We start from the raw sequence: 54,682 nt of genomic DNA, 5'->3' as shown, positions 1-54,682 counted from the left end.
TGGTCGACCAGCGAGATCCGTGCCACCGCATCCTCGACCAGTTCCACGGTTTCTGCCGCCTGGTCGAACGGCCGCGCCACATAAAGCGCCGTGAACCTCGCGCGAAAGTTGCCGGCATAGATCGACGATGCGTAGCGGGCGAAATAGAGCCGCGCATAGTCGTCGGCCCGGGCATGTTCGCCGAGCTGTTCGGCCAGCACCATGCCGAGGCGCAGCGCGGCTTCCTCCAAAAGCGTGCCGGAGGCGTCGAGCATCACCCGGCGCAGCCGTTCCAGCGCCTTGTCCGGCGCCGCCTTCTCCTGCATCTGGGCGACGGCGAGATTGACCTGCGCGGCGAGCCCCGGCTCCATCGTCGCCGTGTCCAGCGCCGAGAGCAGCGTCTCGGCCTCCTTCTGGCGGTTCTCGACATAGGCGAGCGCCCCGTCCAGCAGCGGCCTGACGTCCGGCGGGAAGTCGTTCTTGGCGAGAATCATGCGCAGCACCGCAGGCGGCCCGCCGCTCAGCACGAACAGCGCCGCCGCCCGCTGGTTGCGCGGGTCCTTCCAGGTCTCCTGGCTCGCCCGCTCGAAGGCCGGCCCGTACCACTGCAGCAGACGGGCCTGCACGCGGTTCGCCGAGGCGTTGCCGCGCGCCGCCTGGTCCTGCAGGAACTGCAGCGAGCGGATCACCTCGTATGGCTGGGGGCCACGCTTGGGCGCCGGCTCGTGATGTTCGGCCGCCTCGCCGTGTGCGGCATCGGTTCCGTCGCCATGGGCATCGGCTTCGCCGGGTGCCGTCTCACCATGTCCCGCCTCGGCCTCGCCATGGGCTGGATCGGCCTCGGCCGGCCCCGATTCCCCATGTCCCGCCTCGGCGTCCGCCTGCGTCGTGCCGGCCTCGCCATGACCTGTCTCGCCACCGGCCGCAGCCTCGGCGGGATGGGCGTCGCCGTCGGCATGGTCTTCGCCGCCATGGCCCGCTGCAGCCGGTGCGGCTTCGCCGGCCGCCTCCCCCGCGAGCAGCGGATCGCCGCGACGCGCCGCCTCGCCGGCCTGGCGCACCTGTTCGGCGGCGGTCGTCGCGGCGGCGTCGGGCGCGTCCTCGGCCCGGGCGGAGCCGGCCAGAAGCAGCGCGGCGAGCGCCATCGCTCCGGCCAGATGATCGGTTCGTGCGCGCATCACGCCTGCGGCTCGGTGAGGAAGATTTCGATCCGCCGGTTGATCGCCGCCTCCGGATTGGCGGGATCCTTCGGCTCGCGGTCGGCGAAGCCCTCGATGGCCTTGACGCGGCTTTCGTCGAGGCCGCCGCGCGCAAGCATGTAATAGGCCATGTGGGCCCGCGAGGTGGACAGGCGCCAGTTGTCGTATTCGCCGCTGCTGTAGGGGCGCGAATCGGTGTGGCCACGGATGGTGATCGTGCCCGCCCGCTTCGACAGCACCGCGGCGATCGTCTCCATCATGCGGATGGCGTCGGCGGTCGGCTTGGCCGAACCGAGGGGGAACATGCCGCCCGAGGCGTCGTCGGCGAGCGAGATGGTCACCCCGCCCTCGCCCTCGACGACCTCGACCTGCGCCGGCACGCGGTCGCCCAGCTTGGCGAGCTCGGCGCCGATCTCGGCCTTCAGCGTCTCGGCTTCGCCCGGCTCGGCCTTGTCGCCCTTGCCGGCGTCCTTTCCCCCGGCGTCCTTGGCCTTCGGATCGGCGCCCGGCCCCGAGGCCGCGCCCTTGTCGTCGCCGGCCTGCCTGAAGCCGGTCTTGTCGGCCTGGTCGCCCTCGGCCGTCGATTTGCCCGGCTCGTCGATGCCTTCGCCCTTGCGCCCCTTCTCGGGGTCGCTCATCGGATCCTCGGGCGGCAGGACGGCGGTGCGGAAGTCGATCGGCGGGACCTCGTCCAGCCGGCCGCCGCTCTCCATCATGTTCGGCGACAGCTGCCAGGAGTCGGGATCGAACGGATCGCGGTACGCTTCGCCGCCGTTCAGCCCCGGGAGGCCGGAGCCGTCGGGCTTGCCGGTCAGCTCGCCCTCGCCGTTCTTGCTGCTTTCGGAGACGATCTCGGCCAGCACCGAATAGGGGTCGCGGAAGATCGACTTCTCCTCGCCGCCGGTCTCGGCGCCGGCGACCGGCCGGCCGCGCGGATCGCCGTTGGTCTCGGCGTCGCTCTCGCCGTTGGTGTCCGCCTTGCGGTCGGCGCCGTCGTCCTTCTGCTTGATGCCGCGGGTCGCCGGCGACGGGTCGTTGAGCTTGATCGGGTTGAAGTACTGGGCGACCTGCTTGCGGGTGGCGTTGTCCGACGAATTGGTCAGCCACATCACCAGGAAGAACGCCATCATCGCCGTCATGAAGTCGGCGAAGGCGATCTTCCAGGCGCCGCCATGATGGCCGTCGTCACCATGCCCGCGGCGGCGGACGATGATGATCTCCTGTCTCTCCATGTGACCGGCTTCGGACTGCTCGCTCACTGAAGCGCCTCTTCGAGCGCGTGCTTCCAGTCCGCGAGACGGGTCTCGAGGGTCGTCTGGTCGCAGGTGATGCGGATGTCGGCGAGGGCGTCGTCGGCCTCGAAGGCGACGAAGCCGCGCCGCGGCCCGAGCGCTTCGGCAAAGGCGTCGAGCAGCGCCGCCGGCCCGACGGCCTGGAGCGCCAGCGCCCGCCCGTCCAGCGACAGCGTCGCGACGGCGGCGGCGAGATCCTCCAGCGTCTGGCGGGTGCGCAGATCGACGGCAATCGGCTTGAGGACGCTGGCGAAGGAGGTGCGCAGCGCCGCCTCGATCCGCTCCAGCTTGTCGGCGACGCCTTCGCCGAGCCGTCCGCCCTCTTCGGCGAGCGCGGCAAGGCGCGCCGCCTCGACGGCTTCGGCCTTCTCCTCGGCGGCGCGTTCGCGCTCGGTGGCGAGCGCCTCGGCGACGGCCGCCTCGATGCGCGCCTCGGCCTCGGCGAGGGCTTCCTCGCGCCCCGCCTCATGGCCCTCGGAACGGGCCGCCTCGAGGTCGTCCTCGGTCAGCTGCGGCAGCTCGGGCGCCTTCATCTCGAAGGCCGGCTCGGCCTCGAAGCCGAAGTCGGCCGCGTCGAAGTCGAGCTCCTCGAGCGCCTTCTCGGCCGCGCCCATTTCGGGGATCGCCTCGAGCGACTTCGGCACCGGCCGCTTCGCCGCCGTCTTGACTGGCAAGCCGTCGGAAACCAGCGTCAGGTGCTCGAAGCTCGGCTTCTTCTCGGCCTTCGGCCGTGCCGCCTTCAGGCTCTGAAACGGCCTGTCGCTCTCCTCGGGAAATTCCGTCAGATAGTCTGCGAGAGAGATCATCCCTTACGCCGCCTCTTTATGGTTGATCCACTGCTTGATGACGTTCGCCGCCTTCAGCTCGTCCTGATCGATCAGGCGCTCGATGCGGGCCTTCGGGCTTTCGCTCTCGGCCTCGTCGAACTGTCCGAGGAAGGCGGGCACGCCGCCGCCGAACTGGGATATATCCGGTGTACCTTGCGCGAAGTCGAAACCGCCGGGCAGTTCCAGCCCGCCCGGGCCGTCGTCGCCGGCGCCGAGGGCTGCGAGGCCGCCGTCCATCTCGAGCGCCGCGGCGTCCTGGCCCGGCGTCTGGATGATGGCGCGGATCGCCGGCTTCAGGCCGAACCAGATCACCATGACGGCGACGGCGAGGATGGTGAAGGCGTTGATCAGCGTGCCGGACTGGCGCATGAACATCTCGCCGATGCCCGGCGCCGGGATGGGCTCCAGCGAGGAGTCGCTGGCGATGAAGTCCACCGCCGTCACCTTCAGCTGGTCGCCGCGGGCTTCCGACAGGCCGGAGGCGGAGGCGACCAGGGACTGGATCTCGGCCAGACGCTCGTCGATCTGGGCGTCGGTGGCGTTCTCGCCGATCGCCTCCTTCAGGCGGGCCCGGTTGACGACCACCGCGACCGACAGCTTCTCGACGCTGTAGCCGTCGCTGGTGGTCTGGACGGTCTTCTCGTTGATCTCGTAGTTGGTGAGCTCTTCGCGCCGCTCGTTGTTGTCCTTGGAGGTCTGGCCGCTGTTGGTCTCCGCCGCCCCGCCGGCCGGCTGGATGTCCTGCTGGACGCCGACGGCGTTCTGCCGGGTGGAGTTCTCGCTCTCGCCGTTCTCGCGGATCGCCCGCACCGAGCGCTCGACCCGGCCGTCCGGGTCGAAGGTGCGCTCCGAGATCTGCCGGCGGTCGGTGTTGAGCCGCGCCGTCACCGAGGTCTGGAAGTTGCCGATGCCGAGATAGGGCGACAGGGTGCGGCGGATCGAATCCTCGACGCTCTTGCCGACGATGCGCTCGATGCCGAACAGCTTGGTCGGGGCGCTCGAGGTCGAATCGTCGCCGGACGCCAGCAGCGTCCCGTCGGCGGACAGGATCGTCACCTCGTCCGGCGTCATGCCGGGGATCGCCGAGGCGACCAGGTGGCGGATCGCCTGGGCCGAGGTGAAGTCCTCCGGCTGGTCGGTGCGGATGACGACGCTGGCGGAGGGCTTCCTCTGGTCGCGCCGGAAGCTTCCCTCGTCGGGCAGCACGATGTGGACCCTGGCGGCGCGCACATGGGCGAGCGACTGGATCGTCCGGGCGATCTCGCCCTCGAGCGCCCGCACCCTCGTGATCTCCTGCATGAAGGAGGTGAGGCCGATGGATCCGAGATTGTCGAACAGCTCGTAGCCGGCGTTCTCCGAACGCGGCAGCCCCTTCTCGGCGAGCAGCATGCGCGCCGGCGCCGTCTGCGAGAAGGGCGTCATGATCGCGTCGCCCTTGGCATTGACGTCGAAGGCCATGCCGGCCTCGGTGAGCGCCGCGCCGATCCGCGTGACGTCCGTCCGGTCGAGGCCCGAATAGAGGACCTCCATGTCCGGCCGCGAGAGGTAGTAGCTCCCGAGACCGACCAGTGCCACTACCAATAGGCCGACGAGACCGAGCGCGGAGAGCTTGCGCGCTCCGAGCCCGGAAAGGTTCGACATGATCTGCTGGGCCTGCCCGCCGATGGCCAAAGCCATAGTCATTCCTCGCATACGCACGAACTGCTTGATGAGTCGCGAGGACAATGCCGATCCAAGCTTGCGCGAGGCCCCGGTTAACAAACCGTTAACGTCCGGATTTACATGAACATTTCATTTCACCGCGAGAAACGGCAAATCGCCGCGCCGCGCGCCGGCCGGCCCCGGCGCACAGCCCGTGAACTGCGCGGCGGCGTTACAGGAGCTCTGCCGAGAACTTCGCGAGACACTCGTTCCGATCGTTGCGAACGCACGGCCCTCTTCAAGATACCGGCGCCGACCGAGAAAGTCATATTTGGATATAATAAGATCTTGCTTCGATATTTTCCTTGGAACTGTTTCAAGCCGGCGCCGCTCCGGCCGGAGCGGGGCGGAGGTTTCGCTCCGGCGTCGCGGCAGAAACGTCCCGTAGCGGCAGCCGTGGTCCTCCCGACGTCCCCCCCGGTCGCGCCGCATCGTCTTAGCCAGCCACGGAAATCGTTTCCGGACGCCGCGACGACGTTGACCGGGTGAGCCTCACCCGGCACCGGTTCGCGCCCGATCGGATCCGCCCCCCGCATTACTTGACGAGCGCAGCCGGCCGCGACGCGTCGGGCCTGTGACCGACCGGTCCCGCCCCTCTGATGGCGTCGAAATCTTCCCCTCCTGATTGCTTTTATTACCAATATATGCAACCATGAGGTGTCGTCCTTGGAGGCTCGGATGAACCGGATTCTGGACATCGGCGGCGCCGTGGTCGACGGCGTCGCCTCGATCCCCATCGGCCTCTTCTACGGCACGCGCCGGACGATCGAGGATACGGGACTGCTCGGCAAGGACGTGCAACGCGAGAATTTCGCCGAGAACAGGCGGGTCTGGGGGCTGATGACGGCCGCCTTCGAGAACCGCGGCATCATCATGTCGGTGATCACGATCGTCGTCTTCGACTGCATCGAGCGCCTGCCACAGTCCACCGTGGACAAGCTGGCGGAACATCTCGTCCTTCGCGGCTTCAAGATGGGGGTGAGGTCCCACACCCGGAAATTCATCAAGAAAACCGTCGCCAACATCGTCGTCACCAAGATCGGGCCGAAGATCGTGACGAACGTCATGGCGCGGCAGATCGCCGGAAAGATCGCCAGCGCCGCTCTGACGCCCCTCGCGATCCAGGGCACGATCGAGCAGGCGTCGAATGCGTCGCAGCGCCTCAGGCGGGTGAATCCGAGGCTCTGGAAGAAGCTCGCCGACCAGAACGTCGACATGCTCTACAGCTTCGTCGAGGACGATCTCGCGCCCTTCGTCGCCCTCGCCGGCATCATCGACAGCAGCGATCCGCGCTGCCGGCGCGCCTTCGAAAAGTTCGAGAGCTATCTGGAATGAGGTTTCTCGGCGGTCTTTTCAGGGATGTCCTGTTCGAGATCTGGGTCGCCGCCGCCTGCATCTGCGCCTTTATCGCCTTCAACCTGATGGCCGATCGCGGCTTTTCGACGCTCCTGTGCCTGTCGGGCGCTGCCGCGACGCTGGTCGTCTTCGGCTCGCTCTACGCCCTCGCCCGGCGACGCTGACGCCCCACGCCCCGGGCGTTTCATGCGAAGCCGTCGGGTCAGATCGACCGGACGATGGATCACTTGCGATCGCTGTGGCCGAGGTCGCGGCCCGGATCCAGCCGGTCGCGCACCCGCTGCTTCAGCACCTTCGCCTCCGGAAAGCCGCCGTCGGCCTTGCGCTCCCAGATCAGCTCGCCGTCGTAGCGGATCTCGAAGATGCCCCCCGTGCCCGGAACCAGCGCCACCTCGCCGAGATCGGTGGCAAAGGTGGACAGGAGTTCCTGCGCCATCCAGGCCGCCCTGAGCAGCCACTGGCACTGGGTGCAGTAGGTGATCGAGATCCGCGGGGCCGCCCCAACGCTCATCGCTTTTCTCCCAAGCTGTGAAAACCGGTGAAGGCCGGCGCCGATACCTGCCCTATCTGCAGCCGCCAGAGCATGCAAAGGAAGACGATGACCGAACAGACGCGGCCCATCCACGCCGTCCCGCGCTACGAGCGGTCGTTCGCCCGCCTGCGGCGGACCCTTCGCCACCTCTATCACGGCGACAGCCGGACGGCCCTGCGCTTCCAGACCGCGGTGCTGACCGTCGATCTGGCCATCATCGCCCTGTTCGTCGTGCAGCCGGTCCTGAAGGACACCGAGGTGTTTCTCGCCGTCGACTACAGTGTGGCGGCGGTGCTGGCCGTGGACATCGTCGCGCGCCTCCTCGCCTCGCGCCGCCCCCTGCAACGCCTGAAGCAGCCCGTCGTCCTCCTCGACCTGTTCATCCTCCTCACCCTGCTCCTGCCCTACACCCTGATCAATCTCGGCTTCCTGCGGATCATCCGGCTCTGGTCGATCTCCAAGACCGGCCGGCTGTGGCAGCCGCTCAGGCGCCGGGGCCTCGCCGAATGGGAACTGCCGGCGCGGGCCGTGCTCAACCTCGTCACCTTCCTGTTTCTGGCGACGGGCTTCATCTACACGACCTTCTTCCGGCAGAGTTCGGGCTTCACCGGCTATCTCGACGCGCTCTACTTCACCGTCGCCTCGGTGACGACCACCGGCTATGGCGACATCACCCTCGAGGGCCCCTGGGGCAAGCTCACCTCGATCGTCGTCATGATCATCGGCATCAGCCTGTTCGTGCAGCTCGCCCAGGCGATCTTCAAGCCGACCAAGGTGCATCACCCCTGCCCCCAATGCGGCCTGCAGCGCCACGATCCGGACGCCGTCCACTGCAAGGCCTGCGGCCACGGCCTCAACATCCCGAACGACGAGAGCTGAGGCGAGGATCGCCGGCACATGATGTGGAAGGCTCGCACCCCGCCTGCCGCCCCAAGGGATGCGAAACCACGGGAACACCGGCGATCGCGCTCGAATGTGATCGCCTCGCGCGTCAAGCAAATCCGCCGGACCTTGAAGGATCGGCCATAAACGGGCATGTGTCTCCCCAATCCGACACTTTGCGCGCCCGTGTGGCAGCGCTCCCCCTCCATCGGCGCGGCGAGCGCCGGTGGCGAGACGATTTCGCGAAGGACCGTCATGGCCGTTTCGATCGACCTGAAGCCGCAGGAAAACCGCGCCGCGCTGGCCGAGCGCGCCGTCATGTCCGCGCCCGCTTTCCCGGCCCAGCCACTGGACGAAAAACCCTCGCTGATCGGCCTGTCGCGCGAGGAGCTCGGCGAGGCGCTGGCCTCGGTCGGCGTCGAGAAGCGCCAGATCAAGATGCGCGTCGCCCAGCTCTGGCACTGGCTCTATGTGCGCGGCGTCGCCGATTTCGCCCAGATGGCGAACGTTTCCAGGGACCTGCGCGAAAAGCTCTCCGCCGCCTTCACCATCGCCCGGCCGGAGATCGTCACTGAGCAGGTCTCGGTCGACGGCACCCGCAAGTGGGTGCTGCGCTTCCCGGCGAAGGGCGCCGGGCGCCCGGTGGAGATCGAGACCGTCTACATTCCGGAGGAAGGCCGCGGCACGCTCTGCGTCTCCTCCCAGGTCGGCTGCACCCTCACCTGCACCTTCTGCCACACCGGCACCCAGCGCCTCGTCCGCAACCTGACCGCCGACGAGATCGTCGGCCAGGTGCTGCTTGCCCGCGACCGGCTCGGCGACTTTCCCGACGCCGCGACGCCCGCCGGCGCCATCGTCCCCTCCGAGGGCCGCCTCGTCACCAATGTCGTGATGATGGGCATGGGCGAGCCGCTGTATAATTTCGACGCCGTCAAGGCGGCGCTCGCCGTCGTCTCCGATGGCGAGGGCCTCGCTTTGTCGAAGCGGCGGATCACGCTGTCGACCTCCGGCGTCGTGCCGATGATCGAAAAGGCCGGCGAGGAGATGGGCGTCATGCTGGCGATCTCGCTGCATGCGGTCAACGACACGCTGCGCGACGAGCTCGTCCCGATCAACAAGAAATACCCGCTGAAGGCGCTGCTCGATGCCTGCCGGGCCTATCCGGGCCTGTCGAACGCCCGGCGGATCACCTTCGAATACGTCATGCTGAAGGGCGTCAACGACAGCCTGGAAGATGCCCGTCAACTCGTCCAGGTGCTGCGCGGCATCCCGGCGAAGATCAACCTGATCCCGTTCAACCCCTGGCCCGGCTCGGCCTATGAGTGCTCGGACTGGGACCAGATCGAGCGTTTCGCCGATCTCGTGAACCAGGCCGGCTACGCCTCCCCCATCCGCACCCCCCGCGGCCGCGACATCTTCGCCGCCTGCGGCCAGCTGAAGTCGGAATCGGAGCGCATGCGCAAGAAGGACCGCGACAGCCTCGAGGCCGCCCGCGTCACCGAACTCGCCGCCGGATGACGCGATCGTGCCCGATCTTGCCGGGGCGGCCTTGACCCTCCAGTAGCTGGAAGCTCCATCTCTCCTCCGCAACGCGTCAGGCCCCTTCCGGGACCGACGGCCTTTTGCTGGGAGACGAGACGGATGACCAGGATCGCAACGCTGGCTGCTGCCTTCATGCTCGGGACGACGGGCCTTTCCATGGCCCAGACCCCGCCGGCGCCCGCCGAGCCGGGCATGATGGACCACGCCATGCCCGGCATGGACGGCATGGACGGCATGCCCGAAATGCCCGGCATGGGCGGCGCGCAAGGCATGCATGGCATGGCGGCGGATGGCGCGGCCGACACGCCGTCGACCCGGGCGTTCATGAAGGCCATGGGCGACATGGAAACCGGCATGGCGACCCCGATGACCGGCAATCCCGACATCGACTTCATGCGCGGCATGCTGGCCCATCACGAAGGCGCCGTCGCCATGGCGGAGGTCGAGCTGCAATACGGCAAGGACCCCGAGGCCCGGGCGCTGGCCGAGACGATCATCGCGGCGCAGGAGGCCGAGATCGCCCAGATGAAGGCCTGGCTCGCCCGCAACGGCGGCTGAGGGGGCGTCGCTCCACCGCCGGCCTGCGCGGCCCGCCCGTCGCCGGCGCGCTGGAACCGAACCGCCATCCGTTCGGGTTTGCAGAAGGCCCGCCAGACGCGCGACTGCCCCATCTTCGCCACCTGCGGCAGCCGGAGGCGGAGAGCGAGTGCATCCGCAGGTCGGAACGCGGGGCGGTGGCGGAATAGGGCTGCCGAAGGCGGCGGGGTTTCGCCGCCGGATGGGTTCGGTCCGAACCGGGTTTGCTAGAGCATGATCCCGAAACGTGGGAACCGGTTTTCGGGAAAGATCATGCGGCAAGAAGAGGAGTGAGCGGGATGTCGATCGAACCTGATCTCATCCCGCGCTAAGTCTGTATCAGACCGGGATCAGGGCGGCTTCAGCGAAGCCAGTGCGAGGTAAACAGCAAGGTCGCCCTGAAAATATACACTTCATTCTCTTCTCTCACGATCACGGAGATCTCGTGTCGGTCGCCGTCGGGAAGCACCTCATCGGCCAATCCCGGCAGCGCTTCAATGGCCTTCTGTCGGACGTCGGCATCAGAAACGCAAAAAACACCGACGTCGTCTCGGGTGATATTGCCGTTATCGCTGACATCGAAAAAGTACATCTTCATCTTCACTCCTCGTCCACGACGAGCGCGTTACGCAGGCGTCTGGAAAGAAGTTGGAATTTAAGGATGATAAATTTAGGGTTGGGATGTTAATAAGCGAATTCCCCCGAAAATAATCTGTTTTTGTCTTTCAGGCGATGGAGATGGAGATAGTCGGGTTTGAATTGTGCGAACTCCATCATTCCCTGCGGATCACGAACGGTCATCTGGTATCGTTTGCGCGTGATGAACCCCATTTCGTGGAGCTTCATCAGCATGCGGTTCGCATGGACAATCGTGACGCCGAGGGTTTCGCCGATTTCGGCTTGGGTGATCGGCAAATGAAAGCTGTTGTCTTCTACAAGCCCCACGCTGTCGAGCCGGACCATCAACTCGCATAGGAGGTGGGCGATCCGGCGGTCGGCGGACCGGGCACCCAAACCGACGATCCACTCCCGCAAGACTGCTTCATCAACCAGTGTCGCCCACCAGAGAGCACGCGTAATGCGGGGGTGGTTTTCGGTCAGATCCATCACGGTGTCGTAAGAAATGAAAGCGACCACGGAGGGCTCCAGCGTTGCGATGGAGTGATCCATCCTCCCGAGGATCGCGATGTGCAGATCGCAGAAGTCGCCAGGAACCAGGTAAGCCATGATCTGGCGGCGTCCGTCGGGCAGCAATTTGTACCGGCAGGCAAAGCCTTCCATGATGAGATGGACGTTGTTCGGGCTGTCGCCTTCCTTGATCAGATCCTGCTTCCGCTTGACAGGCCGGCCTGACGAGCCGATCGCCTCAAGCATTCGCCGATCCCCGTCAGTCAGATCCACGACTTGCTCTAGTTTTCTGATGAGGGGATTTTTCATGTTCGAAGCTCCCAGGCTACGTCACCGGTCACATGCAAAGAGATCGATTGCGTCCATTCGGGAAATTATCATTGCGCGTCTCGGGAATATCAAACGTAGGTTATAGATTGGACGCGATTGTTCAGACATTTTTGCTTCGAACGGAGGCAAACGATGTCGATTTCCCTGCGATTGCTTGTGACCGAGGCTATCGATCGTGTCAGATCGACCGGCCTCGTCCTTTTGGTTGACGATGAGGCGCGCCGGATCGCATGGGAGTTGGCGGGGGATGATAGATCCCTTCATCACAAGATCACAACCATGCTGACGGATGCGGCGTGCCGTGAAGGGGTCGCCATGCGCCTCGAGCGCAGCGCTGCCGCGCTCGCGGCGACCCATTCATTCGCCCGCGTTGCCCCAAGGACGGCGACCGCACGTCGGGTCTGTCTTCTGCGACATGCCGGGGACGGGTGCGATGAGACAGACTTGAAGATCTCCTTTCGGAACCTGGCCGCGCCCTCCCCTTAGAAGCACTCGGCCAGGTGCGGCATGACCTGGAATTGCGCTCGGCGAAGCGCGTCGGCATGCGGGCGATCGTGGTCCGAAGGGCGCTTCATCCGGAGATGGTACCATGCGTCTGCCGCCGACCCGCCAGCCCCGCGGCCTGCGAGACAGTTGCGGGATGAGGCTCGGGCGGGGCTCGGGGTCTGCGCGAGGGTGATCTGGCACCCGAAGCAGGATCAGCAATTCGCTTTCATTCCAAGCGCACTTCGTAGCTCTCGAAACTGAAGAGGCGTCCCCGCCAGAGACGGCTGTCGAACTCGGCGCCCTGGCTTCTCACATCCGTGCCCCAGCGTCCAAACCCTGCCTCCTGACGTTCCGGAGCGAGTGTGATAAAGTATGCGGACATCTATCGTGAGCCCGCGCCGGAGCCTGGAATGTCGTCGATCGAACGCATGACCATCACCGTGCCCGCCGAGATGGCCGCGGCCGTCAAGGCGGCCGTCCGGGAGGGCGGATATGCTTCGACCAGCGAGGTGGTGCGCGAAGCCCTGCGCGAATGGACCCGATCTCGCGATAGCGAGCGGCAGGAACTGATGGCGCTGCGCGAGGCGATCCGGGCCGGCGACGCGAGCGGCGCGAGCATTCCGGCCGACGAGGTCTATGCCGAGCTGCGCGCCGCCATCGAGGCCCGGCGCGCGGGCTCGCGGTGAAACGGCTCGGCTATTCCCCGGAAGCGCTCGCCGACCTTCACGACATCGCGCCGTACAAAATGAAACCGAAATATCAACCTCATTTCGTCTCTGACCTCGACGGAAAGGCCGTTACTGTGGGCATTCCCTGACCGTCGACGAATAGGCCTTCGTGAAGGGAACGCCATTGAACGTATGGCTACAGCACGAGCATACAGGAACCATCTGCTCGACCGTCAGCGAAGGGTCGACGATCGCGAGGACGTGGTTCTCGTCGACGTACAAACCGCTGTAATACGTGCTCTCTCCAACCCTTACGAACGCTTCTCTGTCTCCTTCCGTCAGCGCCACGAGCCAGAAAATCGGCTCGGCCGTGTCCAGACGCGAGACGGCCTCGCTATGGACTGCGTCCCAGTCCTGACCGACCTTGGAAAGCAGAAAGCGGAACAAGGGCGTGTAGTCCAGACCTCGCCGAACACCCTTCTGCATGGCTCCGAGCGTCTTCGAGCGATCCGGCTTGCGGTGGCGGGATTGGCTGTAGTCGCCACCAAAGCGATGCTCGACGCCGCGTGCCAGCGTGTTGACACGCCGGTAAAGAGGCTCCTTGCGACGAGGGCGATCTTGCTTCTTCATGCTGGGATTGTACGACCGCGCTCGCCTGATTTCCACCCATCATCGACACTCGCAGCCTGACCGCCTGCGCCCGGCGCAGCTGCGGCCGTCACGCCGCAATCCACCTCCCCGACGCCCCGCTCAATCCGCCGCCCCGAGGATCGCCCCCGGACGCCCTTCGCTGCCCGCCTGCAGGATCACCGCGCAGGCGTCGGCGCCGGGCGTGGCGCCGCAATCGCCGAGGGCGAAGCTGACCGGTCGTCCGTCCCAGCGGCCGAGCGCCGTCAGGCCGCGCACCGCATTGACATAGGTGATCGTGTGGCCGCCATTCTCGCCCCTTGCGATCGGCACGGTGGCGGAGCGGGTGTAGTCGACCCGCCAGAGCACCGCCTCGCCCTCCCCGCCCCCGACGCCGACCCGGCCGGCGCCGCGATCGAGGGTGACGGCGACCGGCAGCGGCGTTCCCATCAGCCCGGCGACCGCCCGTGAGCTGGAGCCGACCGCATGGCCGCCGCCGTCGACGACGGCCTGGGGCGTATAGACCCCGCCGTCGCCGCGGCGGATCGCATAGGCGCGCTGGCGGGCCGAAAATGCCGGCGAGCCGAGCGTGTCCTTCCAGCCGAGGCGGTCCCAGTAGTCGACATGGAAGCCGAGCGCGAGGACGTCGCCGTCGCCGGCCAGCTGGCGCAGCACGACGTCGGCCGGCGGGCAGGAGGAGCAGCCCTGGCTGGTGAACAGTTCGACCACGTGGCGGGGACCGGCGCTTGCCGGCTGCACCGCCGCCATGGCAAGCGCCAGGGACAGCAACGGGGTCATCGACGGCGCAAGCAACGCTTTCAACACATGCGCGGGCGAAAATGCCACCAACCGTCTCGACATCGCGTCTCTCCATCACGTTCGATCCTCGGACGGGTTCGAACCGGCGGCCGGACGCGTTACTGTCGCCTCAGGGCGGGATGGGTCACGATCCCGTGCAGCATGAAGAGAGTTCGCCGCCATGGCCACGGTCCTGAGATTCCTGTTCGTCGTCCCGCTCGCCTATGTCGCGGCGTGCCTGACGGCGGCCTTCGCCATGCTCTGGCCGTTCGTCGATCTCGGCCACGCCTCGGCCCTCGATCCGTTCGTCGTCGCCGAGACGGCCTTCTATTTCGGCGCCCAGGCGGTGCAGATCGGCACCGTCGCCTTCCTGCCCTGGGTCGTCCTGATGGTGGCGAGCGAGGTCGCCGGCCTCTCCTCGCTGCTCCTCCACATGGTGGCGGGCCTCGTCGGCGGCATCGCCATCCTGTTCGCCGCCTATGGGCCGAACGTGCCGCATATGAGCGTCCAGACGGCGATCCTCGTCGCCTCGCTGACCTTCGCCCTCGTCTACTGGATCCTCGCCGGCCACGGGGCCGGACGGTGGCGCCGGCGGATCGCCGCCGGAAGGGGCGCTCCGGCCGCCGCCCCCGCCCCGCAGCGCCAGGATGCGGCCTGACTGCATCCGCCCGGGGATGTCCCCGCCGCGCTGGCGATGCCATTGATTTTTCCGCCGCGCTGCGATGTTTGGGGCCGACAACTGGTCTCGCGTTTCGAAAGGTGCCCCTCGTGTCGACCCGAGATATCGTCCTCATCGCCCTTTTCGCCGCCCTGATGGCCGCCCTCGGGGCGTTTCCGCCCTTGATGATCCCGGCCATCGCGGTGCCGATCACCGCCCAGTCCATGGGGCCGATGCTCGCCGGCGGCATTCTCGGCGCGAAGCGCGGCGCCCTGTCGATGCTGCTCTTCGTCGCCCTCGTCGCCGTCGGCCTGCCGCTGTTGTCGGGCGGGCGCGGCGGCCTCGCCGTCTTCGCGGGGCCGACGGCCGGCTTCATCTTCGGCTGGATCGCCGCCGCCGCCGTCACCGGCGCTCTGGTCGAGCGGTTCTGGCGGGGCCTCAACTTCGTCACCGCCTTCCTCGCCGCGACGGTCGGCGGCATCGTCGTCCTCTACGGCATCGGCATTCCGTGGATCTCGCTGGTCGGCGGCGTGCCGCTGGTGACCGCCGCCGCCGGCTCGGCGGCCTTCATCCCCGGCGATCTCATCAAGGCCGGCCTCGCCGCCGCCGCGATCCTCATGGTCAAGCGCGCCTATCCGATGATCCGCCCGGCGCCGGACGATCAGTGGCAAACCGCCAGGCCCGATGATTTCGATTGAGGGCGTCGGGCTCGATCGCGGCGAGCGCACCGTCCTGTCCGGCATCGACCTCACGATGTCCGAGCGCCGGATCGGCATCGTCGGGGCCAACGGCTCCGGCAAGAGCAGCTTCGCCCGTCTCCTCAACGGCCTCCTCCTCCCGAGCCGGGGCAGCGTCACGGTCGAAGGCCGCGACACGCGGCGGGAGGCGAAGGCCGTCCGCCGCACGGTCGGCTTCCTGTTCCAGAACCCGGACAACCAGGTCGTCTATCCGACCGTCGGCGAGGACGTCGCTTTCGGCCTGAAGGGGCGCAAGCTGCCGAAGGCCGAGATCGCCGGAAGGGTCGGCGCCACCCTCGAACGCTTCGGCCTCGCCGGCTTCGACGACCGGCTGGTGCACGAACTTTCCGGCGGCGAGCGGCAGATGGTGGCGCTCGCCGGCGTGATGATTCTCGAGCCCCGGTGGCTCGTCCTCGACGAGCCGACGACCCTCCTCGACCGGAAGAACACCCGCACCATCATGGCCGCCCTCGAGGCGCTCGAGCAGAACGTCGTCCTCGTCACCCACGACCTGACCCTTCTGGAAAACTTCGACCGTGTCCTGGTCTTCGAGGAAGGCCGCATCGTCGCGGATGCCGCGCCACGCGAGGCGATCGACGCCTATGTGAGGCTGACGGGATGATCGCCGGGCTCTACCGCGCCGGCGACAGCCCGCTGCATCGCATGGGCGCCGGCCGCAAGCTCCTGGCGCTGCTCGCGGCCGGAACGCTCGTCTTCGCGATCGGCTCGCCATGGCCGGCCGCCGGCGTCCTCGCGCTGGTCCTGGCTCTCTACGGTGTCGCCGGCTTCGGCCCGCGCCTCGTCCTTCGCCAGCTGCGGCCGGTGGCCGTCGTCCTCGCGGTGCTGTTCGCGGCCCAGCTCTGGCTCGCGACGCCCGGCGAGGCCGCCCTCGTCGTCCTGCGCTTCGCCGCCCTCATCCTCGCCGCCGGCCTCGTCACGCTGACCACCCGCACGGCGGACCTCGTGGCGGTGATCGAGCGCGGCCTGTCGCCGCTGTCGCGCCTCGGCCTCGACGTCGCCAAGGTCTCCCTCGCCATCTCGCTGACCATCCGCTTCATCCCCACCATCGGCCAGATCGCCGGCGAGGTGCGCGAGGCGCAGGTCGCGCGGGGCCGCCGCCCCTCGCCGCTGACGCTGGTGGTGCCGGTGATCATCCGCCTCCTGAAGATGGCCGACGAGATCGCCGAGGCGATCGACGCCCGGTCCTGATTGCCGCGCCCGGCCGATAACGCTCTGGGCAACGCATCTTTTCGGGACGCGGACCCATCGCATTGCGGCCGCCGAGCCCTTATCATAGAGCCGGGCATCGTCGATTTTGGGAGGATCGTCATGCGGCTCACGCGCGCCGTCGCGGCTCTGTTCGCGCTGTTGCTCGCCATCCAGTCCGTTTCCGCAGCCAAGGCCGAGGACCTTTCGACCATTCGCGTCGGGGTCCTGAAGTTCGGCACGGTGAACTGGGAGCTCGACGCGATGAAGCGCGCCGGCCTCGACGCTGCGGCCGGCGTCGATGTCGAACTCGTGCCCTTCGCGGGAGAGGACGCCACCGCCGTGGCGCTTCAGGCCGGCAGCGTCGACATGATCGTCTCGGACTGGCTGTGGGTGTCGCGGCTGCGGGCCACCGGCGCCGACTATACCTTCGTGCCCTATTCCACCTCCGTCGGCTCGCTGATGGTCCCCGGCGACAGCGAGGTCCAGGGCCTCGGCGATCTGAAGGGCCGGACCATCGGCGTCGCCGGCGGGCCGCTCGACAAGAACTGGCTGCTCATCCAGGCCCTCGCCCGGAAGGACGCCGGCATCGACCTTGCGGCGGAGAACGACATCGTCTACGGCGCGCCGCCGCTCCTGGCGGAAAAGGCCCGCCAAAGCGAGCTCGATGCCGTGCTGAACTTCTGGCACTACGCCGCGCGGCTGGAAGCGGCCGGCTTCCGCACCGTCGTCTCGGGGACGGACGCGGCGATGCAGCTCGGCACCTCCGGCCCCGTCGCCGCCATCGGCTGGGTGTTCGGCGACGCCTTCGCCGAGCGCAATCCGAAGGCGATCGCCGGGTTCCTCGCCGCCGACAAGGCGACCAAGCAGCTGCTCGCCACCTCGGACGCCGCCTGGGAAGAGCTGCGGCCGCTGATGAAGGCCGAGGACGAGGCGACCTTCACGACGTTGCGCCAGCGCTACCGCGAGGGCATCCCCTCGCGCTCCCCCGCCGAGGAGGCGAAGGACACCGAGACGCTCTACGAGCTTCTGGCGAAGATCGGCGGCGAGAGGCTGGTCGGGCCGGCGACGACGCTGTCGCCCGGCACCTACTATGACGACGGCAAGAATGGCTCCTGACCACCGGGCCGACGCCGCGGGCGGCGCGCTGCTTCAGCGCCCGGCCGCGCCTGGCCGCCCCGTCTTCGGCCCGCGCCTCGTCACGGCCCTCTCCTTGGCGGGGCTCCTCGCCCTGTGGTGGATCGCCGCGATCCTTGCCGAGAGCCGCGTCCTGCCGGCGCCGCCGGCGGTGGCCGAGGCGTTCTGGCGCGATGCGGCCACGGGGGAATTGTTCTTCCACCTCGCCATGACCCTGATGCGGGTCGTCGCCGCCTTCGTCCTCGCCATGGCGATCGGCTCGGTGATCGGCATCGTCCTCGGCATGAACCGCGAGGCGAACCGCTTCTTCGATCCCTGGCTGATCCTCTTCCTCAACATCCCGGCGCTGGTCGTCATCGTCCTCGCCTATATCTGGTTCGGCCTGAACGAGGCGGCGGCGATCGGCGCCATCGCGGTCAACAAGATCCCCAATGTCGTCGTCACCATGCGCGAGGGCGCCCGCACCCTCGACCGGGATCTGGAGGAGATGGCCTCGGTCTATCGCTTCTCCGCCGCCCGGACGCTGCGCCACGTCGTCCTGCCGCAGCTCCAGCCCTATTTCGCCGCGGCCTCGCGCACCGGCATCAGCCTGATCTGGAAGATCGCCCTCGTCGTCGAGCTGCTCGGCCGCTCGAACGGCGTCGGCTTCCAGATCAACCTTTATTTCCAGCTCTTCGACGTCGCGGCGATCCTCGCCTATACCCTGGCCTTCGTCGCCGTCATGCTGACCATCGAGTTCGTCCTTGTCCAACCTTTCGAAGCCCATTCCACCCGCTGGCGACCAAGACGCGCTGGAAGTTGAGATCCGCGGCAAGACGTTTCGCGGCGCCGATGGCGGTGCGGTGCGGGCGATCGACGAGATCGCCTTCTCCGTCGCGCCGGGCAGCTTTGCGACGCTGATCGGCCCGTCCGGCTGCGGCAAGACGACGACGCTGCGGATCATTCTGGGACTCGACCGGGAGTTCGACGGCAGGCTGAAGCTGCCGGGCGGCGGCGGCCGCATCGCGGCGGTGTTCCAGGAGCCGCGGCTGCTGCCCTGGCGCACGGTCGAGGAGAACGTCCGCCTGGCGCTCGGCGAGGAGGATACCGGGCGCGACCTCGACGAGCTGTTTTCGGTTCTCGGCCTTGCCGAGATGCGCTCGCGCTATCCGGGCGAACTCTCCCTCGGTCTTGCCCGCCGCGCGGCGCTGGCGCGGGCCTTCGCCATCCGCCCGTCGCTCCTCGTCCTCGACGAGCCTTTCGTCTCCCTCGACGAACAGACGGCGGCGCGGCTGCGCACGCTTCTGACGGAGGTCTGGTCGGCGCGGCCGACGACGGCGCTGATGGTCACCCACAATCTGCGCGAGGCGGTGCAGCTCTCCGACCGGATCATCTTCCTGACCGAGCGGCCGGCGCGCATGCGCGGCGTCCACGACATCACCACGCCCCGCGCCGATCGGGACGCCCGCTGGCGGGAGACGACGCTGCCGGCCCTCGCTAAGCGCTATTCCGGTGTCCTGTGAAACCGCCCGAGCGCCTTCGCGCCTGAAGGCCGGGCGCTTCGGCGCCTGCGGACAGCCGTCGCCGGTCTGCCCTGCCCTGCCCTGCCCTGCCCTGACGGTGTCGCCCCGCCCTGTCCTTGCGAAGAAGCCTCAGATGGCGTGAAGCATCGGGCGCTCGTCGGCGGCATCATAGATCACCACCACGGTCATGCCCTTGGCGATGGCGTCGTAGTCGAAATCCGGCGGCAGGTGGTAGACTTGGCCGTCGCTGAGCCGCAGTTCCGCCCGCTCCTGGTCGATGGATTCGATGACACCGTCCGCCTCGCGCGCCACGGAGGGGATCGACATGGCAACCGTCAGGAACGAACTCGCGAAAAGCGCCAGAATTTGCCTCGTCATGACTTTCTCCTCGCTGCAACCCTGCCCTTTCGGGCAACCGGCCCGGCGTCCTTCCACCCGGAAGTGCCGCCAGCCCGTGGGTCCGACATTCATCGTCGGTGACATCGGGAAAGTCGCCTCCGATTGTGTCCAAAGTCGTACCGCCGGATGGCGAATTGTATCGAAAACTTCGCCGGCATGGTAAGGGCTTCGTTAAGGCTGCAGGCCTTGCGCAGAAGCGGCTTTCCGGCATGGCAGAGGGGCTGCCGGATCCCCCTTGCCAAGCGCCTGCCGCGCCGGGACGCGGCGGATCTGCCCGGGCTCGTCGATCGGACCTCTGGCCTTTGCGCGTCTCGTCCTTTGCGCGTAGAGAGATCGCCAGCAGTCACGCCACCCGCCCCGCCATCTGGCCCAACACAGCTTTCATCCGATCATGTCGCACAACAGCTTCGGCCATCTCTTCCGTGTCACCACCTGGGGCGAAAGCCACGGGGCGGCGATCGGCTGCGTGATCGACGGAACGCCGCCGAACATCCGCTTCACCCTCGCCGACCTCCAGGCCGAGCTCGATCGCCGCCGCCCCGGCCAGTCGCGCTACACCACCCAGCGCCAGGAGGCGGATGCGGTGCGCGTCCTGTCCGGCGTGATGCCCGGCGAAGCCGAAGGCGAATACGTCTCCACCGGCACGCCGATCGCGCTGCACATCGACAACACCGACCAGCGTTCGAAGGACTATTCCGACATCGCGAAGCGCTACCGGCCCGGCCATGCCGACGTCACCTACGACGTTAAATACGGCATAAGGGACTATCGCGGCGGCGGCCGGTCCTCGGCCCGCGAGACGGCGATGCGCGTCGCCGCCGGCGCGATCGCGCGGAAGGTCGTGCCGGGGCTGACGGTGCGCGGTGCGCTGGTCGCGATCGGCGACGTCTGGATCGACCGCGCCCGCTGGGACTGGGCCGAGGTCTCGAACAACCCGTTCTTCTGCCCCGATGCCGAGACGGCGACCCGCTGGGCCGAGCTCCTCGACGGCGTGCGCAAGCGCGGCTCGTCGATCGGCGCGGTGGTCGAGATCGTCGCCGACGGCGTGCCGGCCGGCCTCGGCGCGCCGATCTACGGCAAGCTCGACGCCGACATCGCGGCGGGCCTCATGTCGATCAACGCGGTCAAGGGCGTCGAGATCGGCGACGGCTTCGCCGCGGCCGCGCTGTCCGGCGAGGACAATGCCGACGAGATGCGTCCCGGCCGGGACGGCCGGCCGGACTACCTCTCCAACCATGCCGGCGGCATTCTCGGGGGCATCTCCACCGGCCAGCAGGTGATCGCCCGCTTCGCCGTCAAGCCGACCTCCTCGATCCTCACCCCGCGCCAGTCGGTCGATGCCGACGGCCATGCGGTGGACGTGATGACCAAGGGCCGGCACGACCCCTGCGTCGGGATCCGCGCCGTGCCGGTCGGCGAGGCGATGGTCGCCTGCGCCATCGCCGACCACTATCTGCGCGACCGCGGCCAGGTCGGCGTGGCGCGGGAAACCTCGCGTGGTCCGTCGCCGGAAACGTCGAACGACGGCGGGACGCCCCGCCATGATTGAACAGGCTCCGGGAGGCGCTAGCTCGCTCAGATGAACACGCGGCTCTATTTCCACGAGATCTTCGCCGAGCATCTGACCGGCCCCGGCCACCCGGAGCGGCCGGACCGGATGATGGCCGTCGCCACCGCGCTCGAGGCCGAGGCGTTCCAGCATCTCGACCGGGTCGAGGCCCCCGAGGGCTCGCTCGAATCCATCTACCGGTGCCATCCGGAGGACTATGTCCGCAAGGTCGCCAAGGCGATCCCCGAGGAGGGGATGACGCGGATCGATTCCGACACCATCGTCAGCCCGAAGAGCTTCACGGCCGCGCTGCACGGCGTCGGCGCCGCCACCGCCGCCGTCGACGACGTGATCTCGGGCGCTGCGAGAAACGTCTTCGTCGCCTCCCGCCCGCCCGGCCATCACGCCGAGACGGCGACGGCGATGGGCTTCTGCCTGTTCAACAACGCCGCCATCGCGGCACGCCACGCAAAGGCCGTGCACGGCCTCGAACGGGTCGCCATCGTCGACTGGGACGTCCATCACGGCAACGGCACCCAGGACATCTTCTGGGCGGATCCGACCGTCTTCTATGCCTCGACCCACCAGATGCCGCTCTATCCGGGCACCGGCGCCAAGACCGAGACCGGCGCCGGCAACATCGTCAATGCGCCGCTCGCCTCCGGCGACGGCAGCGAGGCCTTCCACGCGGCGATGCTGGAGCGGGTCCTGCCCGCCCTCGAGGCCTTCCGGCCCGATCTGGTGATCGTCTCCGCCGGCTTCGACGCCCACTACCGGGACCCGCTCGCCAACATCAACCTGACCGAGGCCGACTTCGACTGGGCCACCGGCCGGCTCCTCGACGTCGCCGACCGCCATGCCGGCGGGCGCCTCGTCAGCCTGCTCGAAGGCGGCTACGACCTCAGGGGGCTCGCCGTATCGAGCGCCGCCCATGTGAAGCGACTGATGACCGGCTGATCCGCACCACCCGTCCGTTTCGCCCGCCCGTTCCGCGACGGCCCCGCCGGTCTTGATCCGGTCGGCGAACGGCCGACCCGCGGACAGCCCCGCGAACCGACCGACGAATGATGAAAGGGCCGCCCATGGCCGAGACCGGTGAGACGCCCCTACCCGCCGACGACAGCGACATCAAGCGCATGAGCTTCGAGGATGCGATCGCCGCCCTCGAGCGGATCGTCGGGGATCTGGAACGCGGCGACGTCCCCCTCGACATCTCGATCCGCATCTACGAGCGTGGCGAGAAGCTGAAGAACCACTGCGAGCGGCTCCTGTCCGCCGCCGAGGACAAGGTCGAGAAGATCAAGCTCAACCGCGCCGGCAAGCCGGTCGGAACCGAGCCGCTGGATCCGGGTTGACCCCCGCGGCGGTCGGCGCGCGGGTGTTCCCGGGCAAGGTCCCGCCGACGATCGGACCGTAACGTGCATCCGGCGGCAAGGGATTTCAGGCGCATGCTTCGACGCACTTGCAGTCCGCCGCTTGATCGTCGCACTCTCTGAACGATTTATAACCGTGCCAATGACGCCGCATTGGGCATTGTGGCAGGGTCGCGCAGTCTCATTGGCAAGTGGTGCGGCCGCGTCAGTCTCGTTGAAAGGTTTTGTAGTGGCAGAAACATCGATCACGCCGCTCCTCGATCGGATCCGGAATCCGGACGACCTGCGCGGTCTCGAGGAAGAGCAGCTCCCGCAGCTCGCCGACGAGCTGCGGGCCGACCTGATCGACCAGATCTCGCGGACCGGCGGCCATCTCGGCGCCGGCCTCGGCGTCGTCGAGCTGACCGTTGCCCTGCATTACGTCTTCGACACCCCCCGCGACCGGCTGATCTGGGACGTCAGCCACCAGGCCTATCCCCACAAGATCCTCACCGGGCGGCGCGACCGGATGAAGACGATCCGCCAGGAGGGCGGCCTTTCGGGCTTCGCCAAGCGCGGCGAGAGCGAATACGACCCCTTCGGCGCCGGCCACTCCTCCACCTCGATCTCCGCCGGCCTCGGCATGGCGGTGGCGCGGGATCTCGCCCGCGGCTCCAACAATGTCGTCGCGGTGATCGGCGACGGCGCGATGAGCGCCGGCATGGCCTATGAGGCGATGAACAATGCCGGTGCCCTCGACGCCCGGCTGATCGTCATCCTCAACGACAACGACATGTCGATCGCCCCGCCGACCGGGGCGATGAGCGCCTATCTCGCCCGCCTCGTCTCCGGCAAGACCTACCGGTCCCTGCGCGACCGGGCGAAGAGCTTCACCAAGCTCCTGCCGGACTTCATGCGCGAGGGCGCCCGCCGCACCGAGGAATACACCCGCGCCTTCTTCACCGGCGGCACGCTGTTCGAGGAGCTCGGCTTCTACTATGTCGGGCCGATCGACGGCCACGACCTCACCCACCTCCTGCCGATCCTGAAGAATGTCCGCGACGCCAGGACCGGGCCGATCCTCGTCCATGTCGTCACCAAGAAGGGCAAGGGCTACGAGCCGGCGGAGAGCTCGGCCGACAAGTATCACGGCGTCTCGAAATTCGACGTCATCACCGGCGCCCAGTCGAAATCCAAGGCCAATGCGCCGAGCTATACCGGCGTCTTCGCCGACAGCCTGATCCGCGAAGCGGAGGAGGACGACAGGATCGTCGCCGTCAATGCCGCGATGCCCGCCGGCACCGGCCTCGACAAGTTCGGCGCCCGCTTTCCCGAGCGCACCTTCGACGTCGGCATCGCCGAGCAGCATGCCGTGACCTTCTGTGCCGGTCTCGCCTCGGAAGGCTACCGGCCCTTCGCGGCGATCTACTCGACCTTCCTGCAGCGCGGCTACGACCAGGTCGTCCACGACGTGGCCATCCAGCACCTGCCGGTGCGCTTCGCCATCGACCGGGCCGGCTTCGTCGGGGCTGATGGCCCGACCCATGCCGGCTCCTTCGACGTCGGCTTCCTCGCCGCCCTGCCGGGCATGGTGGTGATGGCGGCGAGCGACGAGGCCGAGCTGCGCCACATGGTGCGCACGGCGGCGGCCTATGACGACGGCCCCATCGCCTTCCGCTACCCCCGCGGCAACGGCGTCGGCGTCGAGATGCCGGAGCGCGGGGAAATCCTTTCCATCGGCCGCGGCCGGGTGGTGAAGGAGGGCTCCAAGGTCGCCATTCTCGCCCTCGGCACCCGCCTCGCCGACGCCATGGCCGCCGCCAAGGAACTCGACGGCTTCGGCCTGTCGACGACGGTCGCCGACGCCCGCTTCGCCAAGCCCCTCGACACCGCCCTGATCACCCGGCTCGCCCGCGAGCACGAGGTGCTGGTGACCATCGAGGAAGGCGCCGTCGGCGGCTTCGGCTCCCACGTCATGCAGTTCCTGGCAATGAACGGCCTCCTCGACCGCGGCCTCAAGGTCCGCCCGATGGCGATGGTGGACGACTTCGTCAATCACGCCGCGCCCGAGGCGATGATCGTCCAGGCTGGCCTCGATACGAGAGCCATCGTCGACACGGTCTTCCGCGCCCTCGGCGAGGAAGCCAAGCGCCAGATGCAGGCGTAAGGGTCACAATCGACCGCCGTCGGCACCGCTGACGACCGCCCGTCGGCACCGCTGACGGGCGGATCGCCGCCCTGGTGAGACACCCGACGGCTCAGGCGGTCCGGCTCGCCCGGTGCGCCCGCCAGTCGCCGCCCGGCACCTCCGGGTCCCCGGGCGACAGTTGCGAGACATAGACCCAGGCGGTGGTGCCGGCGGGTTCGGCGAGGGGAATGCGGCGCCTCACATACATCGATCCCGCCTCGTCGGCGGGGTCGTAGCTCTCCCAGGCGTCGAAGACCGCGAAGGCGGCCGGGGACAGGAGCTCGTGCAGTTCGGCGACGACGAGGCGGCCGGCCGCCGTCCCATCCGCCTCATCCGCATCCCCGTGCGGGAAGAACCCCGGATAGTCGCCATGATCGCGCAGGATCCCGGCGAGGCGGCAGCTCCCCAGCCGGCGGACCAGCCCCTCGGTCGCCGGCGTCTCCGCATCGCCGGCATCGTCCATCAGAGTGCCGTAGAAGGCGAAGTAGTCGGTCATCGACAAGGTCCCGTTGCGTCTCGTTCCGGCAGGCGTATCTCCGGCGCAGGCGGCGGCCCGGTCTCGGCCCGCCCTGTCGCCATCGTCATTCCATGGACATCCGGTTGCGCCCGGACCGCTTGGCGTTGAACAGCTGCTGGTCGGCGCGCCGCTGCAGGTGGTGGAGACTCATGTCGTCGCCCCGCAGCGTCGACACGCCGATGCTGAGCGTCACCGTCTCGGGGCCGAGGAAATTGTCGATGCCGAGCTCCATGGCGAGCCGGATCCGCCGCGCCGCCTCTTCGCCCTCATCGCGGCCCGCATTGGGCAGCAGCACGCAGAATTCGTCGCCGCCGAGCCGCACGGCCTGGCCATGACTTCCGATGGCCTCGCGAATGGCGTCGGCGACGAGGATCAGCACCTGGTCGCCGAGGGAATGGCCGTGGGTGTCGTTGAAGCTCTTGAAATGGTCGACGTCGATCACGAGCATCGACAGACGGCGTTTCTCCCGCCGCGCATTGGCGACGGCCCGCTCGCCGACGTCGTCGATCCAGCGGCGATTGTAGAGGCCGGTCAGGGGGTCGGTGACCGACAGCGCCTCCAGCTTGTCGATCGTCCGGTCGAGCTGCTGCAACGTCGTCTGGACGCTGGTCATCAGCCGTCCGGCCGCGTCGCCGTGGATGGTGGGAAGATTCGGCGGGGTGCGTTCCCGGGCGTAGCGGTCGAGGGCGCCGGTGGCGGCGAGGATCGGCGACAGCATGGCGTAGAGGCCGAGCAGCGCCCCGATGGTTCCTGCAAGAGTTGCGACCAGAACCACCGCGACGATCCCGAGATCGCCGACGAGCCGGTCCTGCGCCAGCAGCCAGACCACCAGGGCGATCAGCGGGACATGCGTTCCGAGGAAGCAGATGGCCAGAATCTTCCCGATATAAGAACGGGGCCAGCCGATCCGCTGCATGAACGCGTAGAATCTCATCGACCACTTTCTCCCGTGAAGCGCTCGATGGCTCCCGAGGCGGACGGTTCCCCGTCCGTCCGGCGGGGATGATAGTCACCCCTCCTTCAATTCCAAGTGGCCGGCACGCCACGTCCGCGCCTGCCGGCCTGCGGGCGAGGGATCACTCCGGTTCGAATGCCAGCGCCACGCCGTTGATGCAGTAGCGCAGTCCGCTCGGCGGCGGACCGTCGGGGAAGACATGGCCGAGATGGCTGCCGCACTGGCTGCAATGCACCTCGGTGCGCACCATGCCGTAGCTGCGGTCGACGCTCTCCTCGGTCGCCCCCCCGACGGGGGTGTCGAAGCTCGGCCAGCCGGTGCCGCTCTCGAACTTGCGGGTGGCGACGAACAGCGTCTGGCCGCAGCCGACGCAGGCGAAGGCGCCGGGCCGCTTCTCGTTGAGGAGGGCGCAGCTGCCGGGCCGCTCGGTGCCGTGGCCGCGCATCACCTCGTACTGCTCCGGCGTCAGCAGCGCCCGCCACTCGGCATCGGTGCGGGAAACGGGAAAACTCTTCTGGTCCATCATCTCGTCCTTCGTCCTGGCCATGGCGGCTGCGGATCGTGCCGGTGTGCGAAAGGGCACTTGGGCCCGTCTCGACGCGCCGCCACGGCTTCCATATGGGGCCGGCCCCGGCGCAAGAAAACCGCCCCGCCTGCCCGCGCCCCGGGCAAATGGCGGCGTCCGGCGCCCGGCCCTGGAGGATGGCGCTGGAGGACGGCGCCCCGCTGCCGTGAAACCCGCGTGCCGGGGTGCCCGGGGCGGGCCATGGGACCCGCTGCCGCGGTGCCGCCCCGGCAGCCTCTTCGACCGGCATCGGGTGTCGCGGCACCGGCCAGCAGATTTGTCCGCCGGCGCTCTTTCGCATCGGCACCGACGAGCCTATATCTGGTCCAGGCGGGCTGCGCGGTGCGACAGGGGTAACATTTCCTCGGGGCCTTAGTCATTCCCTAGGGAGCTGTCCCTGCCTCGGCCCGTGGGCTGGGGCACATGGCGCCCACCTACTCTGTAGGTTCCCGGGTTCGACTTCTCCATCGGCCGGGTGGCTCGCCTACTCATTCCGGCCCTCCGCCTCCGCACCCTTCTACCGGGAAGCGGGGCATTCGAGGCCGCCGATCGTCACACCCCGCGAAGCGACAGCTTGAGCATGCCGACGGACATCAGCGAGCGCAAAGCCGAGATCCGCCGCGAGGCCCTGGCCCGGCGCGACGCGATGGCCGAGACCGCCCGCATCGAGGCCTCCCTCGCCGTCTGCGATCTCGTCGCCAACGATGTTTCCGCCAGGCCCGACGTCGTCTCCGGCTTCCTGCCGATCCGCTCCGAGATCGACATCCGCCCCCTGATGATGAGCTTTGCCGATCGCCGCGCCCGTCTCTGCGTGCCGGCCATCGTCGAGGGCGAGCTGCAGTTCCGCGAGCTCGTCCGGGGCGCCCCCCTCGAACCGCAGGGCTTCGGCACCTATGCGCCCGGCCCGGATGCCGCGGTTCTCGATCCCGATCTGATGCTGGTTCCCCTCGCCGCTTTCGACCGCACGGGCGGCCGCGTCGGCTATGGCCGCGGCTATTACGACCGGGCGATCGCGGCGATCCGCGCGCGCGGGACCGCACCGATGCTGATCGGCGTCGCCTTCGCCTGCCAGGAGGTCGCGGCCGTGCCGATGGACGGCCACGACGTGCGGCTCGCTCTCGTCGCGACCGAAGCCGGCCTCATCCGGCCCTGACACGCCGTCGCCGCCGCGACCACGGCGAGCCCCCTGCCCATACCGCCCCCGTTCCGACCCTATTGGGCGCCGAGCACCAGCGCCCAGTAGGGCTGGCCGTTCGGTCCCGCCGCCGCCGCAAAGCCGATCTCGCGCACCCGCGGGTTGAGGAGGTTCTTGCGGTGGCCGGAGGAGTTCTTCCACCCGTCCAGCACCGCCGGCGTCGAGCGATAATTCCAGCCGATGTTCTCGGCCGCCGCCTGGACGTCGTAGCCATAGGCGCGCACCCGGTCGGGCAGCGTGCCGTCGACGCTGTGGGAGAGATCGCCGCGGGCGGCCATCGCCTTCGCCTGGCGCTCGGCCACCTGGTCGAGCACGGCGTTGAAGCGCAGCGCCGGCAGGCCGTTCTCGGCCCGGAAGGCGTTGATCGAGGCGAGCGCGAGCTGGCGATCGACGGAAACGGTGCGGGTCGACGCCACATCCACCGAGCCGAGCCCCCCGGCGCAGCCACCGAGACCGACGAGCAGCGCCAGCCCGGCGCCGGCCGCCAGCCGGCGGAGCAGCGTTGCGGATCGTGTCAGCCGTTCAGTCATGCCCGTTCCCCCATCTGTCCGCCGGAACCTGTCGCGCGGCCATCCTGTTAGGTCCGTGAAGCGGCCGGGCCACGTCCCGGATGCGCGACCGCAAGCCCTGTTGCACGGACGCCAGTTCTCTTGGCCTTCGACCAAGGATTTTTCATGATCGACCTTTACACTTGGCAAACGCCGAACGGAGAAAAGCCGATCCTCATGCTGGAGGAATGCGGCCTCGACTACGGCCTCCACATGATCGACATTTCCGCCGGCGAGCAGAAGACGCCGGATTTCCTGGCGATCAATCCCAACGGCAAGATCCCGGCGCTCGTCGACACCGACGGCGGCGAGCGCCACGCGATCTTCGAATCCGGCGCGATCCTCCTCTATCTGGCGGAAAAGACCGGGCGCCTCCTGCCCGCCTCCGGCCCGGCGCGCTACCAGACGCTGCAATGGACCTTCTTCCAGGTCGGCGGCACCGGTCCGATGCTCGGCCAGTGGCACCATTTCGAGAACGCCGCCCCGGAGAAGATCCCCTATGCCATCGATCGCTACAAGGCGGAGTCGCTGCGCCTCCTCGGCGTCCTCGACGCACATCTGAAGGACCGCGAGTGGCTCGCCGCGAATTATTCGATCGCCGACATCATCAATTTCGGCTGGGTGCGCTCGGGCCTGTCGGGGCTGAAGGACGAGGGCGCCTCGGATCTGGCCGCGCTGATGGCCTGGACCGAGCGGGTGGGCTCGCGTCCGGCGGCGAAACGGGCTATCGACAAGCTTGACCAAGCCAAGCGTGCCAAGACGGGCTGATGCGATTTCTGTTTCTCGGTGACATGGTCGGCAGAGCCGGCCGCAATGCGGTGTTTGCCGCCCTTCCCGGCCTCGTCGCCGACTACCGGCTCGATTTCGTGGTGGTGAACGGCGAGAACGCCGCCGGTGGCTTCGGCATCACCGAGGACATCTTCAGGGAGACGGTGGCCTCGGGCGCCGACGTGGTGACCACCGGCAACCATGTCTGGGACCAGCGGGAAGCGCTGGAGTTCTGCACCCGCGAGGAGCGCTTCCTGCGGCCGCTGAACTATCCCAAGGGCGCCCCCGGCAACGGCTCCGGCCTCTACGAGGCAAAGAACGGCGCGCGCGTCCTCGTCGCCAACATCATGGGCCGGGTCTTCATGTCGCCCGACCTCGACGATCCCTTCGCCTGCGCCGACCATTTCGTCGGCTCCTGCCCGCTCGGCGAACAGGCCGACGCCGTCATCGTCGACTTCCATGCCGAGGCGACCTCGGAGAAGCAGGCGATGGCGCATTTTCTCGACGGCCGCGCCAGCGTCGTCGTCGGCACCCACACCCATGTCCCCACCGCCGACCACCAGATCCTCACCGGCGGCACGGCGTTCCAGTCCGATGCCGGCATGTGCGGCGACTACGACTCCTCCCTCGGCATGGAGAAGGAGGAGCCGCTCAACCGCTTCGTCACGAAGATCCCGCGCGGCCGCTTCGAGGCCGCCCAGGGGCCGGCGACCATCTGCGGGCTGGCGGTGGAGATCTCCGATCGCACCGGCCTTGCCGAGAAGGTGTCGCCGGTCCGCATCGGCGCCCGGCTGCAGGAGCAGCGCCCGGATTTCTGGTAGGGCCGATCTGGCCTTCGTGACGCGACGCCACATCTGACGCCTGTCCGCGCCGGCCGGCTGCGGACATGGGATTGCCGAGCGTCCGAAAGGACGCGAAACATCACGTCCGACATCTTGAATCGCCACTACGCGCCGCAGGAGCCCCGATGGCCGACATGTTCGACTTTCTTGCCGACCCCTCCGCCTATGTGGCGCTGCTCACCCTTGTGGTGATGGAGATCGTTCTCGGCATCGACAATCTCGTCTTCATCTCGATCCTGTCCAACAAGCTGCCGGAGGGGCAACGGGCGACCGCGCGGCGCATCGGCATCGGCCTCGCTCTCGTCCTGCGCCTCGGCCTCCTGTCCACCGTCGCCTTCATCGTCCAGCTGACCGAGCCGCTCTTCGAGCTGTTCGGCCACGGCTTCTCCTGGCGCGACCTGATCCTGATCGCCGGCGGTCTCTTCCTCGTCTGGAAGGCGACCAAGGAGATCCACCATTCGGTCGATCCCGAGGATCACAAGGACACCATGGTCTCGAAGGCCGCGACCGTCACCATGAGCGCGGTGATCATGCAGATCCTGCTGCTCGACCTCGTCTTCTCGGTGGATTCGATCATCACCGCCGTCGGCATGACCGACGAGATCGGCATCATGGTCATCGCCGTCGTCGTCGCCGTCCTGGTGATGCTGCTCGCCGCCGACCCGCTGTCGCGCTTCATCGAGGCGAACCCGACGGTGGTGATGCTGGCCCTCGGCTTCCTGTTGATGATCGGCATGACGCTGATCGCCGACGGCATGGGCTTCCACGTGCCCAAGGGCTACATCTACGCGGCGATGGCCTTCTCCGGCCTGGTCGAGGTCCTCAACATCCTCGCCAAGCGCAAGCGCCGGCTGGACCGCGAGCGGGCCGCCCCGGCCGCAGCCGAGGGCGCATCCGCTGCGCCCCACAAGGTCCCGGCCCAGGTCCACGGCGCCCCGCCGACGGTGACGTGAGCGGGCCACGGCCCGCCTGTAACGGAAGAGTTTGAGGCAAAATCGCGCGGCCACATTTCCAGTCGGTTGACGACGCCGCGCGATTCTGCCGAACCGCTCGCCTCCGGCCGCTCAATCTCGTCGCCTCCGGTCCTCCAGCTTGTTAACCTCGCCGCGCATTTGCGGCGTCCTTTGTGGACCGGAGGTTGAACATGCTGAATCGACGGATGATCTGCGGCTGCCTTGCGGCCGTACCGCTGGCTGCACTGGCGCGGCCGGCCTTCGCTGAGGAAAACCAGTGCGCGGTCTTCACCCGCGAGCGGCAGGCTTCGGTGACGCCGGCCGATGCGCTGGCGCTGCTGAAGGCGGGCAACGAGCGCTTCGTCTCGGGCCAGACGGTCAATTGCGATCTGGTGAAGCAGGCCGCGGCGACCGCCACCGGCCAGGCGCCCTTCGCCGCGATCGTCGGCTGCATGGATTCCCGGGTGCCGCCGGAGCTGGTCTTCGATCAGAAGATCGGCGACGTCTTCGATGCCCGCATCGCCGGCAACTTCGTCGACACCAACATTCTCGGCAGCCTCGAATTCGCCACCGCGGTCGCCGGGGCGCGGTTGATCTGCATCCTCGGCCACAGCGACTGCGGTGCCATCAAGGGTGCCATCGACGACGTGAAGTTCGGCAATCTCACCGCGACGCTGGCGAACATCCGGCCGGTCGTCGAGGCGGCTTCCACCGACGCAGAGACGCCGACCTCCAAGGACGCCGGCTTCGTCCAGAAGGTCGCCGAGGCGAATGTCCGCAACGCCGCGCGGTTCATCCTCGACAACAGCCCGGCGATCAGGGAGATGGCCGACGCCAGGGATCTGATGGTCGTCGGCGCGATGCACGATCTCGCATCCGGCCGGATCACCTTCCTCGACGGCTGATACCTGCGGCGCTCGAGCGGTAACCCCCTGGCGCCGGTCGAAGACCGGGGCTGACGGCGTGAACGCCAGCGAGCGCGGGGGGCCCCGCGCCCGCGACCGCAGCCCCGGCTCAGTCCTTCATCCCGGGCTGGGGCGCGTCGGCGCCGTTGGCCTTCCGCTCGCCCATCTCTGCGACGCTGCGCGCGACGTTGCCGAGACCGCCCTCGAGGTCGAGCTCCTTCAGGAGCGCGTCGACCAGCGGCGCCTGGCCGCGATAGCGCAGCGCCGAATTGACCAGCCGGTCCGACATCGACGCCTCGCCGCCGCCGCCATTGCCGCCCCCGCCGCCGCTGCCTCCGTGCTGGCCGCCCTGAGCGCCGCCGGCGGCGCCCATCAGTCCGTCGACCTGCAGGATCTTGATCTGCTCGATGCGCTCCATCGGGCGGACGCTCTCGGCGATGATCTTCGGCAGTTCCTCGATCAGCCGGAGGCGCACCTGCATGGCGATCTGCTCGGCCGACAGCATGTTCGCCGCCTCGTTGATCGCCCGCGCGCCCTCCGCCTCGACCCGGAAGCGCACCTCGTCGGCTTCGGCCTTCTGGCGCACCGCGTCCGCCTCGGCCTCGGCGAGGATGCGGGCCCTGTCCGCATCGCCGCGGGCGATCTGGCGCTGCGCCTCGGCCTGGTCCTCGGCCGCCTCCCGCTCGGCCTCCGCCCCGACGCGCACCGAGATCGCCTGGCGCTCGGCCGCCTGGCGCGCCTCGACGAGATCGACCTGCTTGCGCCGCTCGGCGGCCTCGACCTCGCGCACCGTCTCGACCTGTTCGGCGGCGCGCACCGCGATCGCCCTCGCCACATCGGCCTCGGCCTGGGCTTCCGAGCGCGCCCGCGAGCGGTCGGCGATGGCGATCTCGCGGTCCTGCTCGGTCAGTTCGATGGTCTTGCGGCGCTCGATCTCGGCCGCTTCCAGCGCCTGCTTCTGGGCGATCTCGCGGCGCCGCACCTCTTGTTCAGAGTGGATCTGCGCTTCCCGCGCCTCGCGCTCGCGCTGGGCCTTCTCCGTCGAGATCAGCGCCTCTTGCCCGGCGCGGCGGACGGCGATCTCGCGCTGCTGCTCCAGCCGGAAATACTCCTGGTCGCGGGTGATCTCGAGCTGCATCTGCTCGGCCTCGAGATTCTTGCGGGCAATCGCGACCTGGGTGTCCTGCTCGATGTCGTTGCGCTTCTTGCGCCGCTCCTCGATCTCCTGGGTGAGCTTGGTCAGGCCCTCGGCGTCGAAGGCGTTGTCGGGATTGAAATAGTCGCGCTTGGTCTGGTCGAGGCCGGTGAGCGAGACGGTCTCGAGTTCGAGGCCGTTCTTCAGAAGGTCTTCCGAGACGGCGTTCTGCACCCTCTGGACGAAGTCGATCCGCCGCTCGTGCAGCTCCTCCATCGCCATCTCGGCGGCCACCGAGCGCAGCGCGTCGACGAACTTGCCCTCGATCAGGTCCTTCAGGCTTTCCGGCTCCATGGTCCGGCGGCCGAGGGTCTGGGCGGCGTTGGCGATGGATTCGGCCGTCGGCTGGGCCCGGACGTAGAATTCGGCGACCACGTCGACGCGCATCCGGTCCCGGGTGATCAGCGCCGCCTCGTCGGCGCGCCGGACCTCCAGCCTGAGCGTGTTCATGTTGACCGGGATCACCTCGTGCACCACCGGCATGACCAGGGCGCCGCCATTCATGATCACCTTCTGGCCGCCGAGGCCGGTCCGCACATAGGAGACCTCCTTCGACGAGCGGCGATAGAGCCGGGCGAAGATCAGGAGGACGGCGACGATCGCCGCGACGACGGCTCCGACGAGAATCAGGGTTTCGGTCACGGTGGCGAAGTCCTCATGGCTGGCGAGCGGCTGGCGCGGCGGGGTTCTGGAGACATGGTCAGGCGGTAGGATCACGCATCACACGGGCCCTCGCACCCGCCAGGGAGACGACGATGACGGGCGTTCCGGGCCCGAAGGTCTCGCCTTCGTCGTCCGGTTCGGCGAGGAGGTAATGGGTGGTGCCGTGCTCGTCGGTGATGCGGATCTGCGCCGGCAGACCGGTCCGCGCCGTCCCGCCGCTGACGACGCCCATGCGGCCGACGAAGCTCTCGCGGCTGATCGCCGCCGTCTCCTCCTTCGGGATGATCCTTCCGACAACGCGGCCGAGATGGCGCATGACCAGCCCGCCGCCGAACAGCGCGGGGATCGCCGCGAGAAGGGGCGCGAGCGGCGCGCCGAACAGTGCGTCCGCCGCCGCCTGCAGGGCGATGCCGCTGCCGCCGAAGCCGAGTAGGAAGAGGATGACCAGGACGAGGAACGGCACCCGGCCGAAGGACAGCCAGTCCAGCGCGCCGTCGAGGAAGCTTCCCTCGAAGCCTCCGTCCACGCCCCCCTGCGCACCGGTTCCGGCGCCGGTCTCGACGCCGCCCCCCGCCGCGCCATCCACCCCGAGTTCCGCGTGGGAACCGGCCGAGAGATCGGGCATGGCATCGTCGACGATCCCGGACAGCGAGTGGCCGACGATGGCCGACAGCGCTTCCAGGACCGCGATCGCGACGACGCCGCAAAGGGCGATGGAGAAGGGCAGGAGCGGTGCGGCGAAGAGATCCGTCGGCATTGTCTCGAAATCCCTCCGGGTCGGCGTCTGGGAACGAACGGGCGGAGCCGGAAGACTGCGGCCAATGACACTCGTCACAATGCTTGCACCGGGAACCGGAGGCAAGCCGATTCCCGCCCGACGTCCGGCACGGCGCAAGCTCACACCAGGAACGCCCGGCCCGGGCGACATCCGCGCCGGAAAAACGGCCGTTGCCTAAAATTCGACCGATCGCTTTGACGGTTTGGCGACCGGCCCGCTGCAACCTGGGGTCATGCGAAACGCCCCGTCCCCATTCGCCCGCGCGCAGCCGCAGGGCGCCCGGCGCAAGCCCCACCGGTCCCGCGGCAGGCCGTCGCCCGTCCTGCGCTGGAGCGGCGACGTCCTCGTCGTCGTGACGGTGTTCGCGGCGGCTATCTTCGCCGGCAAGATGTACGAGAACGGCTTCCTCGATCGGGCCTATGCCGCGATCGGGCGAGAGTTCGCCCTTTCCGGCGAGACATGGCCGGGCGAGACGTGGACGAGGGATATGTGGTCGGGGGAGACGTGGTCGGGCGAGCCGGAGCCGGTCCTCATCGGCGCGCGCCCGTATGACGCGCCGCCCCTCATCCGGCAGGCCGGCCTGCCGGCGCGATGGGGCGCCCTCCCCCTCTGCGGCCAGGGCAAGCGCGTCACCTGCCTCGTCGACGGCGACACCGGCTGGGCCGGCGGCGCCAAGTGGCGGCTCCTCGACATCGACGCGCCGGAGATCTCCCGCCCCGATTGCCCGCGCGAAAAGGCCGTCGCCCGCCAGGCCACCCGCCGCCTGCAGTCGCTCCTTTCGACCGGCTATACGCTGGATGGCGACGGACAAGACCGATACGGCCGCAAACTCGTCACCATCACCCTGTCCGACGGCCGTGACGCGGGCGACGTCCTGATCTCAGAGGGGCTCGCGCAGCCCTGGCCGAACCACGGCAATCCCTGGTGCGCGGGCTGAGCCGCCACGGCCTCGCCGGCCAGTAACATCCAAGCCGCAGTCGCTTGTTATGACCGGTCGCGCCGCCGCTGCGCCGAAATTCTCCCCGGCCGTCCCGCCTAGGCCTCCGGCGTCGGAACGGCCTCCGGCACGGCCGCAGCCGTCTCCGGCACCCGCACGGTCGCCGCCGCCGCCTGCGCCTTCGGCACCAGGAGCGCCAGCGCGAAGGTCAGCGCCGCGACGGCGAACATCGCCCAGAAGGTGAGGTTCAGCGAATGGTCGAGCGCGGTCTGGGTCTGCGGATCGGCGGCGATCGCGCCCGGCTGCTCGAGCAGCGCCTGAATCTTGTCGAGGCTCGCCGGCAGGGCGCCGCCGCCGCCATGGGCGAGGCTGAGATTGAACACCGCGCCCAGCGCCGTCGCCCCGAGGGTCGAGCCGAGATTGCGGGCGAAGATGTTCGACGAGGTCGCCGCCCCCCGCTCGCTCCAGCCGACCGAGCTCTGGACGATGACGATGGCGGCGTTGGTGAGGAAGCCCATGCCGAAGCCCATGACCAGCGAGCCGAAGCCGGCGATCAGCGGCGACATTCCGGGCCCGAGGAACAGGAACGCGCTGGCGCCGATCGGCAGCAGCGCCGCGCCGAACAGCAGGATCGGGCGAAGCCCGAAGCGCTTGAAGTTCTTCGCCGCGACGGTCGCCCCGATCGGCCAGCCGAGCACCATGGCGGTCAGCGCGAAGCCGGCGACCAGCGGCGACTGGCCGAGCACGCCCTGCACATACATCGGCAAAAAGGTCGTCAGGCCGATCACCGTCATGCCGCTCAGCAGCGTCACGAGGTTGGCCGTGGCGATCGCCCGCCGCAGCCAGAGCGCGATGTCCATCATCGGATCGCGCACCCGGCGCTCCTGGACGACGAACAGCACGCCGGTGGCGATCGACACCGCCAGCGCCGAGACGACGACGCTCGTCGACGAGCCGACCTCGGTCAGCGCCACCATCAGCGCCGCCACCGAGACGGCGAAGAGAAAGGCGCCGAGGACGTCGATGCTGCGCTTTTCGCGGGCGATGTCCTCGTTGAGGAAGACGACGAAGCCGACCGCCGCCAGGATGCCGATCGGAATGTTGATCCAGAAGATCCAGGCCCAGGAGAGATGCTGGATGATCAGCCCGCCGGCCAGCGGGCCGACCACCGAGGAAATCCCCCAGACGCTGGCGAGATAGCCCTGCACCTTGGCCCGCTCCTCGACCGTGTACATGTCGCCGACGACGGTGAGCGCCACCGGCTGGATGGCGCCGGCGCCGACGCCCTGGATCAGCCGGAAGGCGATCAGCGAGGGCATCGACCAGGCGAGGCCGCAGAGCAGCGAGCCGGCGAGGAAGATGGCGATGCCGATCAGGAGGATGGGCCGGCGGCCGTAGAGATCGGCGAGCTTGCCGAAGGCGACGGTCATCGCCGTCTGGGCGAGGAGAAAGGCGGAGAAGACCCAGGAATAGAGGTGCAGATCGCCGAGCTGCCCGGCGATCTGCGGCATCGCGGTGGAAACGATCGTCGCCTCGATGGCGATCATCGCCATGGCCCCCATGATCGCGGCGACGATGAAGGGACGGCGAAGCGTCGAGTTTTCGGGCATCTGGTCAACCGGAATGGCCGCGGCGGGAAGGCGCTCGTGGCGGCTGCCCCGGACCGATCGGGGCGGCGCAAGCGCGGCGATCAGGGGCCGGGAGGGGGCGATGATGTAAGGCAATCTTGCAATGGGTGCCATAGACCCGTCGCCGCTGGCTGGCAAGCCGCGCGCCTGGTGCTATGGGGCGCTCGCCCGCCGACCTGCAGCGTGCCGCGCCGCGGCGGCCGCTGCCCGGCGTCAGACGCCCGGCAGCACGATCACCGTCGGCCGGTCCGGCAGGGTCTTGACCGACACCGTGATCCTGTCCTCGCCCCGCCATTCGACGTCGAAGCCCGGCAGCTTGGCGAGGAACCGCTCGATCGGGCCGGCGAAGCGGTGCATCGGCAGGATGATCCGCGACTGCAGCCGCTCGGCGATCTCGCCCATGCCCTCCTGGCTCATGGTCATGCCGCCGTCCACCGGCACCATCAGGATGTCGAGCCGGCCGATGGCGGAATAGTCGTCGTCGGTCAGGCCGTGATGCAGGTGGCCGAGATGACCGATGCACAGCCCCGCCACCTCGAAGATGAAGATCGAGTTGCCGTCGGCCTCCATCTCGCCGCCCCAGGAGCGGATGTCGGTGGTGACGTTGCGCACATACATGTCGCCGACGGTCAGCGCGTGGTTCGCCGGCCCGTAGCCCTCGGGGTTCCAGCCTTTCAGCACATTCCGGATCGCCGGATCGGGAAACGGCGTGTTGTGGGAGGAATGCGCCTTGTTCATCGTCACGATGTCGGGGAGCACCGGTCCGGCATAGCCGGCGAAGTCCGTCGCCGCGGTGACCCCGCCCGGGCTCTCGATCAGGAAGGTCGCATGGGTGACATAGGTGATCGTCACCGTCCGGTCCCCCGCCCGCCCGTCGAAGAGGCCGCGCTCGGAGGGCGAGAACTGCGCGAAGGTCGCCTTCGGCACGAGGCTGGCGATCGCCCGGCACTGGCTCGGCCGGTCGCGCGGATCGGACGCCGTCTGCGCATTCGCGCCCGTGCCCCCAACCATGCCCCCACCCAGTGCGAAGATCGTGGCGAGACCGACGAGCCAGCCGATCGCGAGCATACCGAGAAGACGAAGTCGCAACGCTGAACTCCCCTGCCGGCGGCGTGAGAAGACGCACGGGATCGAGCCGGCGGACGCGATCCGGCCCGGTGGTCGCGGCGCGCCGCCCCGGCCGGCCGTTCCCCGGCAAAGGCTACAAGCAACCGCTGCCGAGCCAAATCAACAAGCCGTCATCGCAGCTGAGCGTTCGGCGCAGGCGGACGCATTCCCTGCGAGGCCCGGCTCGGCCTGCCGACGAGAGAGCCGTCCCTCTCCGGCCGCCCTTCTCCGGCCGCCCGGCTCAAAGATCGACGCCGGGGCTCGCCGGCGGTTCCGGCTCGCCGGCGATGAGGCCGCGCTCCTTCAGAAACGGGTCGATCGCGACGGCCTCGCGCAGCTGCTTCTGGGCGAGCGGGTGCCGCCCCTGACGCATCAGGATGAGCGCCCGCCCCGCCATCGCCGCGAAATGCCGGGGTTCGAGCTCGATCGCCCGGTCGACGTCCTCGAGCGCTCCGTCGAAATCGTCCTGGAGAAACCGCACGAAGCCGCGCTGGTTGTAGATCTCGGCATAGTCGGGCGCACGGGCGGCCGCCTCGTCGAGCAGGCTCTTCGCGCCGGCAACGTCGTAGACCTCGCGCCGCGCCATCGCCTCCCGCACGAGTTCTCCGGTGCGGGCATCCGGCGCCTGCATCCAGAAGCGCCAGATCCGGTCCTCGATGGCGCGCGCGGTCGCTTCGTCCGGCGCCGCCTTCAGGGCCTCGAACAGACGGTCGTCTGCCCCTGCCCCCGCCCCCGCATCGGCATCGGCATCGGCCTTCGCCGACCCTTCGCCCGCAGACGGGTCCGTGCCGGCCGCTCCCGCCTCGCCGGCAAGGACCGGAGATGCCGCCGGCAGCACGGCCAGGGCGAGGCCGAAGGCGAGCGCGATCGGAAAGGCCGCAAGGCCGCCCGCTGGTCCCCGCCTGTCCCGCGCTTCAGGCCTCGGAGCCATCGCCCGCCTCCCATCGCTCCCGCCGCCTTTCGCAGCGGCCGGATTCAGATGGCAGAAGGGAGCAGTTGGCGCTTCGCGCGCAAAGTCATATTGTCGTTATCCGCCGCACCGATGCTCGGCCGGTGGCGCATCCGGCGCCGGCAGGAAGGTCCGCAATCATGACGATCTACCGGCTCGCCTATGTCTCCCGCCCCTCGCCCGAGATTTCCGCCGACGACCTCCGGCGGATCGCCGCGATCGCGGCGCGGCGCAACGCCGAGCTGGAGATCACCGGCATCCTGATCCACGAGTTCCACCGCTTCACCCAGCTTCTCGAGGGGCCGCTCGATGCCATCGAGGCGCTGATGGTTTCGATCATCGCCGACGAGCGCCATTCCGGCATCCGGATCTTCCTGCAGCAGAGCGCCGAGGCGCGCAGCCTGTCGCGCTGGATCCTCTGGTCGGACTACGACCGCACGGCGATGAGCGCGGGCGAACTCGAAGTGCGCGAGGAGATCGTGCGGGCCGCCCTGGAAAGCCTCGCCGAACTCGACGCCGAACGGCAGAGCGGCCTGTCGCCGGAGCCCGGCTGACACGCCATCCGGAAGACATCGCCGGGATGGCGGCCTTCGTGGGGGCGATCCGGCACCGCAGGGGCCCTGACAGGTCGTCCGATCTGACCGATCGGGGCCCGCGCGACCTCCGCCCGCCGCCCCGTCAGCCCCCCTGGCCCAGCATCTCTCGCCAGCGCGCCGCCATCGCCGCGCCGCCGTCGTCCGGCCCTTCCGGATAGCTCAGCTCGTCTGCCCCGATCGTCACGAAGGCCTGCCTCGACCGCGTCCAGATATGGCCGGCCGGGACCAGCCAGCTCGGATCGTCGAGCGTTCCCGCCTTGACGTTCAGGCGGCCGGGATCGCCCTCCGACCGGTGCTGGATGCGCACGCCGCATGCGGGGCAGAAGTCCCCGAGCCGCACCGTGCCGCTCTCCGCCACCCGCCGCGTCGTCTTCATCGTCCCGGTCACGACCACCGACGCCGGATCGCAGCGCAGGCTCTCGCCGAAGGCGCTGGATGTCTGGGTCTGGCACTCCGAGCAATGGCAGAGATAGAACACCCTCGGCACCGCACTGATCGCGTAGCGGACCGCTCCGCACTGGCAGCCCCCGGTCAGCGGCAGTGGCGGCATCTTCGTCCTGCGCATCGCTGTTCCATCCTCTCCCACGGTCATCGCCGGCACTCGGCGTCGACAGCCGTTCGCAGCGGCCGCCCCGCCCGCCGAGGCGTCAGGCGTTTTCCCTTGCGGCGATGGCCCGGTAGAACGCCCGCGCCTCCTCGATCATGTCGCCATGATGCGCCAGCGCTTCCTCGATCTCCTCCTGCGGCACCAGGAGGTCCCGCTCGGCGGTGGCGTTGCGGCGCCCGACCTCGCCGGGCTCGATCTTCAGGAGCCGGCGGTTGCGCGCGAGGAATGCGGCGATGTTCTCCGTCGTGCCGACGGCGATGCGCTCCAGCCGCTCTTCCAGCCGCGCGGCCGGCACGGGTCCGCGCAATCCGGCGATGATCCCCTGCTGGATGAAGAGCTCGGCCCGGCCGTTCGAGGTGTCGAGAAAGGCCTTCAGCCGGCAGGTGCGCAGGGCGCCCATGTCGGGTGGCAGCCGCCGGACGGTCTCTCCCGGCCGGCGCGCATGGCCGGTCGCCGAGACCAGCCGGTCGAGCGGATCGCGCACCAGCGTGGCATAGGTCGCGCCTTTCAGGACCGTTTCCGCGGCGTCGAAGGCGATGTGGCCGGAGATGAAGTCGTGGGCCGGCAGATGGTCGCGCGTCTCCATCAGTTCGGCGTTGGAGCGCAGCTGCAGCGGCCGGCGGAACCGGCCCGCGGCCGCCGCGAAGATCGACGTGCCGCCGGTCTTCGGAATGTGCAGGAACACCGTCTGCCGGCCCGAGAAGCGCGCCGCGGCGACGTCGCCGAGATAGGCCTCGAGCGCCGACGGGCGCGCCTTGCCGAACAGCCGCCGCAGCATCCCGCCGCCCGCCGGTGTCGTCTGGACGGGATTGGCCCCGCGCGCATGCAGCACGAACACGGCGTTCTCGAAGACCGGCGTCATCGCCGCTGTCTGCACCAGGCTGTCCAGCGGCATGACGCTCATCATCCCCTTGTGGAGCAGCACCGCATCGGCGGCCGCCCCATAGGCGACGCTGCCGGCAAAGCGGGATCGCAGCTCCCCCGGCAGTGCCACCGCCAGCGGCCCCTTGTCCGCGAGGAGCTTGCCGACCGCCTCGCAGGCCTCCGTCCAATAGGGATCGAGCGCCATGTCCTGAACTCCCCTGCGGTCTCGGCAGCCGGCAAGCCGATCTGTCCCAGCCCTGCCGCGACAGCGTCCGCGGCGACCTCACCCTTGCCGGGTTCGTCGGGCCTTGTTTCGGCAAATCATGGCCGTTGCAAGGGCGCGGGAGATGGACAGGCGGGCGGGCGATGTGGAAATGACAGGGACATGGTGATCGATTGCGCCGAGGTTCCGACATCTCCTTCCTGAAAACGACGCTCCTCCCCCGGGCCCGGCGCCGCATCGAGCTGTCCCGGCGGGCCCTCAACCGGGAGCTGAACCTCACCTGGGCCAGCATGGCCGAGGACCAGCCCTATGTGAATTTCGGCGACGCGCTCGGCCCGATCGTCGTCAGCGCGATCTCCGGCCGGCGGCTGCGAAAGCAGCCCTTCGTGAGCGGGGAGACCCGGCTTTCCACCATCGGGACGATCGCCCAGAACTTTTCCGGCGGCACGGTCCGCCTCTGGGGATCGGGTCTCGACGCCATCAGCCCGGGCCTCAATGTCGACGCCGACGGCTACCACCTGCCGGCGGCGACGCGCTTCGTCGTTGCCGCCTGCCGGGGCCGGCACACGCGGCGGATCCTCGCGGAAAACGGGGTGGAGAGCCCGGAGGTGTTCGGCGATCCCGGCTGGTTCGCCAACCGGATCTGGCCCGAGCATGCGCGGCAGGAGAAGATCCACGACGTCGGCGTCGTCCTGCATCTGACCGAATGGGCCGAGCGCCGGCCGGGCGCGGCGCTGAAGCCGCAGTTGCGCCGCTACGAGGTGCCGGAGGATCTTTCCGGCCGCATCGCCTTCATCAACCCGATCACCCGGCGCTCGGTCGAAGGCGTCGGCGAGGTCGTCGGCGCCATCGGCCGCTGCCGCCGCATCCTGTCGACGTCGCTGCACGGCCTCGTCGTCGCCGAGGCGCTGGGCATTCCCGCCTTCTACTTCGGTGCGACGACGCCGTTGGGCCCCCAGGAGATGCGGATCGCCGACACCCGGCTGATGGATCACCGCATGTGCGACCTCTATTCGATCCTCGACCGCGACACCGTGCCGGCCTTCATCTGGCCGCGCGGGCGCCCGCTCGACTGGCACCAGGTGCTGGAATGGTGCGACAGGCAGGCCTCCATCTACGACTTCGACGAGGGCCCGCTCTTCGAGGCCTTTCCCTTCCGCCGCAAGGTGGCGCTCGGCGACGAGCGCTGGCCCGTGCGCGAGGATTTTCTCGTCGACGGCGACTTTCTCTGACGCCCCGAGCCCATCCCGAGCCGGCTCTGGCACACAAGCGATCCGGCGCGCGTCACCGGCGATCGTCCGCTGCACCGCCGCATGGATGATTCTGGACGGACCGGCGAAGTTTTTTTATATGACACCCACGTTTCACCACCGACATTCCGAGAGCAGCTCCCCATGGCCGGTCATTCACAGTTCAAGAACATCATGCATCGCAAGGGCCGCCAGGATGCCGTGCGCTCCAAGCTGTTCTCCAAGCTCGCCCGCGAGATCACTGTGGCGGCGAAGGCCGGCCTGCCCGATCCCGACATGAATCCGCGGCTGCGCCTGGCGATCAACAACGCCAAGGCCCAGTCGATGCCCAAGGACAACATCGACCGCGCCATCAAGAAGGCCTCCGGCGGCGAAGGCGACAATTACGACGAGGTCCGCTACGAGGGCTACGGGCCGGGCGGCGTCGCCGTCATCGTCGAGGCGCTCACCGACAACCGCAACCGCACCGCCTCCAACGTGCGCTCCTACTTCACCAAGTCCGGCGGGGCGCTGGGCGAGACCGGCTCGGTCGCCTTCATGTTCGACCGGGTCGGCGAGATCGTCTATCCGGCCAAGGTCGGCGACGCCGACAAGGTGATGGAAGCGGCGATCGAGGCCGGCGCCGACGACGTCGTCTCCGACGACAACGGCCACACCATCATCACCGCTTTCGAAGACCTCAGCGAGGTCTCGACCGCCCTCGAGGCCGCCCTCGGCGAAGCCGAGAGCGTGCGCGCCATCTGGCGGCCGCAGACCGGCACGCCGGTCGACGAGGAGAAGGCCCAGAGCGTCCTCAGGCTGATCGGCAATCTCGACGACGACGACGACGTCCAGAACGTCTATGCCAATTTCGAGGTCGACGACGCGGTGATGGCGAAGCTCTCGGCAGCGTGAGTAGGGGGCGCCGGAACGACTCCGAGCCCGGCGCTTCCTTTTACTCGGGCTGAAACTCGAATGACGTCTGGTAACAGCCTCCCGTCCCCGCGCCTCTCAGTTCCTGCCTACACCACATACCCCCACGTCAGCACAATTTGGCGAAATGTTGCCACTTATCAAACAAACCGCCCGAGGACTGTTCTGACCCGCAGAAACTGCGGTTGTGTTATGATCGAGTATGACTAGAATACACGCTTACCTGCCGCATCACCTGGAATGCGGAACGTGAATAGCGCAACAAGTAGGAATGATACCAAATGGGACGCGGGCAGACCGACTTAAAAAACGTCCGCAACCAACTCAGGCCGTTTCTTTTTGCCAAAAAAAAACGCCCGTTTGCGAAAAACATTCAAACGATTCGCGCTACTATGGGTCTCGAGCAATCAGTTCAAATCTTCGAACTCTGCGAAGATAGACATGGCCTCCCATTTCCAGGCCTTGGTAACACTTTCCCTAGCGACACAATACTCGTTCCCCACACCGGACTTATACGTCTCAAGCCACTCAGCCGGCCCAGGGAACGCGCCCTGCTTATCGCTCGACTGAACTTCCACGCCCCCAAGCTTGTCGCTGCACTCAAGAGTATTGCTGATATTAACTTTCGTCTAGAAACTGGTGTATGGCAAAAAGCCGATGATGTTCTTATCGACGACCATATTCGCGACTACGGCTGGTCGTTACTTTTACTGAAGAAAATTTTGTATGCTAAATTACTATCCGGCGGACTGCCAGCCCTCACGAAATTCGTCAGGCGCACGACAGAAAGCCACCCGCGCCGCTTTTGGGGCGTATACTGCAAGTTTCTATATGATTTGATAGATCCGACATTTAATCCGTGCGTTTCGATACGATACTGGCATGACCTGTTTAAACCCGGGTCTATTAAAGACGAGTGGTACAAAGTATTACTGCGTCAAGCGATCCTTGGCGCAAACACTCATGCAGTCGACGACGCCACAGCATGTCTTCGGTTTAGCACCGCTTCACTCGTCGATTCCGCAATTTATGTTTGGCAGACATCGAACATCGACGAATTCGAATGCCAAACAATCGTTCTCGACGAACGTATCACGCACCTTCTTTCCCACCGCTTTACGCGCGCAACAATTCACCCCTGCGCTGCCTATCTAGATCACAACAGCAAACTCAATGACCTCGAAGTATATAGGATGCATTTTATTTTTTCGGATTTTTTAACGTCGTCGAGTATCCGCACATCGATTAACTACCTCTTTCTTCAAGAGCGTGGCTACAATCACGATCAATGGGCAAAACGAATAAGAGCCTTACTTGATGACCCAGATATAACACCTCAGGATATCCAAAAGCTCTCGAGCGAGCAAAGTCTGTGGCACCGATCCAGCATATCGCCTGACGTTCAAGCCGGAGAAAACTCGCTAATTTCTGCCAGTTTGCTCACGACGAGTTTAGACCAGAACATAAACGCCGTGTCGCGCGATAGGAGAATGCTAGCGAACACCCTCGCAGGCATGGAAGGGCTGCAGGATTTCATCTCAGATCAAGCCCTCTCAACATTGTCGCAGGAAGCAGTTGAGGGCGGAAAAGACCTTCTTGTTTTCGTCGCACAAGACATCATTTTCCGGCGTCATCGCAGCCGCGACAACGATCTAGAGCGACGGCTGACGCTAATGTCTATTATACATAGTTCGGGATTTTCAAATGTGGAAGACTTCATTCAGTATATATCTGACGGTAACAGTGCAACTGCTCAACATATCGCAACATTGTCGACTCGTAGCTTCTTGGAACGACTATTCCTGCTGATGTCCTCAACAAAGGACGTTCTCATATCGCGTATAAAAATATGTCGATGGCTTATAGCCACAAACTCAGATCTATACGAATCGTTAAACGATGAGATTTCTTCCCTCTCCCGAGAACTCGAAACTCTCGATATTAGAACCGATCTAGACAGCACGCGGATCCACGTGGACGAAGAATCGCTGAGAGAGTGGTTCGACGAGACACAAAAAAATGCCGTAAGCCGTTACACGCAAACCGTTTTAGCCGAAGGCCCAGGTCGAACTGAATTTTCTCTACTTCGTTACCTAAACAGAAGTGAACAAGCAGCCGCTGAAGATGACGTAATGGCGCCATCTGAAGTTGGATCTGAGCACCTCCTGTTGAGCATTTTATCCGAGACGCTTATCGCATTCGCCCGCGACAAAAGCTTTGGTCTTGATGCTTACTTAAGCAGGCGGATTCGACACGGAACGCTTAGCGGCTCGGTGATGACGCCGCTAACGAGGGTAGCAAATCGTCTGCAGGAAGTAGAAGAGCGTGATGAAAAAGTCGCGGACTTTGCGCAGAAGGTCGAAGAGTGGCGCAAGGAAACTGCTGCTGAATTGGATGATGCGAGACGCAATGTAATTCAATTGAATCACGTAAACCCCGAGAGAGGCCTGATACGCGCTGATTGGGGTCGTGTTGCGAGTGTTGCGCACTTAGACGCGGCCATGTTTCAGATACGAGATCGAGTTTACACGAGCAAGGGTGGCTATGATCTATTTCCCGACCTTTACGCGTTGTGCTGGGATTGTACCGAGGCCGACTTAGCGCTCCTCCGTATGTATCTTCTCAGGACACTGTTGCCGAAAATCAATAATGGCCTTGTCGACTTGTGGAACGCATGTGATCCAAGAACGCAGGCTCATGTCTACCCAGTCGTATCGGAGCTTGTTGCTACGAGCCGTCAAAAAATTCACGAAGTGTGCGGATGGTTTATTCGGCCGGTTTTTCGCCGGGACAGTTATAGCTTGCGGATGCTTGTCACTTCGACGCTTTCTATCGTTCGTGAATTGGACCCTGACTATAAGTTCGCCGAGGACGTTCGGGTAGACGAAGCGCTATTGCTAAATCGAGCTAGTTTTGATGCATTTGGCGATATTTTGTTCGTAATAATCGGCAATGCTGCAAAGTACGGATCTAAAGGCGGAAAAATTCTGGTTCAAGCGGAATCGGGCGAGGACGGGGCATCTGAAACTGTCATTGTCGTATCAATACACTCTGAGGTTGACACGCTTGCTACATTTGAACACGCGAAGCTCAGAATTGAAAGCGCGCTGTCGCCAATCCAAGAAGAGATCGATTCTGCTGCTGTACAAGAGGGTTTCACGGGGCTTCGAAAGGCGGTCGGCATAATGCGAAACATTCGGTCCGAAAGCGCCGCTCTCATATTTTATGCTCACGAGAGTGAGTTGCGTATCGAATTCAACATCTACTTGCCTGCGTCGATACTAACCTTAAGAGGACGATAGTGGCTGATATATTATTGGTTGAAGATGACGATTATAAGCTGAACGATATCCAGAAGGTAATTGATCTACGATGCCGCCGGAGTGTAGAACGAGCCGCCTCTGTCACTGCAGCATTGCGAGCCGTGTCGTTGCGGGATTATGAACTGGTAGTACTCGACATGTCGTTGCCCACGTTTGATATCTCCGGACCGGGAGGTGGTGGTTCGCCTCAAGGGCAAGGTGGCATCGAAGTTCTACGGTTAGCTGGGCGGCTGCGTAACAAATCAAGGTTCGTGATCGTCACTCAGTACCCTGACATTGAGATCAATGGATATGATATTTCGCTCTCCGATTCAGGCGCTATTCTTTCAGAAAAATTTGGCTTGAATATTGTAGATTGCATTCTATATGAGTTCGACAAACCAGACTGGCAAATCCCATTTATCGATATAGTGCAGAGAATTGGTCTGAAATGAGAATATTAATAGTAGAAGACGATCCTGTGAAGAGAAATGCAATATCTAATTTTCTCCGTTCACAGGATTTCGATGAACTGCTGACGATCTGCGAATCGGAAAGCGTATCTGATGCTATTAGAATTGGAATGACCGGGTGCTTTGACTTAATCATATTAGACCTTATGGTTCCCTATTTGAGTGGTGGAGCGCCAGATAGTCGGTCCGGGTTTGAGATTCTTGTGCAGTTGAGAGCTGGAGGGCCAAACCGGTTCACCAAAGTGATATGTTTGTCAGCATACCCCGATGAAGTGGCATCCTATCGTAATAGATTCGATGAATGGGCCGTCATAATTACTGAGTTTGATGGGGGAAGCACGTGGAAAAACGCACTTAACAACGTTATACAACAACAGCGGGCGGGCCTGAGGTCTATTCCTGCGACGGAATACCTTATTGTCTGCGCGCTTGATGAGGAACGCGCGGGTTTTGATGGTACTAGTCTAAAGCATATATCGGATGTTAGTATTGATGGATTGAACCTTCGATTTGTAACATCTGATGCGTTTGGGGTGGGCGCTATTCTGCGTCTTAGCCAAATGGGACTTGTGACGGCCACACTTGAATCTGGACGCGCGATTGAGCTCCTCAAGCCGAAAGTGTGCTGCATGAGCGGTATTTGCGCAGGCTTCCGGGAAAACGTGGAGTTGGGGCAAGTAGTTGCTGCGTCGCTCGCTTGGGATTATCAAGCGGGAAAATGGTCGAACGACTCCTTTGAAATCTCACCGTTGCAGATACCGATTCCGTCGAAGACCCGGGGTATCATTGATCACATTTTCGACGACGCCGAACTCATATCGAATGTTGAGGCGAGGATCGGTCGACATTTAACTAGACCCTCGACTTTACACAAGCCGATCATTGCACCGATGGCGACGGGATCCGCAGTTGTTGCCGACGAACGCCGCCTCTCACATATAATAAATCAGCATCGGAAAGTAGCGGCATTAGATATGGAAACTTATGGCGTCTTTTATGCTGCCCATAGTTCCACTTTTCCGATTCGACATTTCTTTTCCGTAAAGACCGTTGTCGATTTGGCTGATGCCAGCAAAAGCGACGATATACATATCTATGGCTGTGTGGTCTCAGCTGATATCGCGGTTCGTGTCGTCGCCCGGCTTTTAGAGCGCGTTAACGGAAGCGTCTAGACTGGGTAGCTGCTTCCATATAGGTCGAATCATGGTTCGGAAAGCTGACCTAGTGTTCTTGAGCTGTCCCTACCGTGACCAGGGGCCCATTTTCCGGACCGACTTTACCCGTTCCCCACCCCCGTCTCCTCATAAACCTCCCCCAGCCCCAATTCGCAGCCGATCTCCGGCAGGCCGATCGTCGCGGCCAGCCCCTCGACGATCTCCGAGCGCCAGCTTGCGGCGCCCTCGCCGGTCCGGCGCCAGACGATCACCTCGGCCGTCTCGGAGGCGACGAGCAGGACGACGCGGACGCTGGCGTTGGTCTTGTATTCCTCCACCTTGCGGAACCGCTCGAATGTGATGGTCGAGGGCGACAGCACCTCGATCAGGACGCAGGGTTCGCCGGCCTCCCTCGCTCTGCCCGGCCCGCTTTTGCAGCCGACGGTCACATCCGGCCGCCGCAGGTTGCCGTCCCTGTCTTGACCGGACAGGTCGTCCACATGCGGCTGCCAGGGCTTGCCGCGAAGCTTCTCCCGCAAGCGACCGAGGAGGTTGAACCTGACGATGTCATGCCGCCGGCTGGCACCGGTCATCGCCTTGGCGGGCAGCACCGGCACCCCGTCGACGAGCTCGTAGTTCCGGTCCTGCTCGGCCTGCCAGACGAAAAACTCGTCCGGCGTCATGCGTTTGATGGTCTGGGCTTCATGCATCGCCATCGCCTCCGTTCGCCATGATCATAGCGCGGCCGCGGCCGTCCCGCGAGCCGCGATGTTCTCACCCGGCCCTCCTCGTTTCATCTTTGTTCATGTTTCGTCTGTCCAATCGCCAGCGATTCGGATAAGAGAAAGTTTGAACAAAATGTTAATGGAGACCCCCATCCGCATCATCGGCATCGATCCCGGGCTGCGCCGCACCGGCTGGGGCATCGTCGAGACGATCGGCAATTCGCTGCGCTTCGTCGCCTCGGGCACCATCACCTCCGATGCAAAGTACGACCTCGCCTCGCGTCTCTGCCAGCTGCATGAGGGGCTGACCGGCATCGTCCATGCCCACAAGCCCGACGAGGCCGCCGTCGAGCAGACCTTCGTCAACAAGGACGCCGTCGCCACGCTGAAGCTCGGCCAGGCCCGCGGCATCGCCCTCCTGGTGCCGGCGCTGGCGGGTCTCCCCGTCGCCGAATATGCGCCCAATGCCGTGAAGAAGGCCGTCATCGGCGTCGGCCATGGCGAGAAGAAGCAGATCCACATGATGGTCAAGGTGCTGATGCCGAAGGCGACCTTCGACACGGACGACGCCGCCGACGCGCTCGCCATCGCCATCTGCCACACCCATCACCGCCAGTCGGCCCAGGCACGCGCCGCCTTCGCCGGGCGCTGAGGCGGCGCGGCGAACGCCGAACTTGCGCCGACCCGGCCCCTGCGCCCGAAATCTCTCCCCCCGCGCGCAATCGAACGCTTCCAAGACGCGTTAACTCTCTTTATATCGCGGACCATGAGCACCATGCCCGCGAACACTCCGCTGTCCCACATCCGCAACTTCTCGATCGTCGCGCATATCGACCACGGGAAGTCGACCCTTGCCGATCGCCTGATCCAGAACACGGGCGGCCTCGAGCTGCGCGACATGAAGGAACAGGTGCTCGATTCGATGGATATCGAGCGCGAGCGCGGCATCACCATCAAGGCGCAGACCGTGCGCCTGCACTACACCGCCAAGAACGGCGAGACCTACGTCCTCAACCTCATCGACACGCCCGGCCATGTCGACTTCGCCTATGAGGTGTCGCGCTCGCTGTCGGCCTGCGAGGGCGCCCTCCTGGTGGTCGACGCGGCGCAAGGCGTCGAGGCGCAGACGCTCGCCAATGTCTATCTCGCCCTCGACAACAATCTCGAAATCGTCCCGGTCCTCAACAAGATCGACCTGCCCGCCGCCGAGCCCGATAAGGTGAAGGAGCAGATCGAGGAGGTGATCGGCCTCGATGCCTCCGAGGCGGTGATGATCTCGGCGAAGTCCGGCCTCGGCATCGAGGACGTCTTGGAGGCGATCGTCCACCGCCTGCCGCCGCCGAAGGAGGGCGACCGCAAGGCGCCGCTCAAGGCGATGCTGGTCGATTCCTGGTATGACGCCTATCTCGGCGTCATCGTCCTCGTGCGCATCATCGATGGCGAATTGAAGAAGGGCCAGACCATCCGCATGATGGGCACCGACGCCAAATATCCGGTCGACCGGGTCGGCGTCTTCACCCCCAAGATGGTCCAGGTCGATGCCCTCGGCCCCGGCGAGCTCGGCTTCATCACCGCGTCGATCAAGGAGGTCGCCGATACGCGTGTCGGCGACACCATCACCGAGGACAAGCGCCCGACCACCACGATGCTGCCGGGCTTCAAGCCGGCGCAGCCCGTCGTCTTCTGCGGCCTCTTCCCGGTCGACGCCGCCGACTTCGACGACTTGCGCGCCGCCATGGGCCGGCTCAGGCTCAACGACGCCAGCTTCTCCTTCGAGATGGAATCCAGTGCCGCCTTGGGTTTCGGCTTCCGCTGCGGCTTCCTCGGCCTCCTGCACCTCGAGATCATCCAGGAGCGCCTCTCCCGCGAGTTCGACCTCGACCTGATCGCGACCGCCCCCTCGGTGGTCTACAAGATCCATATGACCGACGGCTCGGACATCGAGCTGCACAACCCCGCCGACATGCCCGACGTCGTGCGGATCGACCACATCCAGGAGCCCTGGATCAAGGCGACGATCCTCACCCCCGACGACTATCTCGGCAACATCCTGACGCTCTGCCAGGAGCGTCGCGGCATCCAGCTCGACCTCTCCTATGTCGGCAAGCGGGCGATGGTCGCCTACGAACTGCCGCTGAACGAGGTGGTCTTCGACTTCTACGACCGGCTGAAGTCGATCTCGAAGGGCTATGCCAGCTTCGACTACCAGATGACCGAATATCGCGAGGGCGACCTCGTGAAGCTCTCCGTCCTCGTCAATGCCGAGCCGGTCGACGCGCTCTCCATGCTGGTCCACCGCACCCAGGCCGACAGGCGGGGCAGAGCGATGTGCGAGAAGCTGAAGGAGCTGATCCCCAACCACCTCTTCAAGATCCCGATCCAGGCGGCGATCGGCGGCAAGGTCATCGCCCGCGAGACGATCTCGGCGCTCAGGAAGGACGTCACCGCCAAATGCTACGGCGGCGACGCCACCCGAAAGCGCAAGCTCCTCGAAAAGCAGAAAGAGGGCAAGAAGCGCATGCGCCAATTCGGCAAGGTGGAAATTCCGCAGGAGGCGTTCATCGCCGCGCTGAAGATGGATGGTTGAGCGGGGCGCTACCCTTCCCCTCAAGACGTCCGCGACTTGCCGCAGCCTGCCTCTTCCCTCATCCTGAGCCTGTCGAAGGACGAGGGAAGAGGCACTCCCGGCGCCCTTCGCCCCTCGCCCTTCGACAGGCTCAGGATGAGGGGCTACTGCGACGCCCCGTGAAAGCCCGGCTGCGAAGCCCCCTCCTTATGGACCTGTACCCAATTCAACGAACCAGAACGACGTCCGCGACTTGCCGCGACCTGCCTCTTCCCTCATCCTGAGCTTGTCGAAGGACGAGGGAAGAGGCACCCTCCTCGCCCCTCGCCCCTCGCCCTTCGCCCCTCGCCCTTCGACAGGCTCAGGATGAGGGGCTACTGCGACGCCGCGTGAAAGCCCGGCTGCGAAAGCTCTCTCCTGACGGACCGGTACCCAATTCAACGAACCAGAACGGCGACCGCGACTTGCCGCGACCTGCCTGTTCCCTCATCCTGAGCTTGTCGAAGGACGAGGGAGCAGGCACTCCCGGCGCCCTTCGCCCCTCGCCCTTCGACAGGCTCAGGATGAGGGGCTACTGCGACGCCCCGTGAAAGCCCGGCTGCGAAAGCCCCCTCCTGACGGACCGGTACCCAATTCAACGAACCAGAACGACGTCCGCGACTTGCCGCGACCTGCCTGTTCCCTCATCCTGAGCTTGTCGAAGGACGAGGGGGCAGGCACTCCCGGCGCCCTTCGCCCCTCGCCCTTCGACAGGTTCAGGATGAGGGGCTACTGCGACGCCGCGTGAAAGCCCGGCTGCGAAAGCCCCATCCTGACGGACCGCTGCCCAGTTCGACGAACCAGAACGACGACCGCGACTTGCCGCCGCCTGCCTCTTCCCTCATCCTGAGCCTGTCGAAGGACGAGGGAAGAGGCAATGCTCGACGCCACCGTCTACATCCTGCGCTGCGCCGATGGCTCCTACTACACCGGCCTGACCAAACAGCCGATCGAATCCCGGTTATGGGAACACAACGAAGGCGTTTGCGAGGGCTACACGAAGAAGCGCCGCCCCGTCGAACTCGTCTTTACGGAATCCTATGACCGCATGCTCGACGCGATCGCCCGCGAAAAGCAGATCAAGGGCTGGTCCCGCGCCAAAAAGGAGGCGCTGATCGCGCGCGCGTATCATCGCCTCCCGGACCTCTCCCGCAACCAGAGCGGAGACGATACCAGGCGATGGCTGAACCGTGGCGACTGACCCGCCCGATAAGGCCCTCGACGCGACTGCTGCCGTCGGTATCGTCTTATTGCCGGATCCGGCGCAGCCGCCTTTGCTGAGTGCGATGCCACTGTCTTTGCCGAGTGCGGCGCCACCGCCTTTGTCCTCGCAGGATGGGGAGCGACCGCCCTCTTCCCTCATCCTGAGCCTGTCGAAGGACGAGGGAAGAGGGCAGCCATGATCGACACGACCTACGATCCCGATGCCGACGCCGTCTACTTCCGCATCGGACGGGGCAAGATCCTGGAATCCGAGGAAACGGGCCCTTTCATCACCGACTTCGACGCCGAGGGCCGCGTCATCGGCATCGAGGTCCTCTCCGCCAGCAAGGTCCTCGCCCCCGGCGACTGGCAGACGGCGCGGCTTCCGCGCAGGCGGGATGTCGATGCGGCGGAGTGATCCAGAGAGGCCCCCGATGGCGACGATGAAGCTCGCCTTCTCCGCGATCAGCCCGGCATCTCCCAACCCACGCTCACGCCCGGGCCGTCTCCTGTTCCTTCTTGGCCGGCGCCCGCGTCGCAAGAGCGAAGGGCCGGATCAGGATCTCTGCCGGAATCTGCAATTCCGCATGCAACCGGTTCGCCACCGCCATCGTCAGCCCCCGCTTGCGGTTGAGGAATTCCGACAGACGCGACTTCGAACCGAACAGCGGCGCCAAATCCTCGCGTGAGATCTGGCGATCGGCCATCACGACCTTGACGGCGTCCACGGCATCCGGTGCCTCGATGGGCCAGACCTTCGCTTCATAGGCTTCGATCAGGGACGACAGAACGTCGAACCGGCCCGCCTCCGGGGTTCCCCGCTCGGGCTCGTCGCGGAAATAGTGCTCGATCTCGGCCAGGGCCCAGTCGTAGTCGGCCTCGCCGCGGATTGGTCGAATATCCATCAGACGGTCTCCGGATTGATGCGGTCATATTCGGCATGGGCTCCGACGAATTTCACCAGAACCCGGCGAAACCTGTAGGAGACGTGGACGATCAGGCGGAACTTGTTGCCTCCGATGTCGAAGATGACCCGACGCCGAGAGCCGTGTCATCGGGAACGTCGCCGGATCGATCTCCAAAAGCATCCTTTTGTCACCATTTAGGATCTTTATTTGCAACTATCGACCCATACGCGGCAGTATGCCTTCTTCCGCAACACCTCTGATCATGATCTACGCCGTGGTAAAGCCGACACTCCGATCGTAGCAGACGTTTTCACCGTGTCACCGACAACGCCAGCACGCGCCTCGGCATACGGGCGAGCGCCCTCTCCCCCCATTGTGGGGGAGAAAGCGATTTCATCGGCTTAGACGCGGAGCGGCTAAACGATAGAAATCGCAAGAGAGGGGTTTCACCGTTTCCGCCCATGCAACGCGGCATCGCCGATGCGCCCCTTCGTCCCGCTCGCGGCGAACGGGGATACCCCTCTCTTGCGATTTCACTCACTTGGCTTCGCCAAGATGATGAAATTGCTCATCCTCCCATGAGGGGGAGAGAGGGCGCGCGTCCTGCCAGGCAAAAAAGATATCTTCCCCCTCCCGCCCCTCGCCTATCATCGCCTCACCGCCGGCCCACGGAACGGGCACGAATGATCACCGGGATCGTTCGG

At 66.3% G+C, this 54,682-nt stretch carries 56 protein-coding genes, 1 other RNA gene and 1 pseudogene (1 of these 58 cut by a window edge); 34 read left to right on the top strand and 24 right to left on the bottom strand.

Annotated features, from left to right (window positions below; all coding sequences use genetic code 11):
* The 4 genes in view from ATO4_RS22070 to fliF are tightly spaced (at most 3 nt apart) and all read right to left on the bottom strand, a layout consistent with a single transcriptional unit that may run on beyond the window.
* Positions 1-1,157: the 5' portion of a hypothetical protein gene (locus ATO4_RS22070; RefSeq protein ID WP_083593932.1), read on the bottom strand. 412 nt of this gene lie to the left of the window's left edge; the window shows 1,157 of its 1,569 coding nt (coding positions 1-1,157); its start codon is at positions 1,155-1,157; the stop codon falls past the left edge of the window.
* The gene (locus ATO4_RS22065; protein WP_245308889.1) at positions 1,157-2,437 is read right to left on the bottom strand and encodes a MotB family protein; all 1,281 of its coding nucleotides are present in this window, start codon (positions 2,435-2,437) and stop codon (positions 1,157-1,159) included. Before ATO4_RS22065 ends, ATO4_RS22070 begins: the two co-directional genes overlap by 1 nt.
* Positions 2,434-3,276 (bottom strand): hypothetical protein, encoded by an 843-nt coding sequence (locus ATO4_RS22060; RefSeq protein ID WP_083593930.1) that lies wholly within the window; start codon positions 3,274-3,276, stop codon positions 2,434-2,436. The genes ATO4_RS22065 and ATO4_RS22060 overlap by 4 nt, the downstream gene beginning before the upstream one ends.
* A gap of 3 nt (positions 3,277-3,279) precedes the next feature.
* Positions 3,280-4,974 carry a flagellar basal-body MS-ring/collar protein FliF gene (fliF, locus tag ATO4_RS22055; RefSeq protein WP_083593929.1) on the bottom strand — a complete coding sequence of 565 codons (1,695 nt, stop codon included), beginning with the start codon at positions 4,972-4,974 and terminating at the stop codon, positions 3,280-3,282.
* Between the two features lie 702 nt (positions 4,975-5,676).
* Here fliF and ATO4_RS22050 point away from each other — a divergent pair.
* Together ATO4_RS22050 and ATO4_RS22045 are read left to right on the top strand one after the other, a co-directional pair.
* Positions 5,677-6,333 carry a hypothetical protein gene (locus ATO4_RS22050; RefSeq protein ID WP_083593928.1) on the top strand — a complete coding sequence of 219 codons (657 nt, stop codon included), beginning with the start codon at positions 5,677-5,679 and terminating at the stop codon, positions 6,331-6,333.
* A complete protein-coding gene (locus ATO4_RS22045; protein ID WP_083593927.1) occupies positions 6,330-6,518 on the top strand; it encodes a hypothetical protein in 189 nt (62 codons plus the stop codon). Before ATO4_RS22050 ends, ATO4_RS22045 begins: the two co-directional genes overlap by 4 nt.
* 59 nt (positions 6,519-6,577) lie before the next feature.
* Here the strand turns inward: ATO4_RS22045 and ATO4_RS22040 are convergent, their stop codons facing one another.
* Positions 6,578-6,865 carry a SelT/SelW/SelH family protein gene (locus ATO4_RS22040; RefSeq protein ID WP_083593926.1) on the bottom strand — a complete coding sequence of 96 codons (288 nt, stop codon included), beginning with the start codon at positions 6,863-6,865 and terminating at the stop codon, positions 6,578-6,580.
* Between the two features lie 87 nt (positions 6,866-6,952).
* On the opposite strand from ATO4_RS22040, the gene ATO4_RS22035 reads away from it, so the two are divergent.
* The 3 genes from ATO4_RS22035 to ATO4_RS22025 all read left to right on the top strand — a co-directional run bounded on the left by ATO4_RS22035 (position 6,953) and on the right by ATO4_RS22025 (position 9,868).
* The gene (locus ATO4_RS22035) at positions 6,953-7,765 is read left to right on the top strand and encodes an ion channel (RefSeq protein WP_083593925.1); all 813 of its coding nucleotides are present in this window, start codon (positions 6,953-6,955) and stop codon (positions 7,763-7,765) included.
* A 321-nt stretch (positions 7,766-8,086) separates the two neighbouring features.
* Positions 8,087-9,286 carry a 23S rRNA (adenine(2503)-C(2))-methyltransferase RlmN gene (gene rlmN, locus ATO4_RS22030; RefSeq protein ID WP_139802625.1) on the top strand — a complete coding sequence of 400 codons (1,200 nt, stop codon included), beginning with the start codon at positions 8,087-8,089 and terminating at the stop codon, positions 9,284-9,286.
* Positions 9,287-9,409: 123 nt separating this feature from the next.
* Positions 9,410-9,868, top strand: a complete 459-nt coding sequence (locus ATO4_RS22025; RefSeq protein ID WP_210191122.1) for a DUF305 domain-containing protein — start codon at positions 9,410-9,412, stop codon at positions 9,866-9,868.
* Positions 9,869-10,247: 379 nt separating this feature from the next.
* Here ATO4_RS22025 and ATO4_RS22020 read toward each other — a convergent pair whose 3' ends face one another.
* Positions 10,248-10,484, bottom strand: a complete 237-nt coding sequence (locus ATO4_RS22020) for a hypothetical protein (RefSeq protein ID WP_083593923.1) — start codon at positions 10,482-10,484, stop codon at positions 10,248-10,250.
* 86 nt (positions 10,485-10,570) lie between these two features.
* Positions 10,571-11,323, bottom strand: coding sequence for a Crp/Fnr family transcriptional regulator (locus tag ATO4_RS22015; RefSeq protein ID WP_083593922.1), 753 nt, complete (start codon positions 11,321-11,323; stop codon positions 10,571-10,573).
* Between the two features lie 917 nt (positions 11,324-12,240).
* On the opposite strand from ATO4_RS22015, the gene ATO4_RS22005 reads away from it, so the two are divergent.
* A complete protein-coding gene (locus tag ATO4_RS22005; RefSeq protein ID WP_083593920.1) occupies positions 12,241-12,516 on the top strand; it encodes a type II toxin-antitoxin system ParD family antitoxin in 276 nt (91 codons plus the stop codon).
* Positions 12,517-12,627: 111 nt separating this feature from the next.
* On the opposite strand, the gene ATO4_RS22000 is transcribed toward ATO4_RS22005, so the two are convergent.
* Complete coding sequence (locus ATO4_RS22000) at positions 12,628-13,128, bottom strand: hypothetical protein (protein WP_083593919.1); 501 nt, start codon at positions 13,126-13,128, stop codon at positions 12,628-12,630.
* Between the two features lie 120 nt (positions 13,129-13,248).
* On the bottom strand, positions 13,249-13,923 hold the full coding sequence (locus ATO4_RS21995; RefSeq protein ID WP_139802623.1) for a DUF1223 domain-containing protein: 675 nt from the start codon (positions 13,921-13,923) through the stop codon (positions 13,249-13,251).
* 181 nt (positions 13,924-14,104) lie between these two features.
* On the opposite strand from ATO4_RS21995, the gene ATO4_RS21990 reads away from it, so the two are divergent.
* The 7 genes from ATO4_RS21990 (at position 14,105) to ATO4_RS21960 (ending at position 19,163) form a co-directional block, all read left to right on the top strand.
* Positions 14,105-14,581 carry a hypothetical protein gene (locus ATO4_RS21990; RefSeq protein WP_083593917.1) on the top strand — a complete coding sequence of 159 codons (477 nt, stop codon included), beginning with the start codon at positions 14,105-14,107 and terminating at the stop codon, positions 14,579-14,581.
* Between the two features lie 110 nt (positions 14,582-14,691).
* Complete coding sequence (locus ATO4_RS21985) at positions 14,692-15,279, top strand: biotin transporter BioY (protein ID WP_083593916.1); 588 nt, start codon at positions 14,692-14,694, stop codon at positions 15,277-15,279.
* Positions 15,266-15,940 carry an ABC transporter ATP-binding protein gene (locus tag ATO4_RS21980; RefSeq protein WP_083593915.1) on the top strand — a complete coding sequence of 225 codons (675 nt, stop codon included), beginning with the start codon at positions 15,266-15,268 and terminating at the stop codon, positions 15,938-15,940. The genes ATO4_RS21985 and ATO4_RS21980 overlap by 14 nt, the downstream gene beginning before the upstream one ends.
* Complete coding sequence (locus ATO4_RS21975; protein ID WP_083593914.1) at positions 15,937-16,527, top strand: energy-coupling factor transporter transmembrane protein EcfT; 591 nt, start codon at positions 15,937-15,939, stop codon at positions 16,525-16,527. Before ATO4_RS21980 ends, ATO4_RS21975 begins: the two co-directional genes overlap by 4 nt.
* Positions 16,528-16,647: 120 nt before the next feature.
* Positions 16,648-17,643 (top strand): ABC transporter substrate-binding protein, encoded by a 996-nt coding sequence (locus ATO4_RS21970; RefSeq protein ID WP_083593913.1) that lies wholly within the window; start codon positions 16,648-16,650, stop codon positions 17,641-17,643.
* Positions 17,633-18,463 carry an ABC transporter permease gene (locus ATO4_RS21965; RefSeq protein ID WP_083593912.1) on the top strand — a complete coding sequence of 277 codons (831 nt, stop codon included), beginning with the start codon at positions 17,633-17,635 and terminating at the stop codon, positions 18,461-18,463. The genes ATO4_RS21970 and ATO4_RS21965 overlap by 11 nt, the downstream gene beginning before the upstream one ends.
* Complete coding sequence (locus ATO4_RS21960; protein WP_245308888.1) at positions 18,405-19,163, top strand: ATP-binding cassette domain-containing protein; 759 nt, start codon at positions 18,405-18,407, stop codon at positions 19,161-19,163. Before ATO4_RS21965 ends, ATO4_RS21960 begins: the two co-directional genes overlap by 59 nt.
* Before the next feature lie 129 nt (positions 19,164-19,292).
* Here the strand turns inward: ATO4_RS21960 and ATO4_RS21955 are convergent, their stop codons facing one another.
* Entirely contained in the window at positions 19,293-19,541 is a 249-nt protein-coding gene (locus ATO4_RS21955; protein ID WP_083593911.1) for a DUF1344 domain-containing protein, read from the bottom strand.
* Positions 19,542-19,953: 412 nt separating this feature from the next.
* Between ATO4_RS21955 and aroC the strand changes: the two genes are divergently transcribed.
* The 4 genes from aroC (at position 19,954) to dxs (ending at position 24,630) form a co-directional block, all read left to right on the top strand.
* The gene (aroC, locus tag ATO4_RS21950) at positions 19,954-21,111 is read left to right on the top strand and encodes a chorismate synthase (protein ID WP_083593910.1); all 1,158 of its coding nucleotides are present in this window, start codon (positions 19,954-19,956) and stop codon (positions 21,109-21,111) included.
* A 30-nt stretch (positions 21,112-21,141) separates the two neighbouring features.
* On the top strand, positions 21,142-22,068 hold the full coding sequence (locus tag ATO4_RS21945) for a histone deacetylase family protein (RefSeq protein ID WP_083593909.1): 927 nt from the start codon (positions 21,142-21,144) through the stop codon (positions 22,066-22,068).
* 125 nt (positions 22,069-22,193) lie between these two features.
* A complete protein-coding gene (locus ATO4_RS21940; RefSeq protein ID WP_083593908.1) occupies positions 22,194-22,466 on the top strand; it encodes an exodeoxyribonuclease VII small subunit in 273 nt (90 codons plus the stop codon).
* A 247-nt stretch (positions 22,467-22,713) separates the two neighbouring features.
* Positions 22,714-24,630, top strand: a complete 1,917-nt coding sequence (gene dxs / locus ATO4_RS21935) for a 1-deoxy-D-xylulose-5-phosphate synthase (RefSeq protein ID WP_245308887.1) — start codon at positions 22,714-22,716, stop codon at positions 24,628-24,630.
* A 91-nt stretch (positions 24,631-24,721) separates the two neighbouring features.
* On the opposite strand, the gene ATO4_RS21930 is transcribed toward dxs, so the two are convergent.
* From ATO4_RS21930 to msrB, 3 genes are all read right to left on the bottom strand, one after another.
* Complete coding sequence (locus ATO4_RS21930) at positions 24,722-25,147, bottom strand: gamma-glutamylcyclotransferase family protein (protein WP_083593906.1); 426 nt, start codon at positions 25,145-25,147, stop codon at positions 24,722-24,724.
* Positions 25,148-25,232: 85 nt separating this feature from the next.
* A complete protein-coding gene (locus ATO4_RS21925) occupies positions 25,233-26,102 on the bottom strand; it encodes a GGDEF domain-containing protein (RefSeq protein WP_083593905.1) in 870 nt (289 codons plus the stop codon).
* Between the two features lie 142 nt (positions 26,103-26,244).
* Entirely contained in the window at positions 26,245-26,646 is a 402-nt protein-coding gene (gene msrB, locus ATO4_RS21920) for a peptide-methionine (R)-S-oxide reductase MsrB (RefSeq protein WP_083593937.1), read from the bottom strand.
* A 371-nt stretch (positions 26,647-27,017) separates the two neighbouring features.
* Here msrB and ssrS point away from each other — a divergent pair.
* Both ssrS and ATO4_RS21910 read left to right on the top strand, forming a co-directional pair.
* Positions 27,018-27,174: non-coding RNA, 6S RNA (ssrS, locus tag ATO4_RS21915), on the top strand.
* Between the two features lie 94 nt (positions 27,175-27,268).
* On the top strand, positions 27,269-27,841 hold the full coding sequence (locus ATO4_RS21910; RefSeq protein WP_083593904.1) for a 5-formyltetrahydrofolate cyclo-ligase: 573 nt from the start codon (positions 27,269-27,271) through the stop codon (positions 27,839-27,841).
* Between the two features lie 59 nt (positions 27,842-27,900).
* On the opposite strand, the gene ATO4_RS21905 is transcribed toward ATO4_RS21910, so the two are convergent.
* Positions 27,901-28,413: a CAP domain-containing protein gene (locus tag ATO4_RS21905; RefSeq protein WP_083593903.1), complete on the bottom strand. Its 513-nt coding sequence runs from the start codon at positions 28,411-28,413 to the stop codon at positions 27,901-27,903.
* A gap of 144 nt (positions 28,414-28,557) precedes the next feature.
* Between ATO4_RS21905 and ATO4_RS21900 the strand changes: the two genes are divergently transcribed.
* The 4 genes from ATO4_RS21900 (at position 28,558) to ATO4_RS21885 (ending at position 31,899) form a co-directional block, all read left to right on the top strand.
* Positions 28,558-29,199: a glutathione S-transferase N-terminal domain-containing protein gene (locus tag ATO4_RS21900; protein ID WP_083593902.1), complete on the top strand. Its 642-nt coding sequence runs from the start codon at positions 28,558-28,560 to the stop codon at positions 29,197-29,199.
* Positions 29,199-30,020, top strand: a complete 822-nt coding sequence (locus ATO4_RS21895) for a TIGR00282 family metallophosphoesterase (protein ID WP_083593901.1) — start codon at positions 29,199-29,201, stop codon at positions 30,018-30,020. The genes ATO4_RS21900 and ATO4_RS21895 overlap by 1 nt, the downstream gene beginning before the upstream one ends.
* A 146-nt stretch (positions 30,021-30,166) precedes the next feature.
* Complete coding sequence (locus ATO4_RS21890; protein ID WP_083593900.1) at positions 30,167-30,994, top strand: TerC family protein; 828 nt, start codon at positions 30,167-30,169, stop codon at positions 30,992-30,994.
* A gap of 191 nt (positions 30,995-31,185) precedes the next feature.
* Complete coding sequence (locus ATO4_RS21885) at positions 31,186-31,899, top strand: carbonic anhydrase (RefSeq protein WP_083593899.1); 714 nt, start codon at positions 31,186-31,188, stop codon at positions 31,897-31,899.
* Positions 31,900-32,008: 109 nt separating this feature from the next.
* On the opposite strand, the gene ATO4_RS21880 is transcribed toward ATO4_RS21885, so the two are convergent.
* The gene (locus ATO4_RS21880; protein WP_083593898.1) at positions 32,009-33,736 is read right to left on the bottom strand and encodes a flotillin domain-containing protein; all 1,728 of its coding nucleotides are present in this window, start codon (positions 33,734-33,736) and stop codon (positions 32,009-32,011) included.
* Between the two features lie 58 nt (positions 33,737-33,794).
* Entirely contained in the window at positions 33,795-34,514 is a 720-nt protein-coding gene (locus ATO4_RS21875; RefSeq protein ID WP_176223120.1) for an OB-fold-containig protein, read from the bottom strand.
* A gap of 253 nt (positions 34,515-34,767) precedes the next feature.
* Here ATO4_RS21875 and ATO4_RS21870 point away from each other — a divergent pair, with 253 nt between their 5' ends.
* Positions 34,768-35,472 (top strand): thermonuclease family protein, encoded by a 705-nt coding sequence (locus ATO4_RS21870; protein ID WP_083593896.1) that lies wholly within the window; start codon positions 34,768-34,770, stop codon positions 35,470-35,472.
* 98 nt (positions 35,473-35,570) lie between these two features.
* Here ATO4_RS21870 and ATO4_RS21865 read toward each other — a convergent pair whose 3' ends face one another.
* From ATO4_RS21865 to ATO4_RS21855, 3 genes are all read right to left on the bottom strand, one after another.
* Complete coding sequence (locus ATO4_RS21865) at positions 35,571-37,214, bottom strand: MDR family MFS transporter (protein ID WP_139802622.1); 1,644 nt, start codon at positions 37,212-37,214, stop codon at positions 35,571-35,573.
* A 99-nt stretch (positions 37,215-37,313) separates the two neighbouring features.
* Complete coding sequence (locus ATO4_RS21860) at positions 37,314-38,189, bottom strand: MBL fold metallo-hydrolase (protein WP_245308886.1); 876 nt, start codon at positions 38,187-38,189, stop codon at positions 37,314-37,316.
* A gap of 259 nt (positions 38,190-38,448) precedes the next feature.
* The gene (locus tag ATO4_RS21855; RefSeq protein WP_139802621.1) at positions 38,449-39,138 is read right to left on the bottom strand and encodes a tetratricopeptide repeat protein; all 690 of its coding nucleotides are present in this window, start codon (positions 39,136-39,138) and stop codon (positions 38,449-38,451) included.
* A gap of 158 nt (positions 39,139-39,296) precedes the next feature.
* Here ATO4_RS21855 and ATO4_RS27880 point away from each other — a divergent pair, with 158 nt between their 5' ends.
* Positions 39,297-39,710 (top strand): BLUF domain-containing protein, encoded by a 414-nt coding sequence (locus tag ATO4_RS27880; protein ID WP_176223119.1) that lies wholly within the window; start codon positions 39,297-39,299, stop codon positions 39,708-39,710.
* A gap of 124 nt (positions 39,711-39,834) precedes the next feature.
* On the opposite strand, the gene ATO4_RS21845 is transcribed toward ATO4_RS27880, so the two are convergent.
* Together ATO4_RS21845 and ATO4_RS21840 are read right to left on the bottom strand one after the other, a co-directional pair.
* A complete protein-coding gene (locus ATO4_RS21845) occupies positions 39,835-40,317 on the bottom strand; it encodes a GFA family protein (protein ID WP_245308885.1) in 483 nt (160 codons plus the stop codon).
* A gap of 82 nt (positions 40,318-40,399) precedes the next feature.
* Positions 40,400-41,428: a sulfotransferase family 2 domain-containing protein gene (locus ATO4_RS21840; protein ID WP_083593891.1), complete on the bottom strand. Its 1,029-nt coding sequence runs from the start codon at positions 41,426-41,428 to the stop codon at positions 40,400-40,402.
* A 191-nt stretch (positions 41,429-41,619) separates the two neighbouring features.
* Between ATO4_RS21840 and ATO4_RS21835 the strand changes: the two genes are divergently transcribed.
* The 5 genes from ATO4_RS21835 (at position 41,620) to ATO4_RS21820 (ending at position 48,555) form a co-directional block, all read left to right on the top strand.
* Positions 41,620-42,678, top strand: a complete 1,059-nt coding sequence (locus ATO4_RS21835) for a polysaccharide pyruvyl transferase family protein (RefSeq protein WP_083593890.1) — start codon at positions 41,620-41,622, stop codon at positions 42,676-42,678.
* A 162-nt stretch (positions 42,679-42,840) separates the two neighbouring features.
* The gene (locus ATO4_RS21830) at positions 42,841-43,590 is read left to right on the top strand and encodes a YebC/PmpR family DNA-binding transcriptional regulator (protein ID WP_083593889.1); all 750 of its coding nucleotides are present in this window, start codon (positions 42,841-42,843) and stop codon (positions 43,588-43,590) included.
* A gap of 299 nt (positions 43,591-43,889) precedes the next feature.
* Positions 43,890-46,910 (top strand): hypothetical protein, encoded by a 3,021-nt coding sequence (locus ATO4_RS27395; protein WP_139802620.1) that lies wholly within the window; start codon positions 43,890-43,892, stop codon positions 46,908-46,910.
* The gene (locus tag ATO4_RS27390) at positions 46,910-47,365 is read left to right on the top strand and encodes a response regulator (protein WP_176223118.1); all 456 of its coding nucleotides are present in this window, start codon (positions 46,910-46,912) and stop codon (positions 47,363-47,365) included. Before ATO4_RS27395 ends, ATO4_RS27390 begins: the two co-directional genes overlap by 1 nt.
* Positions 47,362-48,555: a response regulator gene (locus ATO4_RS21820; protein ID WP_083593887.1), complete on the top strand. Its 1,194-nt coding sequence runs from the start codon at positions 47,362-47,364 to the stop codon at positions 48,553-48,555. The genes ATO4_RS27390 and ATO4_RS21820 overlap by 4 nt, the downstream gene beginning before the upstream one ends.
* Positions 48,556-48,659: 104 nt before the next feature.
* Here the strand turns inward: ATO4_RS21820 and ATO4_RS21815 are convergent, their stop codons facing one another.
* Positions 48,660-49,247 carry a Uma2 family endonuclease gene (locus ATO4_RS21815; RefSeq protein ID WP_083593935.1) on the bottom strand — a complete coding sequence of 196 codons (588 nt, stop codon included), beginning with the start codon at positions 49,245-49,247 and terminating at the stop codon, positions 48,660-48,662.
* A gap of 154 nt (positions 49,248-49,401) precedes the next feature.
* Between ATO4_RS21815 and ruvC the strand changes: the two genes are divergently transcribed.
* From ruvC to ATO4_RS21795, 4 genes are all read left to right on the top strand, one after another.
* A complete protein-coding gene (gene ruvC / locus ATO4_RS21810) occupies positions 49,402-49,914 on the top strand; it encodes a crossover junction endodeoxyribonuclease RuvC (RefSeq protein ID WP_083593886.1) in 513 nt (170 codons plus the stop codon).
* A 123-nt stretch (positions 49,915-50,037) separates the two neighbouring features.
* Positions 50,038-51,849, top strand: coding sequence for a translation elongation factor 4 (lepA, locus tag ATO4_RS21805; protein ID WP_176223117.1), 1,812 nt, complete (start codon positions 50,038-50,040; stop codon positions 51,847-51,849).
* An 895-nt stretch (positions 51,850-52,744) separates the two neighbouring features.
* The gene (locus tag ATO4_RS21800; protein ID WP_083593884.1) at positions 52,745-53,068 is read left to right on the top strand and encodes a GIY-YIG nuclease family protein; all 324 of its coding nucleotides are present in this window, start codon (positions 52,745-52,747) and stop codon (positions 53,066-53,068) included.
* Between the two features lie 198 nt (positions 53,069-53,266).
* Positions 53,267-53,488 carry a DUF2283 domain-containing protein gene (locus tag ATO4_RS21795; RefSeq protein WP_083593883.1) on the top strand — a complete coding sequence of 74 codons (222 nt, stop codon included), beginning with the start codon at positions 53,267-53,269 and terminating at the stop codon, positions 53,486-53,488.
* Positions 53,489-53,561: 73 nt separating this feature from the next.
* On the opposite strand, the gene ATO4_RS21790 is transcribed toward ATO4_RS21795, so the two are convergent.
* Both ATO4_RS21790 and ATO4_RS21785 read right to left on the bottom strand, forming a co-directional pair.
* A complete protein-coding gene (locus ATO4_RS21790; RefSeq protein WP_083593882.1) occupies positions 53,562-53,975 on the bottom strand; it encodes a hypothetical protein in 414 nt (137 codons plus the stop codon).
* Positions 53,975-54,106: pseudogene (locus tag ATO4_RS21785) on the bottom strand (type II toxin-antitoxin system HigB family toxin); the annotation flags it as partial. The pseudogene ATO4_RS21785 and the gene ATO4_RS21790, both read right to left, overlap by 1 nt.
* Positions 54,107-54,682 lie beyond the last annotated feature (576 nt).

The organism is Aurantimonas sp. 22II-16-19i, from assembly GCF_002088275.1.
GTDB lineage: Bacteria > Pseudomonadota > Alphaproteobacteria > Rhizobiales > Rhizobiaceae > Jiella.
This window is presented reverse-complemented; position numbering and strand designations above follow the sequence as displayed.

Excerpts from the sequence above, each read along its gene's own strand:
- ATO4_RS22060 (WP_083593930.1), bottom strand. The coding sequence starts at position 3,276 with ATGATCTCTCTCGCAGACTATCTGACGGAATTTCCCGAGGAGAGCGAC.
- fliF (WP_083593929.1), bottom strand. The coding sequence starts at position 4,974 with ATGGCTTTGGCCATCGGCGGGCAGGCCCAGCAGATCATGTCGAACCTT.
- ATO4_RS22050 (WP_083593928.1), top strand. The coding sequence starts at position 5,677 with ATGAACCGGATTCTGGACATCGGCGGCGCCGTGGTCGACGGCGTCGCC.
- ATO4_RS22045 (WP_083593927.1), top strand. The coding sequence starts at position 6,330 with ATGAGGTTTCTCGGCGGTCTTTTCAGGGATGTCCTGTTCGAGATCTGG.
- ATO4_RS22040 (WP_083593926.1), bottom strand. The coding sequence starts at position 6,865 with ATGAGCGTTGGGGCGGCCCCGCGGATCTCGATCACCTACTGCACCCAG.
- ATO4_RS22035 (WP_083593925.1), top strand. The coding sequence starts at position 6,953 with ATGACCGAACAGACGCGGCCCATCCACGCCGTCCCGCGCTACGAGCGG.
- rlmN (WP_139802625.1), top strand. The coding sequence starts at position 8,087 with ATGTCCGCGCCCGCTTTCCCGGCCCAGCCACTGGACGAAAAACCCTCG.
- ATO4_RS22025 (WP_210191122.1), top strand. The coding sequence starts at position 9,410 with ATGACCAGGATCGCAACGCTGGCTGCTGCCTTCATGCTCGGGACGACG.
- ATO4_RS22020 (WP_083593923.1), bottom strand. The coding sequence starts at position 10,484 with ATGAAGATGTACTTTTTCGATGTCAGCGATAACGGCAATATCACCCGA.
- ATO4_RS22015 (WP_083593922.1), bottom strand. The coding sequence starts at position 11,323 with ATGAAAAATCCCCTCATCAGAAAACTAGAGCAAGTCGTGGATCTGACT.
- ATO4_RS22005 (WP_083593920.1), top strand. The coding sequence starts at position 12,241 with ATGTCGTCGATCGAACGCATGACCATCACCGTGCCCGCCGAGATGGCC.
- ATO4_RS22000 (WP_083593919.1), bottom strand. The coding sequence starts at position 13,128 with ATGAAGAAGCAAGATCGCCCTCGTCGCAAGGAGCCTCTTTACCGGCGT.
- ATO4_RS21995 (WP_139802623.1), bottom strand. The coding sequence starts at position 13,923 with ATGACCCCGTTGCTGTCCCTGGCGCTTGCCATGGCGGCGGTGCAGCCG.
- ATO4_RS21990 (WP_083593917.1), top strand. The coding sequence starts at position 14,105 with ATGGCCACGGTCCTGAGATTCCTGTTCGTCGTCCCGCTCGCCTATGTC.
- ATO4_RS21980 (WP_083593915.1), top strand. The coding sequence starts at position 15,266 with ATGATTTCGATTGAGGGCGTCGGGCTCGATCGCGGCGAGCGCACCGTC.
- ATO4_RS21975 (WP_083593914.1), top strand. The coding sequence starts at position 15,937 with ATGATCGCCGGGCTCTACCGCGCCGGCGACAGCCCGCTGCATCGCATG.
- ATO4_RS21970 (WP_083593913.1), top strand. The coding sequence starts at position 16,648 with ATGCGGCTCACGCGCGCCGTCGCGGCTCTGTTCGCGCTGTTGCTCGCC.
- ATO4_RS21965 (WP_083593912.1), top strand. The coding sequence starts at position 17,633 with ATGGCTCCTGACCACCGGGCCGACGCCGCGGGCGGCGCGCTGCTTCAG.
- ATO4_RS21955 (WP_083593911.1), bottom strand. The coding sequence starts at position 19,541 with ATGACGAGGCAAATTCTGGCGCTTTTCGCGAGTTCGTTCCTGACGGTT.
- aroC (WP_083593910.1), top strand. The coding sequence starts at position 19,954 with ATGTCGCACAACAGCTTCGGCCATCTCTTCCGTGTCACCACCTGGGGC.
- ATO4_RS21945 (WP_083593909.1), top strand. The coding sequence starts at position 21,142 with ATGAACACGCGGCTCTATTTCCACGAGATCTTCGCCGAGCATCTGACC.
- ATO4_RS21940 (WP_083593908.1), top strand. The coding sequence starts at position 22,194 with ATGGCCGAGACCGGTGAGACGCCCCTACCCGCCGACGACAGCGACATC.
- ATO4_RS21930 (WP_083593906.1), bottom strand. The coding sequence starts at position 25,147 with ATGACCGACTACTTCGCCTTCTACGGCACTCTGATGGACGATGCCGGC.
- ATO4_RS21925 (WP_083593905.1), bottom strand. The coding sequence starts at position 26,102 with ATGAGATTCTACGCGTTCATGCAGCGGATCGGCTGGCCCCGTTCTTAT.
- msrB (WP_083593937.1), bottom strand. The coding sequence starts at position 26,646 with ATGGACCAGAAGAGTTTTCCCGTTTCCCGCACCGATGCCGAGTGGCGG.
- ATO4_RS21910 (WP_083593904.1), top strand. The coding sequence starts at position 27,269 with ATGCCGACGGACATCAGCGAGCGCAAAGCCGAGATCCGCCGCGAGGCC.
- ATO4_RS21905 (WP_083593903.1), bottom strand. The coding sequence starts at position 28,413 with ATGACTGAACGGCTGACACGATCCGCAACGCTGCTCCGCCGGCTGGCG.
- ATO4_RS21900 (WP_083593902.1), top strand. The coding sequence starts at position 28,558 with ATGATCGACCTTTACACTTGGCAAACGCCGAACGGAGAAAAGCCGATC.
- ATO4_RS21895 (WP_083593901.1), top strand. The coding sequence starts at position 29,199 with ATGCGATTTCTGTTTCTCGGTGACATGGTCGGCAGAGCCGGCCGCAAT.
- ATO4_RS21890 (WP_083593900.1), top strand. The coding sequence starts at position 30,167 with ATGGCCGACATGTTCGACTTTCTTGCCGACCCCTCCGCCTATGTGGCG.
- ATO4_RS21885 (WP_083593899.1), top strand. The coding sequence starts at position 31,186 with ATGCTGAATCGACGGATGATCTGCGGCTGCCTTGCGGCCGTACCGCTG.
- ATO4_RS21875 (WP_176223120.1), bottom strand. The coding sequence starts at position 34,514 with ATGCCGACGGATCTCTTCGCCGCACCGCTCCTGCCCTTCTCCATCGCC.
- ATO4_RS21870 (WP_083593896.1), top strand. The coding sequence starts at position 34,768 with ATGCGAAACGCCCCGTCCCCATTCGCCCGCGCGCAGCCGCAGGGCGCC.
- ATO4_RS21865 (WP_139802622.1), bottom strand. The coding sequence starts at position 37,214 with ATGGCACCCATTGCAAGATTGCCTTACATCATCGCCCCCTCCCGGCCC.
- ATO4_RS21855 (WP_139802621.1), bottom strand. The coding sequence starts at position 39,138 with ATGGCTCCGAGGCCTGAAGCGCGGGACAGGCGGGGACCAGCGGGCGGC.
- ATO4_RS27880 (WP_176223119.1), top strand. The coding sequence starts at position 39,297 with ATGACGATCTACCGGCTCGCCTATGTCTCCCGCCCCTCGCCCGAGATT.
- ATO4_RS21845 (WP_245308885.1), bottom strand. The coding sequence starts at position 40,317 with ATGCGCAGGACGAAGATGCCGCCACTGCCGCTGACCGGGGGCTGCCAG.
- ATO4_RS21840 (WP_083593891.1), bottom strand. The coding sequence starts at position 41,428 with ATGGCGCTCGATCCCTATTGGACGGAGGCCTGCGAGGCGGTCGGCAAG.
- ATO4_RS21830 (WP_083593889.1), top strand. The coding sequence starts at position 42,841 with ATGGCCGGTCATTCACAGTTCAAGAACATCATGCATCGCAAGGGCCGC.
- ATO4_RS27395 (WP_139802620.1), top strand. The coding sequence starts at position 43,890 with ATGGGACGCGGGCAGACCGACTTAAAAAACGTCCGCAACCAACTCAGG.
- ATO4_RS21820 (WP_083593887.1), top strand. The coding sequence starts at position 47,362 with ATGAGAATATTAATAGTAGAAGACGATCCTGTGAAGAGAAATGCAATA.
- ATO4_RS21815 (WP_083593935.1), bottom strand. The coding sequence starts at position 49,247 with ATGCATGAAGCCCAGACCATCAAACGCATGACGCCGGACGAGTTTTTC.
- ruvC (WP_083593886.1), top strand. The coding sequence starts at position 49,402 with ATGGAGACCCCCATCCGCATCATCGGCATCGATCCCGGGCTGCGCCGC.
- lepA (WP_176223117.1), top strand. The coding sequence starts at position 50,038 with ATGCCCGCGAACACTCCGCTGTCCCACATCCGCAACTTCTCGATCGTC.
- ATO4_RS21800 (WP_083593884.1), top strand. The coding sequence starts at position 52,745 with ATGCTCGACGCCACCGTCTACATCCTGCGCTGCGCCGATGGCTCCTAC.
- ATO4_RS21795 (WP_083593883.1), top strand. The coding sequence starts at position 53,267 with ATGATCGACACGACCTACGATCCCGATGCCGACGCCGTCTACTTCCGC.
- ATO4_RS21790 (WP_083593882.1), bottom strand. The coding sequence starts at position 53,975 with ATGGATATTCGACCAATCCGCGGCGAGGCCGACTACGACTGGGCCCTG.